30 protein-coding genes and 4 tRNA genes are annotated in these 46,737 nt (G+C 62.3%); 31 read left to right on the top strand and 3 right to left on the bottom strand.

From position 1 onward, the window contains the following. The first annotated feature begins 74 nt into the window (after positions 1 to 74). The 4 genes from I2D41_RS05885 (at position 75) to I2D41_RS05870 (ending at position 11,957) form a co-directional block, all read left to right on the top strand. Positions 75 to 10,232, top strand: coding sequence for an InlB B-repeat-containing protein (locus I2D41_RS05885; RefSeq protein ID WP_229042195.1), 10,158 nt, complete (start codon positions 75 to 77; stop codon positions 10,230 to 10,232). 118 nt (positions 10,233 to 10,350) lie between these two features. Beyond that, positions 10,351 to 11,709 carry a branched-chain amino acid transport system II carrier protein gene (brnQ, locus tag I2D41_RS05880; RefSeq protein ID WP_195363867.1) on the top strand — a complete coding sequence of 453 codons (1,359 nt, stop codon included), beginning with the start codon at positions 10,351 to 10,353 and terminating at the stop codon, positions 11,707 to 11,709. 91 nt (positions 11,710 to 11,800) lie between these two features. Beyond that, positions 11,801 to 11,877 (top strand) — tRNA-Pro (locus tag I2D41_RS05875). Positions 11,878 to 11,883: 6 nt separating this feature from the next. Beyond that, a tRNA-Gly gene (locus I2D41_RS05870) sits at positions 11,884 to 11,957 on the top strand. A gap of 190 nt (positions 11,958 to 12,147) precedes the next feature. On the opposite strand, the gene I2D41_RS05865 is transcribed toward I2D41_RS05870, so the two are convergent. The 3 genes from I2D41_RS05865 to I2D41_RS05855 all read right to left on the bottom strand — a co-directional run bounded on the left by I2D41_RS05865 (position 12,148) and on the right by I2D41_RS05855 (position 14,234). Beyond that, positions 12,148 to 13,143, bottom strand: coding sequence for a hypothetical protein (locus I2D41_RS05865; RefSeq protein WP_195363866.1), 996 nt, complete (start codon positions 13,141 to 13,143; stop codon positions 12,148 to 12,150). Between the two features lie 298 nt (positions 13,144 to 13,441). Then, positions 13,442 to 13,918 carry a PIN domain-containing protein gene (locus I2D41_RS05860; protein ID WP_195363865.1) on the bottom strand — a complete coding sequence of 159 codons (477 nt, stop codon included), beginning with the start codon at positions 13,916 to 13,918 and terminating at the stop codon, positions 13,442 to 13,444. Further along, positions 13,911 to 14,234, bottom strand: coding sequence for a type II toxin-antitoxin system RelB/DinJ family antitoxin (locus I2D41_RS05855; RefSeq protein ID WP_117564607.1), 324 nt, complete (start codon positions 14,232 to 14,234; stop codon positions 13,911 to 13,913). Before I2D41_RS05855 ends, I2D41_RS05860 begins: the two co-directional genes overlap by 8 nt. A gap of 428 nt (positions 14,235 to 14,662) precedes the next feature. Between I2D41_RS05855 and I2D41_RS05850 the strand changes: the two genes are divergently transcribed. From I2D41_RS05850 to clpX, 27 genes are all read left to right on the top strand, one after another. Further along, a complete protein-coding gene (locus I2D41_RS05850) occupies positions 14,663 to 15,181 on the top strand; it encodes a 4Fe-4S dicluster domain-containing protein (protein WP_022095206.1) in 519 nt (172 codons plus the stop codon). 76 nt (positions 15,182 to 15,257) lie between these two features. Next, entirely contained in the window at positions 15,258 to 17,480 is a 2,223-nt protein-coding gene (gene fdhF, locus I2D41_RS05845; protein WP_195363864.1) for a formate dehydrogenase subunit alpha, read from the top strand. A 78-nt stretch (positions 17,481 to 17,558) separates the two neighbouring features. Continuing rightward, complete coding sequence (locus tag I2D41_RS05840) at positions 17,559 to 18,176, top strand: 4Fe-4S dicluster domain-containing protein (RefSeq protein WP_117584077.1); 618 nt, start codon at positions 17,559 to 17,561, stop codon at positions 18,174 to 18,176. Beyond that, positions 18,169 to 20,187: a hydrogenase 4 subunit B gene (hyfB, locus tag I2D41_RS05835; protein ID WP_195363863.1), complete on the top strand. Its 2,019-nt coding sequence runs from the start codon at positions 18,169 to 18,171 to the stop codon at positions 20,185 to 20,187. The genes I2D41_RS05840 and hyfB overlap by 8 nt, the downstream gene beginning before the upstream one ends. A gap of 12 nt (positions 20,188 to 20,199) precedes the next feature. Continuing rightward, positions 20,200 to 21,126 (top strand): respiratory chain complex I subunit 1 family protein, encoded by a 927-nt coding sequence (locus I2D41_RS05830; protein ID WP_195363862.1) that lies wholly within the window; start codon positions 20,200 to 20,202, stop codon positions 21,124 to 21,126. A gap of 15 nt (positions 21,127 to 21,141) precedes the next feature. Then, positions 21,142 to 22,599, top strand: a complete 1,458-nt coding sequence (locus I2D41_RS05825) for a hydrogenase 4 subunit D (RefSeq protein ID WP_195363861.1) — start codon at positions 21,142 to 21,144, stop codon at positions 22,597 to 22,599. 13 nt (positions 22,600 to 22,612) lie between these two features. After that, positions 22,613 to 23,266: a hydrogenase 4 membrane subunit gene (gene hyfE / locus I2D41_RS05820; RefSeq protein ID WP_195363860.1), complete on the top strand. Its 654-nt coding sequence runs from the start codon at positions 22,613 to 22,615 to the stop codon at positions 23,264 to 23,266. Positions 23,267 to 23,269: 3 nt separating this feature from the next. Further along, positions 23,270 to 24,829 carry a hydrogenase 4 subunit F gene (locus I2D41_RS05815; protein ID WP_195363859.1) on the top strand — a complete coding sequence of 520 codons (1,560 nt, stop codon included), beginning with the start codon at positions 23,270 to 23,272 and terminating at the stop codon, positions 24,827 to 24,829. Positions 24,830 to 24,832: 3 nt separating this feature from the next. Next, positions 24,833 to 26,605, top strand: coding sequence for a hydrogenase large subunit (locus I2D41_RS05810; RefSeq protein ID WP_195363858.1), 1,773 nt, complete (start codon positions 24,833 to 24,835; stop codon positions 26,603 to 26,605). Between the two features lies 1 nt (position 26,606). Beyond that, complete coding sequence (locus tag I2D41_RS05805) at positions 26,607 to 27,323, top strand: formate hydrogenlyase complex iron-sulfur subunit (RefSeq protein WP_195363857.1); 717 nt, start codon at positions 26,607 to 26,609, stop codon at positions 27,321 to 27,323. Between the two features lie 2 nt (positions 27,324 to 27,325). After that, positions 27,326 to 28,108, top strand: coding sequence for an NADH-quinone oxidoreductase subunit B family protein (locus I2D41_RS05800; RefSeq protein ID WP_006234107.1), 783 nt, complete (start codon positions 27,326 to 27,328; stop codon positions 28,106 to 28,108). After that, a complete protein-coding gene (locus I2D41_RS05795; RefSeq protein WP_195363856.1) occupies positions 28,109 to 28,690 on the top strand; it encodes a formate hydrogenlyase maturation HycH family protein in 582 nt (193 codons plus the stop codon). Beyond that, a complete protein-coding gene (gene hycI / locus I2D41_RS05790; protein WP_195363855.1) occupies positions 28,690 to 29,193 on the top strand; it encodes a hydrogenase maturation peptidase HycI in 504 nt (167 codons plus the stop codon). The genes I2D41_RS05795 and hycI overlap by 1 nt, the downstream gene beginning before the upstream one ends. 39 nt (positions 29,194 to 29,232) lie before the next feature. After that, entirely contained in the window at positions 29,233 to 30,072 is an 840-nt protein-coding gene (locus tag I2D41_RS05785; protein WP_195363854.1) for a formate/nitrite transporter family protein, read from the top strand. 122 nt (positions 30,073 to 30,194) lie between these two features. Then, entirely contained in the window at positions 30,195 to 32,312 is a 2,118-nt protein-coding gene (locus I2D41_RS05780) for a molybdopterin-containing oxidoreductase family protein (protein ID WP_195363853.1), read from the top strand. 52 nt (positions 32,313 to 32,364) lie between these two features. Then, on the top strand, positions 32,365 to 33,822 hold the full coding sequence (selA, locus tag I2D41_RS05775) for an L-seryl-tRNA(Sec) selenium transferase (RefSeq protein WP_195363852.1): 1,458 nt from the start codon (positions 32,365 to 32,367) through the stop codon (positions 33,820 to 33,822). Next, complete coding sequence (gene selB, locus I2D41_RS05770) at positions 33,819 to 35,786, top strand: selenocysteine-specific translation elongation factor (RefSeq protein ID WP_195363851.1); 1,968 nt, start codon at positions 33,819 to 33,821, stop codon at positions 35,784 to 35,786. Before selA ends, selB begins: the two co-directional genes overlap by 4 nt. A gap of 36 nt (positions 35,787 to 35,822) precedes the next feature. After that, positions 35,823 to 35,919, top strand: a tRNA-Sec gene (locus tag I2D41_RS05765). 154 nt (positions 35,920 to 36,073) lie between these two features. Next, positions 36,074 to 36,706: a molybdenum cofactor guanylyltransferase gene (gene mobA, locus I2D41_RS05760; protein ID WP_195363850.1), complete on the top strand. Its 633-nt coding sequence runs from the start codon at positions 36,074 to 36,076 to the stop codon at positions 36,704 to 36,706. Between the two features lie 15 nt (positions 36,707 to 36,721). Next, positions 36,722 to 37,117, top strand: a complete 396-nt coding sequence (locus I2D41_RS05755; RefSeq protein ID WP_195363849.1) for a DUF3343 domain-containing protein — start codon at positions 36,722 to 36,724, stop codon at positions 37,115 to 37,117. A 256-nt stretch (positions 37,118 to 37,373) separates the two neighbouring features. Continuing rightward, positions 37,374 to 38,729: an NADP-specific glutamate dehydrogenase gene (gene gdhA, locus I2D41_RS05750; RefSeq protein WP_195363848.1), complete on the top strand. Its 1,356-nt coding sequence runs from the start codon at positions 37,374 to 37,376 to the stop codon at positions 38,727 to 38,729. A 242-nt stretch (positions 38,730 to 38,971) separates the two neighbouring features. Further along, positions 38,972 to 39,874, top strand: a complete 903-nt coding sequence (locus tag I2D41_RS05745; RefSeq protein WP_271741659.1) for an FAD binding domain-containing protein — start codon at positions 38,972 to 38,974, stop codon at positions 39,872 to 39,874. Further along, the gene (locus I2D41_RS05740) at positions 39,874 to 42,705 is read left to right on the top strand and encodes a molybdopterin-dependent oxidoreductase (protein WP_195363846.1); all 2,832 of its coding nucleotides are present in this window, start codon (positions 39,874 to 39,876) and stop codon (positions 42,703 to 42,705) included. The genes I2D41_RS05745 and I2D41_RS05740 overlap by 1 nt, the downstream gene beginning before the upstream one ends. Before the next feature lie 140 nt (positions 42,706 to 42,845). Next, positions 42,846 to 42,929 (top strand) — tRNA-Leu (locus I2D41_RS05735). Positions 42,930 to 43,017: 88 nt separating this feature from the next. Next, a complete protein-coding gene (gene tig / locus I2D41_RS05730; protein WP_271741658.1) occupies positions 43,018 to 44,319 on the top strand; it encodes a trigger factor in 1,302 nt (433 codons plus the stop codon). Positions 44,320 to 44,482: 163 nt separating this feature from the next. Continuing rightward, positions 44,483 to 45,103, top strand: coding sequence for an ATP-dependent Clp protease proteolytic subunit (locus I2D41_RS05725; protein WP_195363845.1), 621 nt, complete (start codon positions 44,483 to 44,485; stop codon positions 45,101 to 45,103). 1 nt (position 45,104) lies between these two features. Then, positions 45,105 to 46,511 (top strand): ATP-dependent Clp protease ATP-binding subunit ClpX, encoded by a 1,407-nt coding sequence (gene clpX, locus I2D41_RS05720; protein ID WP_195363844.1) that lies wholly within the window; start codon positions 45,105 to 45,107, stop codon positions 46,509 to 46,511. Positions 46,512 to 46,737 lie beyond the last annotated feature (226 nt).

Raw genomic sequence — 46,737 nt, 5'->3', positions numbered from 1 at the left:
AGGCCCTCATAAAGGAAGAGCTCGGCGAGTACCTTACGGCGACTCCCTGCGACGGTGATGTCTTTGACGAGTCGATGGACGGACAGCCCATCAAACTCGTGTATGACGATGGCTATTCGCATTTTGAAACCCAGACCAAGGGCACGCTACAGCTTAAGAAGCCCGCGCCGACATCGTTCCAGATCTCCTATGCCCAAACGATCGACAAAGGCGAACGCAAGCTGATGGACGGCGTTGAGCTGCCCGATGTTTCTGGCTCGATGACGCTCGATGCGGGCACCGAGGTCACGCTCGATGCCGGTTCTTTGGGGATGCTCAACGACAACCTTACCTTTAAGGGCTGGTATGATACCGAGTCCGGCGAGTACATTTCCAAAGAGACGGTCTACACGTTTACGCCGAATAAGGATCTGTCCCTCGAGGCGCGCTTTAAGCTCAAGGACTATGCGGTGCACGTCAACGATGCACAGGCGACCGATTCGTCGCAGGATTTTGCACACTTGAGTGTCACTGCTCAAAACTGCTACCGCAATGCCGGTGAAACGGTTGAGCTTTCCGCCGCCACGGACAACGCCCTGTTCTTGGGCTGGTATCTGGGTGAGGGCGATGATGCGTATGCCGTGAGCGATCAGCTCGACTTTACCTATACGGTGGATGAGGAAGACGTGCCCGAGCATTATGACGCATACGGTCCCAAAATCGAGATCACGCCGCGCTACTGCGCCCCGCAGGCGAGTGTGGTGCTGAGTGTGGACGGGGTCGATGAGAACGGACAGCCGCTCGGACAGTTCCTTTCCACCGGCCTGTATGGTATCGGGTCGCGTGTTACGGTCGTGGCGGTCCCGTCGCCCGGCTATGTGTTTGACTATGCGACCGATGCCCTCGGCAACGTCGTCTTTACCGGCGACGATGGTCCTTCCTACACGTTTGTGCTCGAGGGGGATGTGCAGTACACCGCGCATTTCCGCGAGGCGACCGATCCGGACGAGTCACTCGCGGCACTGAAGGCCGCGCTCATCGCTGCGATCACGGCCGCGGCCGTTCTCGCCACCATGTACGGCCTGGGCGAGATCGTCGATCCCATCGCGGCCGACGCGGTGATCGAGATCGGTATGGCTGACAACATTGAGGATGTGGCCGCCGTGGGCACCAAGGTGCTCAAGGAGATCAAGGACATCATCGATGACCACAAGAAGCCTAAGCCTCATGGCGACCATAAGATCGAGATTATTGCCACCGCACAGCCCGAGGTGGGCGGCGTCGTCACTGGCGGCGGTATCCACTATGAGGGGACGGTCGCCACGCTCGAGGCTGTCGCAAATCCCGGCTATCGCTTCGTATGTTGGAAAGAGAACGGCGTCGAGGTCTCGACATCTCCTCTCAAGACGATGACGATCACGGACCTGACACCCGAGGTTGTAAAGATGACGGCCGTCTTTGAGAAAAAAGTCGAGGTCACGGCAGTTGCCGAAGCCGATGGCATTCAGGCCGATTTTTCGACGGGCTGCACCGCAAGCCCTGTAAAGCAGAGCATCACCCGTGGCGATCAGGCTATGGTCACTGCGAGCGAGGGTCCCGACTATGCCTTTGTGGGATGGTTTGAGGACGGCCTCGAGGTTTCGCCCGAGCGCACGTATATCTTCAAGGCCGAGGTCGACCGCCATCTGGTTGCGCGCTTCCGCAAGGCGGACAAGACCATTCTGGTGAATACCGATCCCTTCGATAGCGCTGAGGTGCTGTGCGATGGCATGCCAGTCGTGGATGGCAAGGTTCGCGCGAAGGATGGAGACATTCTCACGTTTACGATGCGGCCCAAGGTACGCCCTGACAATCCTGAGAAGACGTACCGGTTTGTGGAGTGGCGTGAAACCGATGCGCAGGGCATCACGATTGCCAACAAGCAGGAAGTTTGCGAATACCGCGTCAACGGCAATGCCCGGATCGAGGCTGTAATGGACGGCAGGGATGCGCATACTGTGCGTGCCGAGGCCGACCCGCTCGAGGGCGGCACCGTTACGCTGAAGCGCGGCGAGACTGCCGGCATGGTGCTCGAGGTTCCCGAAGGCGAGCGCGTGACCGCGGAGGCCACGCCATCCGAGGGCTACATCTTTGACGGCTGGTATCTGAGCAACGGCGGTTCGGATGCTACCTCGACGCTGGTGTCGAGCGAGCGCTCCTATACCTTCGAGCCCATTACCGACTGCGTGATCCAAGCAAAGTTTACGCGTGCCTGCAAGGTGGACGTTGTCGTTGAGCCTGCCGCGGCCATGGCGGGCAAGTATTTGGTGCACGGCGAGGGCTACTGCATGAAGGGCGAGCCTGCCACGCTGAGCATTGAGCTCACGGCCGAGGCGAGCAAACAATTTACCTTTAAGGGCTGGTACGACGCCAAGACGGACCTGCTTTTGGGCACCGACCCCAGCTACCTCGAGTTCTATCCCGAGGACGCGGAATGCACGGTGCGTGCGGTGTTTGAGGAAAATACCTATACCGTGACGGCGAAAGCCAAGAAGACCTTTGTGGAGCGCGGTACGGTTGAGATCGAGGGGCATTCGGGTGCATCTTCGGTTACCTGCGGATACGGCGATACGGTGATGCTCAAGGCGAAGGCCAACGACGGCTACCGCTTTGACCATTGGAAGGATGGCTCCGGTAAGGAGTACGACACCGCCGAGCTGGTCGTTAAGGTTACCAAGAGCGATGCCTATACCGCGATCTTTACCGACTCAAAACCCGAGGTTATGGTGACGGCCGATTCGTGGCTCGGCGGTACCGTGACGTGCAACGGGACTGTGGTGAAGCCCACGACCGACAAATTCAAGCTGGGGGAGACCCTTACCCTGACGGCCAGGGCCCATCCAGGCTTTTTGTTCCGGGGTTGGTACGTCAATGGTCGCCTGAAGAGTCTCAAGCACGAGACCTCGTTGGCTGCGAAGGCTCGCGGTAAAACCGGGCACTGCGTTATTACCGCGGCCTTTGTGCCCATTGATACCGTCTGCGTGCCCCTCGCCGATCCTGTGGAGGGCGGCACCGTCAAAGCGAGCCGAATCCTTGCCGACCGCGGCGCGGAGGTTGCCCTTAAGGCTACGCCCAATCCCGGCTATGTCTTTACTGGCTGGTATACGGCCGACGGCACGTTTGAGTCTGCCGATGCGGAGTTCACCTGCCACCAGGAGCGCAGCCATGTGCACGTCGCTCGCTTTATGGCAAAAAGCTATGAAGTCGACGCCACGACGGTAGTCGATTCCGACACCGGTTCGCTGGTCGAATCGAGTGCCGCCGGTTGGGTCGAGGGCACGGGTACCGTCGAGGCAGGGCATGCCGCCACGCTGACTGCGCACGCGCTTTCGGGCTATGCGTTTGAGTATTGGGCTGATGCTTCGGGCGCTGTGGTAAGCCGTGACAGCACCTATCACGTGGTGCCGACGTCTGACATGACGCTTCAGGCCGTGTTCTCGGCAAAACAATTTACGGTGGACGTCTCGTGCGAAGAGAGCATGGGCACGGTCAAGGGCGCGGGGACGTATGCCGCCGGGCAAGTTGTCACCGTGCGTGCCATCGCCGCCGAGGATACGGCTTTTGTGGGCTGGTTCCGTAATGGCACGTGCGTGAGCTCCAAGAAAACCTATCGATTTACCGTGCGCGAGGACACGTTGCTCTATGCCGTCTTTGCATCGGGTTCGTATGTCGTGAGCACGGTTGCTTCGCCTGCCGAGGGTGGAGCCGTGAGCGGCTTTGGCGGCTATGAGTCCGGTGATCGCGCAACGCTTCGTGCGATCGCCAGCACCGGGTATTCGTTTGCGGGTTGGACGGACGACAAGGGCGAGACAGTCAGCGAGAACGCCGACTATACCGTTAAGGTCACGGGTGATGCCACCTATACGGCGACCTTTACGCCCCAGTCCTACCAGGTCGTTTTGAGTGCGAGCGACGGTGGCGTGGGCATCCTGAGCGGCGAGGGCTCCTATCAATTCGGCGATACGGTCGAACTCAACGCTACGCCCATGGGGACCAAGCGTTTTGTTGGTTGGTATGTTCTGGACACCGAGGGCAACAAGTCGCTGCTGAGCTGCGATGCCCATTGTTGGATTAAGCTCGACAAGGATATGGTCGAGGGACTCGAGGACGACACACTGGATATTCAGGCCGTGTTTGCCGATCCGTACGAGGTGACCGTTTCGGGCGAGGTCGTGGTGAAGGACAAGGCCTCGAGCAGGGGCTGCCGTGTTACGGGCAGCGGTAGCTTTGCCGTAGGCGATCAGGTGGAACTGACCGCTGTTGCCGGCATGGGCTATCGCTTTGTGGGCTGGAGCACCGACAAGGAGGGTGCCTCGATCGTCGAGACCGCGACGACCCTCGATGTGACCGCCACGCAAGACATAACGTACTACGCGCAGTTCGAATCCGATGGACAGGTGACCATTGCCGTCACGGGGTCGTCCATCTTCCGCGGTACGGCCCTTCTGGTCGACGGCATTCCTACCGGTAGCAGGTCGTACGACAGGGGCGACATGTTTATGGCGATCGCGATTCCGTGGAAGAAGTATCACTTCTCGCACTGGGTCGACGATGCGGGCGTCACGGTGAGCTACAGCGCGTTTTATATCGGCACCGCCAAGGAGAATAGGCAGCTCACGGCTGTGTTCTATGAGACGGGCTGCGATGTTCAGGTCGCTACGTATCCTAAGGATGCGGGCTTTAGCATGGTTGCACTCGGCACGGGCGGCTCCTACCACTCCGCGGCGATTATGTTTACCGTGCCGCATAAGGGCTGGAAGTTTAAATACTGGGTTGACGAGAACGGCCTGCCCGTGGGCTTTACGCCGGTGATTAACCGCGTGGTGTTCGGCAACCGTACCTTTACGGCCGTTTATGAGCGGGCGTCGATGACGGTCACGGCGGTGGATTCGCGTCAGGGCGGGCACGTCGAGGGTTCCTCCGAGGACGAATCTCTGGGCTATGCCGTGACCAACGAAGTCGAGAACGGTGAGTCCACGACCCTGACTGCCGTTCCCGATGCGGGCTATGTGTTCGATGGGTGGTATGCGCGTAACGATGACGGGTCGTTGGGCGATGAACCGCTGAGCACGGATGCAGTTTGGACGTTTGTCCCCGAGGACAACATGACTGTCGAGGCGCGCTTTGTGGAGGCGCCCAAGTACAAGGTGACGGCGCAGGCTGTCAATGGATCGGTCGATCCAGAATCATCCTCGGTCGCTACGGATGGCAAGGTGACGCTTTCGGCGACGCCCGATGAGGGCTGTTACTTGACGCGCGTGACCGTTGCGGAAAAGGCTGGCGAGGACGGTTCGGCCGGCAATGCCTATGACCTTGATATTTCCGACTATAAGGGTGGGGCGTACGAGGTCACACTGAGTGGCGTGAGTGCTCCGCAGCAGGTCACGTTTGAGTTTGCGAAGGCTGCGGCTCCGAAGGTGCTTGCCCAGCCTCAGGATGCGAGTGCTTACGAGGGCGATCCGGTTGAGCTTTCGGTCGCCGCCGAGGCGGGGCGTAATGTTCGCGTCCATACGGCCGTATCTTCGGGTTCTGCCGCCGACGTTAAGCTGAGCTACCAGTGGTATCGCGTGTCTGCCGATGGCAATGTGAAGCTGGAGGGCGAGACGGGGGAGACCCTCTCGATTGCCCAGCTCGACAGCGACAGCGAAGGCGAGTACTTCTGCCGCATTACGCAGAGCTACCTGGGCACGGTGACAAAGACGGATACCGAGCATGCGGCGGTGGCCATCGTGCCACGAGAGGCGCTTGTGTTCAACGGGCGCGTGCTGCCGGCGGCGACCGCGCACGATGAGTACCATGTCGACATTGCCGGTGCTACGGGCGGCAAGGCGCCGTATGCGTACAACTTGGATGAGGTTGAGGTTCCCGAGGGCATGCAGCTGACGCTGGCCGATGACGGTTCGGGTGCCTTGGTGCTCTCGGGCGTGCCTTCGGCTACGGGCGTGTGCCGCTTCAAGATTAGGTGCACCGATGACCTGGGCAACAAGCGTGTTGCACACTTCGCGCTGGTCGTGAAGGCGAAGGAAGCCCTGCTTGCATTTGAGGGCCAGACCTTTACCTACAACGCGACGGCGCAAGCTCCGGAGCTTTCGGGCGTGCCCGAGGGTTGCGAGGACGATGTCGCAGTAACGTATCTGGGCACGGGCGATACGCATTACTCGTCTGATAAGGCACCGGTGGATGCCGGTACGTATCGTGCGGCGGCGACGCTCGACGCCAACGGATATGTGGGCAACGCGAGCTGTGATTTTGTCATCGAGAAGGCTCCGGTCGATATTTCGATCGAGACGTCTGATGCGACATATGACGGCGCACGGCACGGTGCAGCGGTTGCGGTTGCCGGCCTTGATGCGTCCGCCTATTCCGTCACGTATCGCGGCGTCGATGGAACCTCCTATGGCCCCGCGGCACTGGAGCCGTGCGACAGTGGCAGCTACCGCGTTACGGTTAAGGTGACTGACCCCAACTATCAGGGCAAAAAGAACGCCGAGTTCTCGATTGCAAAGGCCAGTCAGGTCATTACGGGCACAACGAGCTATTCGGGTGTTTATGGCGGCGATCCCATTGTGTTCGACAACGTCGCTCAGACTCCCGTGAGCTTTGAACTCGTTGATTCCGCGGACGACGACGCAAACCCGATTTCGATCAAGGGGCGTTGCGCGACCGTGAAGGCTGCTGGTACGGCACGTGTTATCGCCCATGCCAAGGCGTCTCGAAACTATCTTGCCGCCGAAGACGTTGAGCTGACGGTTACTGTTGCGCCTGCCCAGTTGCTGGTGAAGGTCGACGATGCCGAGCGCTTTGAGGGCCAGGAGAATCCCGAGTTTACCTCGAGCTTGGTGAGCCGCTGCGACACTTCAGACGTTAAGGTTACGTATTTCTGCTCGGCGAATAAGAAATCGCCGGCGGGTGAGTACCAGATCGATGCGGCGGTCGCCGATCCGAACTTCGATGTCGCGGTCGACCCCGGCACGCTGACGGTCAAGAAGAAACCCGAGCGCTACAAGGTGACGGCGAAGGCGGTCAACGGTTCGGTCGACAATGCTTCGGTTACGGTTGTTGAGGGCGGGGACGTGACCCTCTCGGCGACGCCTGACGAGGGTTGCTATCTCGAGCGGGTGACGGTTTCGGAGGCCGGTTCGGACGAGGCCGTCGATCTCGATATTTCCGATTACAAGGGCGGGGCGTACGAGGTCACGCTGAGCGATGTTACCGCGTCACAGGAGGTTACGTTCGAGTTTGCGAAGGCGGACGTGCCGCGTGTGGTCGCGCAGCCGCAGGACGTGAGCGCTCATGAGGGCGATTCTGCCGTGCTCTCGGTCGCTGCCGAGGCGGGCAAGAACGTCGCCGACCACGCGGCCTCGTCCACGGGCTCTGCCGCCGAGATTGAGCTTTCGTACCAGTGGTTCCGTATGGTGAATGGCAAGGCCGTGGCGCTCGAGGGCGAGACGGGTGAGACGCTCTCGCTCGCGGGCCTCGATGACGAGCAGGCCGGCGAGTACTTCTGTCGCATCACGCAGCGCTACCTTGGCACTGAGAAGCAGACGGACAGTGATTGTGCTTCCGTCTCCGTCGTTGCCTGGGATACCCTTGTGTTCAATGGCGACGTGCTGCCGGCGGCGAGCGCCCACAGCACGTACCTCGCAACGATCGCCGGGGCCGCGGGTGGCAAGGCTCCGTACGAGTACACATGGGATGAGACGAAGCTCCCCGACGGGCTCAAGCTCTCCTGTACTTCGGGCAGTCTGACGCTTTCTGGTGTTCCGTCCAAGACGGGCGTTTCCGCCTTCGATATCACGTGCACGGATGCCCGCGGCGTGACCGTGACTGCACAATTTGCTCTCGTTGTCCAGGCGAAGCGCGTAAAGCTTACGTTTGCGGATAGCGACTTTACCTTTAATGGCGCGTCACAGGCGCCCGAAGTTTCCGGTGCTCCCAAGGTCTGCAAGGGCGATCTCAAGATTAAGTACTACGGGACCGGAAGCACGCAATATTCCTCGACCGAGGCTCCGACTGATGCCGGCACGTACCGCGCTGTTGCAACGCTGCGAGCCCATGGCTACACCGGTGCCACTGCCTGCGAGTTCGAGATCGCTCCGGCAAAGCTAACGGTGAAAGTTGATGATGCCGAGCGCTTCGAGGGAGAGGCGAATCCCGCGTTTACCTCGAGCTTGGAGAGCGCGGTTGACACTTCGGGCGTGAAGGTTGAGTACATCTGCGACGCCGATGAGAGCTCCCCGGCGGGTGAGTACCAGATTGATGCGACGGTCACCGATCCGAACTTCGATGTCGAGGTTGAGCCCGGCACGCTGACGGTGAAGAAGAAGCAGGAGCCCGTCGATCCCGATCCGGATAATCCGGACCCGGACCAGCCGGACAAGCCCGATCCCGATCAGCCTGATCCGGATCCCAACCCCGACAAACCCGATCCCGATAATCCTGATCCGGACAAGCCCGAGCCCGATAACCCGGACGTGCCTGTCAATTACGGGGTGACGGTCAAGGCGGTCAACGGTTCGGTCGACAACGGCTCGATCACCGTTGCTGCGGGCGAAAGTGTAACCATCGTGGCGACGCCCGACGAGGGCTGCTACCTCGAGTGTGTGACGGTCGCTGAGGACGGCTCGGATACGCCCGTCGATCTCGACATCTCCGACTATAAGGGCGGATCGTACGAGGTCACGCTGAGTGGCGTCACCGCTTCACAGGAGGTCACGTTCGAGTTCGCGAAGGCGGACGCTCCGAAGGTGATCGCCCAGCCGCAGGATGCGAGCGCCCACGAGGGCGATGCTGTCGTGCTCTCGGTCGCTGCCGAGGCGGGCAAGGGCGTTGCCGACCACGCGGAGTCGTCCACGGGTTCCGCAGCGGACGTGGAGCTGTCTTACCAGTGGTTCCACATGGCGGACGGCGAGGCCGTGGCGCTCGAGGGCGAGACGGGGGAGACGCTCCTCATTGAGAACCTCGATGACGATTACGCCGGCGAGTATTTCTGCCGCATCACTCAGCGCTACCTTGGCACTGAGACGCAGGTAGACAGCGATCGTGCCGTCATTTCCGTTGTGCCCCGGGATGCCCTCGCGTTCAACGGCGGCCTGCTTCCGATAGCGCATGCACATAGTGCGTATCGAGCGACAATCGCTGGAGCCGCGGGTGGCAAAGCGCCGTATGAGTACACATGGGACGAGGCAAAACTTCCCGATGGGTTTAAGTTCTTCCGCACGTCGGGTGGTCTGATGCTCTCGGGCACTCCCTCTAAGGCGGGCGTTTCCACTTTCGACGTCACGTGTAAGGACGTTCTGGGCGAGACTGTGACCGCACAATTTGTACTGGTCGTCCAAGCTAAGCGGGTCGAGCTTGCATTTGAGGGCAGCAACTTCGTCTATAGCGGTGATGCTCAAGCGCCCAAGGTCACGGGGGTTCCCAAGGCTTGCGAGGGCGACTTGAGGGTCAGGTACTACGGGACGGGCGGTACGCGCTATTCGTCGAGTGAAGCCCCGACCAATGCCGGCACGTACCGCGCCGTGGCAACGTTGCAGAGTCATGGCTATGTCGGTGCCGCCTCGCGCAAGTTTAAGATTACGCCGGCGAAGCTCAAGGTAAAGGTCGATGACGCCGAGCGCTACGAGGGAGAGGCGAACCCCGCGTTCACCTCGAGCCTGGAGAGTGCGGTCAATACCTCGGGCGTGAAGGTCGAGTACTCCTGCGATGCCGACGAGAGCTCTCCGGCGGGCGAGTACAAGATCGGCGCGACGGTCACCGATCCGAACTTCGATGTCGAGGTTGAGCCCGGTACGCTGACGGTGAAGAAGAAACAGGAGCCCGTCGACCCCGACCCGGTCGAACCGAGTCCGGACAAGCCCGATGGACCCGATCCGGGTAATCCGGACAAGCCCGAGCCGGATAAGCCCGAGCCCGATAAGCCGGAGCCCGACCAGCCGGACCAGCCGGAGCCGGACAAACCCGGGTCGCCCGATTCCGACCAGTCGGATTCCAAGGACCCGGCAAAACCCGGTAGCTCGGATGATTCCGCGGCCGATAAGACAAAGGCGAATGGCGCGGAAAACTCCGGCAAGAAGGCTTCGTCCAGGACGAGCGCTCAGCAGCTCGCCGATACGGGCGACAAGGCGCCGCTCGCTGTCGCCGTCGCTGCAGGCGCTGTTGCACTTATCGCGCTGGGGTTCGAGCTGCTGCGTCGCCGCCATCCGGGCGCGTAGTGCACTCGCTTGGCAGCCAGATTGACGCCCTGGCAGGATGTAGCCTGCTAAAGCGTTTATACTTGCGGGACGGGTATTTTGCCCGTCCCGTTTTTGTTTCGACCCGAAAGGTGTGCCTATGGCCTCATCTGCACCGCGCGGTCTGCGCTCCGACCATGTCGTTACCGTCGGCATCGCTCTATTCTCGATGCTCTTTGGCGCAGGCAACTTGATCATTCCACCGCTGTTGGCGCTCCAAGCTGGAACTGCCACGCCGCTTGCCATGATTGGCTTCCTTATCGCCGCCATCGGCCTGCCTGTGATAGGATTTATCGCCGTGGCGCTTGCCGGAACGGCGCGTGAGCTGGCCAGCCGCGTGCACCCCAAGTTCGGCGAGTTCTTCGTCGCGGCGGTGTACCTGGCGATCGGTCCGTGCCTGGCCATTCCGCGTACGAGCTCCACAGCCTTCGAGATGCTGGTGCCGCTGCTGCCCGAGGGCATCTCGCTTGGCACCGCGCGCCTGGTCTTCGCCGTCGCCTTCTTCGTCGTTGCGTTTGCGCTCACGCTGCGCCCCGGCGTCATCACGCGCGTGCTCGGTCGCATTACGGGCCCTGCGCTCATCGCGCTTATCGTCCTCGTTGTCGGCGCTGCCGTGATCTCGCCGCTGGGACCGGCTGCCGCGCCGCAGGCTCCCTATGACGCCGGTGCTGCGGTCCAGGGCTTTCTGACCGGCTACCAGACCATGGACCTGCTCGCGTCGCTCGCCTTCGGCATCATCATCGCCGAGACAATCCACGAGTTGGGCGTGACCGATGACAAGCGTGTCGCCTTCGAGATCTCCCGTTCCGGCGTGATCGCCGGCGTGCTCATGGCCATCATCTACTGCGGCCTGGCGCTTGCCGGGATGCAGCTCGGCACCGTTATGCCCGACGCCACCAATGGCGCCGCCATTCTCGCCCGTTCGGCTTCCATGCACTTTGGGCTGGCCGGCACGGTCGTGGTCTTCGCGATCTTCTTCCTCGCCTGCATGAATGTGTGCATTGGTCTCATTAGCTGCTGCTCGCGTTACTTTTGCGAGACGTACGTGGTCGAAGGGGGAGCGGAGGCTTCAGAGGAGGCCATGCGCCGCCCGTTTGCGATTCTCGCCTTTGTGTTCGCGGCGTTTTCGTGTGTGCTTTCCAACGTGGGCCTCGACGTGATCCTTATGTTCTCGGTGCCCATGCTCAACGCCTTGTATCCCGTCGCCATCGTACTGGTGCTTATGGGCCTGGTTCACGGCTTTTGCGACGCGCATCCGCAGGTGTGGGTCTGGGTCGGCGGTGTGGTTGCCGTGCAGAGCGTGATCACCTCGGTCCGCGATGCGTTCTTTGCGGGCGCGTGGCTACCGTTTGATGTTCTTCCGCTGGCGGATATCGGTGCCGCGTGGGCGCCGGTTGCCGTGGCGGCGTTTGTGATCGGTCTGCTCCACAGCAAGTTTGTCGCACATTCGAGGAGCTAGGGTTTCTGCGCTTGCACAGGCGGGGAGTCTCCCCTATAATTTCCTTCGCTTTGGGACACGCAAGGTTTAGACCTTAGCTGCTCAACACCTTCGGGACGTGGCGCAGTTTGGTAGCGCGCCTGCTTTGGGAGCAGGATGTCGCAGGTTCAAATCCTGTCGTCCCGACCATATCTTGCGGGCGTAGTTCAATGGCAGAACCCCAGCCTTCCAAGCTGATGACGCGGGTTCGATTCCCGTCGCCCGCTCCATAAGATAGCTTAACGGCTCTGATTCCCTTTGGGATCAGAGCCGTTTTCGTAAACGTGCCGGGGACCCCACATCCCCTTCTAAGTTGCGGTGAAATAGTTCCTGTTTTTGGGCTTTTCTCGGCTATTCAGGAACTATTCCACCGCAACTTATTTGAGGCTGGGTGGATAAGGCCGCTCGGATATGCGTGGGTCAAGAGTCGGCATATGGCTTTGTTGTTGGAATGCCGAAGCCGCACATCATGGTGCCGAACGCTTCGACATTGTAGGTGTCAGAAAGTTTGAAATGGATGATGTTGTGGCCCATAGCGCGTAAGTTTGCATCGCGTATAAGGGCGGCTCGATAAGTTTTTGCCGCGGCGTGTTCGGAATCGTCTTGGTGATTGTCTTCAAATTTACCCAGGCCATGGAGTTCAGCCAGCTTCCAAGATCCGTCCGGCATCTGCCAACCGTAATCTGCAAGGTAGTATCCTGCATTTCCCGGCCGAGTGATTTCAACCTGAAGTTCGGGAGTGGCTACTCCAGCGAGGATCATCGCTGCCCTTGCCTCAGATTCACCGCCGTTGTCTGACCTGCCGTCCATGTGCTCAAAAACGTCAAACGCACGTGCGATGCCGTGCAGCCCACGGCAATTGGCCTGTGCATACGCGCGCAACTCTTCGCGCTCGACATCATACTCACGAGCCAGGCCATCGACATAGCCCAGCGCATATCGAAAAGCGCTCGTTCGGGCGATATCGACCACCGTGCGGTACGGATCTGTCAACGTAAACGGACCGAGCTGCCACACTTCGCCCGCCCGCCAGCGACGATACTCAACGAATTCGTACGTATCGCGCCTGGTGGCTCGCGGCAACAGAACTTGTACCTTATCGAGAAGTGTGTGTGCCGAACCGATACCATAGAGCAGAGCCGCGGACGCCCCACAAAATACCGCTTCGGGTTCAACGACCGCAATGGCGGATGCCAGCTGAAAAATGCGGTCTTCTATACCAAGGTCATTCCAGTATGCAGGGTCGGCATAGACGTGGTTATAGAGTCGAACGATCATTTGCTTTTGCATGAGCGAGTAGGCACAACGTTCGTCCCATTTTTCGGTGGCAATAAACAAGCGTCCGTCATGATGGGCCTCGAATACCGAGAAGAAAAGCCTTGTCTGAGATTTGGAACAGTGATCGGCCTTACCCATTAGCGACCCCATGTCTCGAGGATGAGCGAACGATACCACGCTATCGCATATTGATTTCGCTGAACCTTGCCATGAGCTGACCAAAAGCTTGACGCCGCAGCTCAGAAGGTTAGACCCGACCAAAAGATATCGGTAAACGGTTGTCAGGGGCCTTTCAGCGGTGTTGAAATCTGCCCTTACAAAAAGTTGCGGTGAAATAGTTCCTAAATGGCCGTCAGAAGGCAAAAAATAGGAACTATTTCACCGCAACTTAGGAGGGGATGGGGTTGAGGGGCGGGGCGGTGCCGCTGTTTGTCGATTAGCTGCGGGGGCGTTGGCGGAGCTTGTCGATGGTGGAGTCGGTGCTTCGGCTGCGGGCTTCGGCGGCGCGGTCGCGGACTTCGGCGGCGGTTTGGCGCTGGCGGCGGTAATCGATCATGCCTTGGATGATGGGCTTGCCAAAGCTCACGACATCATCGTTGTAGATGGCGGTACGGGCGGCAAGCAGACAGTCGGTAAAGTCCATATGGGTTTTGCCAAAGAGTTTGATGGCAAGGGCGACAACGGTGGGCTCGTCGACCATGACGTCATCGAGCAGTCTTTTCATGGCCGCAGCAATCTCAACGCGGGGAACCTTATAGACGTCGCGCAGCGTGACCACGACGCGCGTGATGATTTCGGGGTAGACACGAGCGGTGCGGGTGGCGATGACCTTGGCGGCGCGCGGTGACAGAACCTCGTCGTCGTTAAGCAGGTAGCGTAGGATGACGGTCTCGTCGATGATGGTGCTACTCATGGATATCTACTTCCTCGGGACCCAAAACCGAATCGTCGCTTTCCGTAGCAAGGTATTCAATCCAGGCATTGCGTTCCTCAGAGCGGCGATTGGGGTCCCCATATGCTTTGAGCGATCCATAGGCGGCGGTGCCGTCCTTTGAGCGTACGGCGACTGGCTGAAAGGGGAGCTTGCGCATCAAAATGCTCTGAGCGACAAATAGGCGGACGGCCTCGGCGAGCGAGGTGCCCATGGCGTCGTAGAGGCGCTCGGCATGCTGCTTGTCATCTTCGCGGATGCGCACCTGCAGGATGGCTCTTTTTTGAGTCGATGACATCGCTGGCCTCCCTTTATTAGCGTGCAATATGGATGGTCAAATACGGCACGTGCCGATACTTGGCAATCATATATCCAATACTTTATTGCACTCAAGTTTATGAGTGTAAACATTACTACAAGCGTAGTACATCTTTAAAAGAAGAGCGCGAAATCTCTCGCGGCGTACGCGTGTAATACACTCATCTCTATATCTAAGCAAGAATAATTCCAACCTGCCAAAACCCCTGCAATACACCCGTATTGCAGGGCCTATCCTCAAGTTTGCCACCTGCAACTGCGTATATTTAACCTGTATATCGTTGGAGGAATTCTATCGAAGTGCCTGTTTCGCCGCATGTGCTCGATACGTCGATGCCGGACCACGGGCGGTCCGGGGCAACGTCGACAGGGTCTCTCCGGCATGGGATTCAGGAGGGAGTGAACAACATGGGCAATAAACGAGTCGTAGCCGATTCTTCGCGCTGCATTGGGTGCCAAACCTGTATGGCGGCGTGCATCGAGGCACACGATATTCCCGGCAACATCGCCGCACCTCGCTTGCGCGTAACGCGCACCTACGAGATCTCCGCGCCGGTGGCATGTCACCACTGCGAGGACGCTCCGTGCGCGAAGGCCTGTCCTACGGGCGCCTTGTTCTTTGATCCAAAGAACCATCGTATCGGCGTCAACGAGGACAACTGCATCGGCTGCAAGAGCTGCGTCATGGCATGCCCCTTTGGCGCCGTGAGCGTGGCGACCACGCAGGTCCCCGTCTTGATGGGTGACGTGCGCGTGGGTTCGCAGACCAAGAGCTTCGTGCTCAAGTGCGACCTGTGCGTGGACCGTCCCGGCGGTCCGGCGTGTGCCGAGGCGTGCCCGACCAAGGGTCTCACCCTGGTAGACGAGGAGCGCCTGGCAGAACTGACTGCCGAGCGTGCCCGCGCCACCATCGAAAACGAGGCGTAGGCGGCCGGCCATACAGGCCCAATGATTGTCAAATAAGAACCGAGTATTCGGTAGCAGAGAAAGGAAGGAGGGTGTCATGGAGAAGCATAAAGTGATCTGCCCGTACTGCGGCGCCGGTTGCCAGTTTAACCTCTTGGTCCAAAACGGCCAGGTCGTGGGTACCGAACCGCTCAACGGCATCACCAATCAGGGCGAGTTGTGCCTTAAGGGTATGAGCGGCTACGACTTCATCAACGACACCAAGATCTTGACTCCTCGCGTACTGCACCCGATGATCCGCCGCACCAAGGGCGCGGATCTCGAGCGCGTAAGCTGGGACGAGGCACTGGATTTCACCGCATCTAAGATGCAGGCCATAATTGACGAATATGGTCCTAACGCTGTCATGACCACCGGCTCTTCGCGAGGCGGCGGCAATGAGGCGAACTACGTCATGCAGAAGTTTACGCGTGCGTGCATCGGCACCCACAGCGTGGACAACTGCGCCCGTACTTGACACGGCCCTACTGTCCTCGGTCTGATGGACACGGTTGGTTCAGGTTGCATGTCATGCTCCATCCCCGGTATGGAGGATGCGGGCTGCATTTTCCTCTTCGGCTATAACCCTGCCGATTCGCACCCCATCGTCGCAAGGCGTATCGTGCGAGCCAAAGAAAAGGGTTGCAAGATCATCGTCGCCGACCCGCGCCATATCGAAACCGCGCGTATCGCCGATATCTACCTTCCGATCAAGAACGGTTGCAACGTCGCGTTCCTCAACGCCTTTGCAAACTGCTTGGTCAACGATGGCCTCTACGACAAGGAATTCGTCGCCGAGCACACGAACGGCTTTGACGAGTGGTGGGAGACCATCAAGAACTACACTCCCGAATCCGTACAGGACATCACGGGTGTCGAGCCCGCGTTGATCCACCAAGCTGCCGAGATGTACGCCACGGCGAAGCCTTCCGCCATCATTGGCTGGGGCATGGGCGTATGCCAGCAGAAGCAGAACCTGAAGACGGTGCACACCATCGCCTCCATCGCCTGCGTTGCCGGCCAGATCGGCAAACCCAATTCCGGCCTCGCGCCCGTGCGCGGTCAGAACAACGTCCAGGGCTCCTGCGATATGGGTATGCTGCCCAACCTGTACCCTGGCTACCAGAAGGTCACCGACCCGGCTGTGCGTGCCAAGTTTGCCAAGGCTTGGGGCGTGCCCGAGGAAAAGCTCCCGCTCGAGGAGGGCTACAAGCTCACCGACCTGGGCCACCTGGTCGACGAGGGCAAGGTGCACTGCTTCTACAACTACGGCGAGGACCCGGTGCAGACCGAGCCCGATTCGGCCGGTATGCGCAAGACGCTCTCCGAGCTGGATCTGTTTATTTGCCAGGACATCTTTATGACGCAGACGACCATGCTCGCCGACGTCATCCTGCCTGCCACCTCTTGGGGCGAGCACGAGGGTGTCTTTACCGCATCCGACCGTAGCTTCCAGCACTTTGACGCGGCTGTTCCGCCCAAGGGCGAGTGCCGCCACGACTGGGAGATCTTCGCGGACCTGTCCACGCGTATGGGTTACCCCATGCACTACGACAACACCGAGCAGATCTGGAACGAGTGCATTAGCCTGTGCCCCAACTTTGTGGGCGCGACCTACGAGAAGATGGCTCCCGAGGGCGGTTACGCCCAGTGGCCCGTCAAGAGCACCGATGTGAACGACCACGGTACTCCCGACATGTTCGCTGGTGGCAAGTTCACCACCAAGGACGGCCGCGCCAACCTGATGGCGCACGATTGGGAGGCGCCCTCCGAGCTTCCCGACGATGAGTACCCGCTCATCCTGTGCACCGTCCGCGAGGTCGGCCACTACAGCTGCCGCTCGATGACCGGCAACTGCAAGACGCTGGCGCTGCTCGCCGACGAGCCCGGTTTTGTCCGCATGAATCCCGCGGACGCCCAGGCACGCGGTATCAAGAACGGCGACATCGTCTCGATCCACAGTCGCCGTGGCCAGGTATACAGCCGCGCCGACGTGAGCGATCGCATCAACAAGGGCACGGTCTACATGACCTACCAGTGGTGGATTGGCAAGTGCAACGAGCTGACCATTCACAAGGTCGACCCGGTCTCGCATACGCCCGAGGACAAGTTCTCCGCCTGCCAGGTCGACGCTATCGCCGACCAGGTCTGGGCCGAGGGCGAAGTCGAGCGTCAGTACACCGAGCTCAAGCAGGCTCTGGTGGACGCCGCCGCTCCCCAGGACGTTGAGCCCGGCGCCGCCAAGTTCGACGACGAGACGCACGTGAACCAAATCGTGTAGTCCCGTTCTCGTTGGCTTTTTGGGCCGGGCGTCCCGTACGTTCGGGAGCCCGGCCCGTTATTTTGAAAGGAAGTGGGGATGAACCGCTTCATCGACATCAACCCGGAGAGGTGCATCGGCTGCGGAACATGCCAGTCCGCCTGTGCCGACGCCCACCGGATGCAGGGTCTTCAGGATACGCCGCGCCTGGCGCTCGTGAAGACCGGCGGTATTTCGGCCGCCCTTGCCTGCCACCATTGCGAGGGTGCCCCCTGCGCCGAGGTTTGCCCGGTGAATGCCATCGAGCACGATGGCGACCGCATCCACGTTAAGGAGCAGGAGTGCATCGGGTGCAGGCTGTGCGCCATCGCGTGCCCCTTCGGAGCCATCCATCCCGATGGCACGTCTATCGCCGGTGTCGCAGGCATGTGCGACCCGACGCCTTCGTATCCTAAGTCCCTGAGCAGCCTGCTTACGTGGGCTCCTGGCCAGTACACCTGCGCTGTCAAGTGCGACCTGTGCGCCTTCGATCCGGACGGCCCGCATTGTGTGGCGGCATGTCCCACCAAGGCGCTGACCGTCATGGGCGGCGCGGCCGATCGCGAGCTCGACGAGGCCAAGCGCCTGCGTTCGATCGAAAACGGTCCGGCCGTCGACGTTACCGCTGTGGCCCAGGGCCTGTCCGAGAAAGCAGAAGGGAGCGTAAACAATGGATAGCATGACGCTGTTTATCGCATCGCTTGCCGTCTCGTGCATCGGTGCGCTCGCCTCGGTTCTACTGATCAAGGCCGATAACGCTGCCAAGACCGCCGGCTGCCTTATCGGCGCCGTCGCCGCGGTGCTTTCGTTTGTGGCCGGTATCCAGGCCGTGCTGGGCGATGTCGCGTCGGTCGATACCATCGTGTTTTTCCCGTTTGCCCATTTCCAGCTGCTGCTCAATCAGCTGTCCGGCCTGTTCGTGGCGCTCATCTCGGTGCTCGCGTTTGCCGGTTCGATCTACGGTCTCAACTACTTTGATGAGTACCCGGGCAAAAAGGGCCGCGCCGGCTTCTTCTTTAACACCTTCGTGGCGTCCATGATGCTCGTCATCACCGCCGACAACGTGTTTTGGTTCCTGGTCGCCTTTGAGCTCATGTCGCTGACCTCGTACTTCCTGGTCGTGATCGAGGAGAACGAGAACTCCATCCATGGCGGTTGGCTCTACTTTGTGATCGCGCACGTGGGCTTTGTGCTCATCATGGCGAGCTTCCTCACCATGACCAACTTCGCCGGTGGCTCGTTTGCCTTTGCGGATTTCCGCGCTACGCAGTTTAGCCCCGCGGTCGCATCCGTGTGCTTCGTGCTCGCCTTCTTTGGCTTTGGCGCCAAGGCCGGTATCATCCCGCTGCACGGCTGGCTGCCCAAGGCGCATCCCGAGGCGCCGTCCAACGTGTCGGCCCTCATGTCCGGCGGCATGATCAAGATCGGTATCTTCGGCATCCTCAAGGTGGGCCTCGACCTGCTCTCCGCCTCGGGCGTTCAGGTCTGGTGGGGCCTTATGGTCATGGTCTTCGGTGCGATCTCGTCGGTCCTCGGCGTGGCCTTCGCCCTGCAGGAGCATGATATCAAGCGCCTGCTGGCCTATCACTCCGTCGAGAACATCGGCATCATTCTGCTCGGCGTCGGCGCCTCCATGGCCGCCATGGCGCTCAACTCGGTCGGCATCGCCGTCCTGGCCCTGATGGCCGCCCTCTACCACACGTTTAACCACGCGATGTTTAAGGGCGAGCTGTTCCTGGGCGCCGGTGCGCTGCTGTACTCCACGGGTACGCGCAATATGGAGAAGATGGGCGGCCTGTTCCGTCGTATGCCGGCAACGGCCATCTGCTTCCTCATTGGCGCGCTTGCCATCTCGGCCATCCCGCCCTTCAACGGCTTTGTGTCCGAGTGGTTTACCTACCAGTCGCTGTTTAACGCCGCCATGCAGGGCGACAAGGCCGTCATGATCGTGGCCGTGTTCGCTGCCGTCGCGCTCGCCATTACCGGCGCGCTGGCTGTCACGTGCTTTGTCAAGGCCTATGGCGTCTCCTTTGCCTCCGCGCCCCGCTCCGAGGCTGCGGCCAATGCCAAGGAGGTTCCCGCCCCCATGGTGTTTGCGCAGGGCCTGCTCGCGGCCATCTGCGTCGTGCTGGGCATTGGTGCTCCCGTGATCGCGTCCGTGCTGGTCGATGTCGCCGCGTCCGTGCTGCATCCGTACGGTGGCGTGTTTGCCGCCGAGGGCATGGAGCTCATGAACCAATACTCCGGCGCTGCCACCTCCACGCCCGCGATCGCTATTGCGCTCGTGGTGCTTGTCGGCCTTGCCTGCGGTTATCGCAAGTTCAAGACCGTCAGCAAGGTGCAGAAGTCCCAGCCGTGGGCATGCGGCTATGCTCCCAACGAGCATATGCCCGTCGTGGCCACGACCTTTGCCTCCGAGGTGTCCTGGTTTATGCAGCCGCTCTACACGCTGCGCGACCGCTGCACGGCCGTCTGCTGGTCCATCGCTCACTTCTTCCAGAAGCTCACCGGTGTGGCCGAGGCTGTGGAGCCCGTACCCGACAAGGTTCTCGTCGATGCCCCGCATAAGGGTGTCGAGAAGCTCGCCGACCTCGCGACTAAGCTCGAGGGCGGCAACTACAGCATCTATATCTGCTACATCGTCGCGGCACTCGTGGTGTTCCTCGTGCTCGCCGTGCAAATGGGTTAAGGAGGGGAGAGCATGAACAACATCGTACTTGCCGTTCTGCAGGGCGTGGTCGTTATGGCCGTCGCGCCTTTCTTCTCCGGTCTCGGCCGCGTGATCCGTGCCAAGATGCACAACCGTCGTGGCCCCAGCATCATGCAGGACTACCGCGACCTGGCCAAGCTCTTTGCGCGCCCCGAGTCCCAGAGCGAGGACGCGAGCTTTGCGCTGCGCATTATGCCGCCGCTGTTCTTCGCCGTCGCCTTTATGCTTGCGATGGGCCTGCCGCTCTTTACGGCGCAAAGTCCCATCCCGGTCTTTGGTGACGCCATCACCATCATGTACAGCCTGGCGCTCGCCCGCTTCTTCTTCGCCCTCTGCGGTGTGGATTCGTCCAACGCCTACGCCGGTATCGGCGGCGTCCGCGAGCTGCTCATGAGCGTGCTCATCGAGCCGTCCATGCTGCTGGCGCTGTTTGCCGCCGCCCTGGTGTGCGGCTCCACCGACATCGCCACCATGGGCCAGCACATCATGACGGGCGCCATTGACGCGCCGGTCGCCGTGATCCTCGCCGGCATCGCCTTTGCGATCGCCTGCTACATGGAACTCGGCAAGCTGCCGTTTGATCAGGCCGAGGCCGAGCAGGAGCTTCAGGAAGGTCCGCTTGCCGAGCTTTCGGGCCCGTCGCTCGCCATGGCAAAGCTTGCCATGTCCATGAAACAGGTCCTGGTCGTCGCCTGGTTCTGCGCGATCTTCGTCCCCTGGGGCGAGCCCGCGACCGCGGGCGCCGCCGCCGTTCTGGGAGCGGTCATCTTCCTGGTGAAGTGCCTGGTCGACTTTGTCGTATGCGGCGTGATCGAGAACTCCTGCTCGCGCTCGCGTTTTAAGGTGCTTGGCAATCAGACCTGGGCCGTCGTGGGCATCGCCGTTCTGGCGTTTGTCTTCGTGGTCGTCGGCGTGTAGGAGAAGGGAGAAACAATGTCATTTGCAGTCAGTCTGTCCCTTCTCGGCTTGGTCGCTATCGCGGCCCCGATGGTGGCCTCGGTGCTCGTCGCCCTGTTCCCCCGTCCGTACGCCAAGTGGTTCAGCGTTTTGGGTGCCGCCGTCTCGACGGTCTGCACCATCGCCCTCGCCGCGAATTTCGCTGGCGCCGGCATGTCCGACACACAGGTCCCCCTGATCTCGTTTGGGCAGACCCTCGTCATGGGATTCACCTTCGATCGCATGAGCACGCTGCTCGCGCCCGCCTTTGTGGGTATCGGCCTGCTTGTCGTGATCTATTCGATTCCCTATATGAGCGAGAATAACCGTGAGCATCCCGACGCGCCGTGTCGTCGCTTCTACGCGTACCTCGCGACCTTCATCGGCGCCATGGCCGGTCTTGTGTACAGCTCGACCCTTTTGGGCCAGCTCGTGTTCTTTGAGATCACGGGTGCGTGCTCTTGGGGCCTCATTAGCTACTACATGACGCCTACGGCCAAGAAGGCCGGCATGAAGGCCCTGATCATCACGCATATCGGTGCGCTCGGCCTGTATCTGGGCGCCGCCATCGTGTTTGCCCACACCGGCACCTTCGCCATTACCGCGATTGCCGGCCTCGATGCCAAGCTCAAGGCTATCGTCCTCTTGCTCGTGCTGTTTGCAGCCTGGGCCAAGTCCGCACAGGTTCCCATGTACATGTGGCTGCCTTCGGCCATGGAGGCGCCGACGCCCGTTTCGGCCTACCTGCATGGCGCCTCGATGGTCAAGGTCGGCGTGTGCGTGTTCGCACGCGCGCTCGTCTCTGCCGGCGAGATTCCCGAGATCGTGGGCTGGGTCGCCATTATCGACGCCATGGTCACCATGCTCTTTGGTTTCCTTATGTACCTGCCGCAAAAGGACATGAAGCGTCTGCTGGCCTTCTCCACGATCGCCCAGCTCTCCTATGTGTTCTTTGGTCTGGGCCTTTCGGTCTTTGGCAGCCAGCTGGCCTTTGATGGCGCCGTGTGCCACATCTTTAACCACGCTTTCGCCAAGACGCTGTTCTTCCTGATCGCCGGTTCGTTCTCCTTCACGCTCGGCACGCGTATGCTGCCCAAGCTTCGCGGCATCGTAAAGAAGTACCCGATCTCGGGCGTGGGCTTTGGTGTCGCCGCGCTCGCCATTGCCGGCGTGCCGCCCATGAACACGTTCTTCTCGAAGTTCCAGATCATCGCCGGCGGCTTCTCTGTTGGTGCCGGCAACGTTGCGATCCTGGTGCTCGTGTGCATCATGGTTGCCGAGACCGTCGCCACCTTCGCCTGGTTCCTCAAGTGGATGGGCTATTGCCTGCCCGGCGAGCCGAGCGAGGAAGTCGCCGCTGGTGCACCGCTCCCCAAGGCAATGGCATTCGTGTTCATCGTACTCATCATCATGGTCATCGTCAGCGGCCCGCTTTCGGCCAGCTGGATCGGTTAGGAGGTAGAACGACATGGGTTATTCGATCGTCAACATCCTTGGCGGCCTTCTGATCGTCACGTCCACCATGGTGGTCGTCTCAAAGAACATCAAGCACGCCATCAGCTGGTATGCGGTGCAGTCGCTGGTGCTTGTGGGGTTGCTCGCCACGCTCGGTGCCACTACCGGTGCGCAGGAGCTGCTTATGTGGGCCGGATCCGCCTTTATCACCAAGGTCGTCCTGGTCCCTTACATCCTCAACCGCGCATACAAGAAGATGGGCGAGCCGAGCGACGCATCGCTCAAGGCCGGCCTTAAGCCCGCGTGGGCCATCTGCATCATCGCCGTCGAGGTTGCGATTTGCTTTGCCGTCGTGACGCAGATCAGCCTGCCCACGGCCGAGGTCGCAACGCCTGCGCTCGCTATTAGCTTCGCTCACTTCTTTGTGGGCCTCACCTGCATCATCTCGCAGCGCAACATCATGAAGCAGATCTTTGGATACTGCCTCATGGAAAACGGCAGCCATGTGACGCTCGCGCTTTTGGCCCCCACCGCTCCCGAGATCATCGAGATCGGTATCGCCACCGACGCCATCTTTGCCGTCATCATCATGTCCATCGTCGTGCGTCGCATTTGGGACGACTCCCACTCGCTCGATGCGCGTGACCTGTCCGAGCTGAGGGGGTAGTCCATGGAAACGTTGATTCTCGCCCTGCTCGCGACTCCTTTGGTGTTCTCGCTGGTCATGGCGTTTTTGCCCAAGAACACGTCCTATAACGTGTTTGCCGGTCTCAACCTGGTCTCCGTCGCAGCCGTCCTGGTGCTGTCGCTTATGACGGCCGGTGATATCCTTATGAGCGGCGAAACCGCGAGCGCTCTTGGCCTGTGGTTCCACCTCGATTCGCTGGGCGCCATCTTTGTGCTGCTCATCGGCTTTATCGGTTTTCTTACGGGGCTGTTCTCGCTGCCCTATGTAAAGGCCGATATCGAGGAGGGCTCCATGCCCGCCGAGCGCGCCAAGCAGTATTTTGCGCTGTTTAGCCTGTTTGTGTTCACCATGCTGCTCGCGTGCCTGTCCAACAACATGATCCTCACGTGGGCTGCCGTGGAGGCAACCACGCTTTCCACCGTGTTCCTCGTGGGTATCTACAAGAACAAGACGGCCCTCGAGGCTTCTTGGAAGTATGCGATGGTCTGCACCGCCGGCGTGGCCTTTGGCCTGTTCGGTACGTTGCTGATCTACGCCAACGCCGCCGACGTGATCCCCAACGCCCACGAGGCCGCATTCCTGTCGTGCGTGCTGCCGTACGCCGACCAGTTCGACCCGACGCTCATGCGCCTCGCCTTTGCGTTTATCGTGATCGGCTTTGGCACCAAGGCCGGCCTGTTCCCCATGCACACGTGGCTGCCCGATGCTCACTCCCAGGCCCCGAGCCCTGTCTCGGCCCTGCTCTCGGGCGTTCTGCTTAAGTGCGCCATGCTCGTAATCATGCGCTTCTACGGCTTTACTATCCAGGCCGTGGGCGCCGAGTATCCGCAACTTTTGCTGTTGATCGTCGGCACGCTGTCCATTTTGGTGGCGGCACTCTCGATGTTTCGCCAGGACGACCTCAAGCGCCGCTTTGCGTACTCGTCTGTGGAGAACGTGGGCGTTATCGCCCTGTGCCTGGGTATCGGTGGCCCGCTGGGTATCGCCGCGGCCCTGCTGCACTGTGTGTTCCACGGCTTTACCAAGACGCTTGCCTTCTGCGTGTCCGGCAACATCCAGCACGCCTTTGGCACGCGTAGCCTGGCTAAGATCCAGGGCGTCGTCGAGGTTGCCCCCGCAACCGCCGCGCTCGCCGTCCTGGCGCTGCTCGGCCTTGGCGCCTTCCCGCCCTTTGGCATGTTTATCTCCGAGTTCCTGACTTTTGTCGCCGGTGTCACCGCCGGTCCCATGTGGCTGGTCGTCGTGGTCGCCCTCGGTCTTACCGTGGCCATCTCCGCGCTCACCCGCATCGCACTCAAGTCGGTATTCGGCCATGCACCCCAGGGCATGGGCAAGCATGAGGCCCCGGCGCTCATGCTTATCCCCGAAATCATCCTGGCTGTCATGATCTTGTGGTTTGGCATCGCCACCCCGCTGCCCCTCGTGCACGGTGTGGAGACCGCGACCGGCATCGTACTCGAGCAGAGCACCGAGGAACTTCACGCGACGCCGATGTACCGCGCTGTGTTCGGTACCGAGACCGCTCAGAGCGAGGTGGAGTAACGAATGATTGAAACTGAGAACAAGGTGTATGCCCGCCGCTGCGAGAGCCATGTCGAGGCCCTGCGCCGCGCCGTTCCGGGCTGCATCGAGAAGGTCGAGTGGCAGTGCGAGGACCAGCTGACGATTACCGTCAAGCAGGACAAGCTGCCCGAGGCCGTCCACTACCTGTACTACGAGCGCTACGGCTGGATTCCCGTGATCATCGGCAACGATGAGCGCAGCCTGTGCGGCCGTTACGCCGTGTACTACGTCATCTCCATGGAGGGGGAGGACCCCGGCTGGGTGACCGTGCGCACCGAGGTCGATCCCGCCAAGATGACGTTCCCGTCCGTGACGCCGTTCGTCCCCGCCTGCGTGTGGGGCGAGCGCGAGCTTCGCGATATGTTCGGCCTGATCCCCGAGGGTCTGCCCGACCGTCGTCGCCTGGTGCTGCCCGACGATTGGCCCAGCGGCCTGTACCCGCTGCGCAAGGACTCCATGGACTACCGCTTCCGTCCCGCTCCCGCGAGTGACATGGAAAACTACGAGTTCTTGGCCGATACCAAGGGCAAGGAGACGACGCTCGTCCCCATGGGCCCGTTGCACATTACCTCCGACGAGCCCGGCCACTTCCGCCTGTTCGTTGAGGGCGAGACGATCGTCGACGCCGACTATCGTCTGTTCTACGTGCACCGCGGTATGGAGAAGGTCGCCGAGACGCGCCTGAACTATGACGCCGTGACGTTCCTCGCCGACCGCATCTGCGGCATCTGCGGCTGCGCCCACTCGGTGGCCTATGCCGAGGCCGTCGAGCGCGCCCAGGGCATTCATGTCCCCCCGCGCGCCCAGTACATCCGCGCCATCATGCTCGAGGTCGAGCGCCTGCACTCGCATCTGCTCAACATTGGCCTGGCGTCGCACTACACGGGCTTCGACTCCGGCTTCCAGCAGTTCTTCCGCGTCCGCGAGAAGTCCATGGACCTGGCCGAGAAGCTCTCCGGTCACCGCAAGACCTACGGCCTTAACGTGATCGGCGGCGTGCGTCGCGACATTTTGGCCGAGCAGAAGCTCTCCACGCTCACGACCATTCACCAGCTGCGCTCCGAGGTTCAGGAACTCGTCGACGTGCTGCTCTCCACGCCCAACTTTATTGAGCGTACGAGCGGTATCGGTTTCTTGGACCGCAAGATCGCACGCGACTTCTCGCCGGTCGGCCCGCTCATGCGTGGCTCGGGCTATGCCCGCGACGTGCGCTTTGACCATCCCTTCGACGGCTACGCCGATCCGGACGTCCAAAAGATGCACGCCGCTACGGCCGATACCTGCGATGCCTTCGGCCGTACCGCCGTTCGCATCCAGGAGGTCTACGATTCGATCGACATGATCGAGACCATGCTCGAGAACTGCCCGTCGGGTCCCATCCTCACCACGGATTGGGAGTACACCCCGCACAAGTACGCCATCGGCGCCACCGAGGCGCCGCGCGGCGAGGACGTGCACTGGGCCATGCTCGGCAACAACCAGAAGTGCTACCGCTGGCGCGCCAAGGCGGCCACGTACAGCAACTGGCCGGTCCTGCGCTACATGTTCCGCGGCAACACCGTGGGCGACGCGGCGCTGATCGTCGGCTCGCTCGACCCGTGCTACTCCTGCACCGACCGCGTGACGGTGACCGATGTCGCCGCCAAGCGCGACCACGTGCTCGACAAGGAGCAGTTCGAGAACGTCTGGCGCGACAAGTCGCCGCTTGCGGGCGAGGGCACCGTGGCCGCTCCGCTCGATGAGGAGGCGCTCTAATATGCTGAAGCTTTGGAAGGTTAACGCCAAGGCCGGCGACGCGACGGTCAAGTACCCGTTTGCGCCGTTTCCCACCAACAAGGACATGCGTGGCAAGCCCGAGCACAACGCCGAGCTCTGCATCGCCTGCGGTGCCTGCGGCGTGGCGTGCCCGGCCGATGCCATTCGCATGGACACCGACCTTGCGGCCGACACCATTACCTGGTCGATCGACTACGGCCGCTGCATCTTCTGCGGCCGCTGCGAGGAAGCCTGCCCCATGGAGGCCATCAAGCTCACCGAGGAGTTTGAGCTGGCCGTCATGAGCAAGGACGACCTCACCAGCAAGAGCGTCTATACGCTCGAGCACTGCTCGCGCTGCGGCAAGCCGTTCGCCCCGCACAAGGAGATCGACTACGCCAAGCGTCTGCTGCAAAAGGCCGGCGGCATGGAGGCCATCCAGGCCGCCCGTACCGTCGGTATGTGCCAGGAGTGCAAGCGCGAGCTCGACGCCCTGCGCGCCGCCTCGGCCGTAAAGACCGGCAACGCTGCCGGCATGGCTGCCAACGAGACGCTTGCGTCCGGCGAGCCCCAGGGCCCCGGCATGGAGTATCTGGGCGGCCACGGCGTGAACCCGGAGTATATCGACCGCGAGCTCAACCCCGATGCGCCCGAGATTCCCGCCGGTCCTGCGCCGGTCGAGGGCATCATCATGGATTTTGAAACGAAGGAGGAGTAACCATGGCCGAACCCACGCTTTTGCCCGAGCGGCTCCAGTACCGCCCGACCAAGATCGAGCTCGACGAGAGCATCGAGAAGGCCAAGGCGACCCTTCTTAAGAAGATCAAGCGCTCGGTGTACGTCTACCGTGTTGACTGCGGCGGCTGCAACGGCTGCGAGATTGAGATCTTCGGTTCCATCACGCCCGTCTTCGACGTCGAGCGCTTTGGCATCAAGGTCGTGCCCTCGCCCCGTCACGCCGATGTGCTGCTGTACACCGGCGCCGTGACGCGTGCCATGCGCATGCCGGCCCTGCGCGCCTTTGAGGCCGCACCCGATCCCAAGATCGTGGTGTCCTATGGCGCGTGCGGCTGCACCGGCGGCATCTTCTACGACAACTACTGCGTCTGGGGCGGCACGGACAAAATCTTGCCGGTCGATGTCTACATCCCCGGCTGCCCGCCCAGCCCCGCGCAGACCGTCTACGGCTTTGCCATGGCGCTCGGTCTGCTGGACCAAAAGCTCCATGCCGAGACCACGGTGGAGGCCGCCGGCGAGCAGGCCGATATCCTGCACCCCGGCGTGCCGTACAAGCTGCGCGTTGCCATCGAGCGCGAGGCTCGCGCCATGAGCGGCTACCGTTACGGCCGCGACCTGGCCAACGAGTTTATGGACACGCTCGAGGGTGCGCCCAAGGGCGATATCCGCGGTGCCATGGCGCTGCTCATCGACAAGCAGGACGATCCTCGCCGCGTTGAGGTCTACTCGGCGCTGCAGGATCTGGTGCTGGCCGGAGGTCGCTAGATGGAGCTCACGGACCGCTCTGGTTACTTTGCGGGCCCCGGCATGCTCGGCGGCTCCTTTGGCGATGCCTCGCGCGCAAGCGACGAGGCCGCCGAGGGCGTCGTCGACCCCTGCCTGGGCCATGCGCCCGACCAGGTGGTCTTCTATGAGCTCACGCGTAAGTTTGTGGAGACCGAGGAAGACGTTCCCCAGGAGGCCTGCGACGTGCTGTACTACACGCTCGCCGTGGGCCACCACACCGGCGTGCTCGATTGCTTTGAGCCGCGCCTGTCGGTGCCGGTGGATGTGTTCTATTCGCTCGTCGACGCGCTGCCGGAGGGGGAGGCCAAGACCAAGTTTGAGGCCATCCGCTCCTTTGGCGAGTGCCAGCTCGACAAGGCGGCGGTGCCGTCGCTGCTCGAGGCCTGCGATGCGCTGCTCGACGAGCGCGGTTTTCGCGGGTCGGCCAAGGCCGGCATCTCGGTGTTCGACGACGACTTTGGCCTGCATGCCCAGCAGGTCGCGTTCTTAATGAAGTTTCGTGATCTGGTTGAGCGCGTGCGCGATGTGTCGGGCGTGTATCTGACGGGAAGGTTGCAGTAATGGGTCGCGTTGTGGATGGCCGTGTGAACGGCGCCCCGTTTGCGGGTATCGTGCTCACGGCGGGAAGCGTGCTGCGTGCCGACGATGCCGCCGGCCCCGTGCTCTCGAAAAAGATGGAGGACTTGCCCATCGCCGGTTGGTACACCATCGACGGCGGGCAAACGCCCGAGGATGACATCATCGAGGTCAAGCGCGAGCGTCCGCCGCGTTTGGTTTTGGTCGATGCCGCCGACATGGCGCTGCCCGTCGGCGCCATCCGCTTGCTTGATAAAACTGATGTGGCCCGCAAGTCGATGTTCACCACGCATTCGCTTCCGCTTTCGATTCTGATCGAAGAGATCGAGCAATCGTGTGATGATATCGTCTTCGTTGGGATTCAGCCGGGCGACACGGAGTTCTACAACCCCATGTCCCCGGAGGTCTTTGAGGCCGTCGACGCCGTGTACGACGCCGTGGCCGCCAACGACTTTTCCCACTTTGTCCGCTTGGGGCAGGAACTATAGCAACGCTTGCCCCTGCTGATTAGGAAAGAAGTGATTGACATGGCAGATTCCAAGGTGGAGTACCCCGCTCCCGATTGCCTGGCGCCCGCCGCGATCGAGGCCAAAACCGAGGCCGCCGGCGTGACCAAGGCCAACCTGCCGGTCGCTAAGGCCTTTCTGTTGGCAATGTTCGCCGGTGCGTTTATCGCCTTCGGCGGCCTGTTCTTTACCGTGTTCTTGAGCGATAGCACGCTGGGCTGGGGCGCCCAGCGCGTCGTGGGCGGCCTGTGCTTTTGTCTGGGCCTGGTGCTGGTGCTTGTGTGCGGCGCCGAGTTGTTTACCGGCAATTCGCTTATGGTCTGCGCACTCAAGAGCAAAAAGATCACTCTGGTCCAGATGCTCAAGGCATGGCTCGTCGTGTGGCTTGGTAACTTTGCCGGTGCCCTGTTCATCGTCTTTTTGGTGTATATGGCTGGTATCTACAAGCTCAACGGCGAGGCGGTCGCCAATTCCATGGTGAGTGTTGCCGCCGGCAAGGTGACGATCGACTGGGTGACGATCTTCTTCCGCGGCATCCTGTGCAATATCTTTGTGTGCCTGGCCGTGTGGATCGGTACCGCCGGTAAGACCGTGGTCGATAAGGTCGTGGGCATTCTGCTGCCCATCTCTGCCTTTGTGGCCTGCGGTTTTGAGCACTGCGTCGCCAACATGTACTTTTTGCCCATGGGCGCCGTGATGCACGCGTGCGGCTACGGTGCCGATGTTGCCGGCGCCGATGCCCTTAACGTCGCGGGCATCGCGTTTAACCTGTCCGCCGCCACGCTGGGTAACATCGTGGGCGGCGCGCTTTTGATTGCGTTCGGCTATTGGTTTGTCTACGCCAAGAAGTCCGAGGCATAAAAGGGCTGTTTGCTGGGTGTTGAGCCTCCCGCGGGGCGTTGCCGTGCGGGAGGCTCATTTGGCCTTGGGACTAATTGCTGGCTCGTTGGTCTTCGCGTTTGGTTTGGAAAGGGGTAATCGAGATGGCATCTGATGCTGAGCGTTTTGGTCGCACCGTGGTGACCACGTGTGGGGGATGCTATGCCGATTGCGCCTTTGCGGCCCGTGTTGAGGATGGCCGCGTGGTGGCCGAGCTGCCGGTGCCGGGGCATCCGTGCGCGGCGCGTGCCCTGTGCGCCCGCGGGCGACATCGCCTGTCCATGCCGTTTGACGAGCGCGACCGTATTTTGCACCCCATGCGCCGCCGCCGTGATGGCTCGGGATTCGATGCGGTGAGCTGGGACGAGGCGTTTGCTCAGATCGCGGCGCGCCTTGCTGGGATTGTGGACGCGCATGGCGCCCGTGCGCTGGGCATGACGCTCGGCGTGCCCTCGTTCGACCGCTATTGGGCCTATCGTTTTATGCATGCGCTGGGCTCGCCCAATGTGTATGGTGCCGATGGCGCCTGCGAGGTGAGCCGCCTGACCGGCTGGGAGCACAGCCTGGGCTACAGCCCGGCGTCCGATTTGGCGCACACCGATTGCATCATGTACCTAGGGCGCTCCATCGTGGATTCGTCGACGATGGGTGCGGTCGATGCACTCAACGATGCGCGTCGGCGCGGGGCCAAGATCATTGTGGTTGATCCGCGGCGCAGCGGGTCGGCCGCGCTTGCCGACCGCTGGCTGCGCGTGCGCCCGGGCTGCGATTTGGCCCTGCTGCTGGGTATCGCGCATGTGCTCATTGCCGAGGACCTGTACGACCGTGACTTTGTGGCCCGCTATACCACGGGTTTTGATGAGCTGGCGCAGGCGGCTGGCGCCTGGACGCCCGAGTGGGCCGAGTCGATGTGCGACGTGCCGGCTGAAGAGATTGTCGCGACGGCGCGCGATCTGGCTGCCGCGGCGCCTGCCGCCGTGGTCGATGCGGGCTTTCACGGTGGCATCGGCATTGCGTATGCCAACAGCACCCAGACGGCGCGCGCTATCTGCCTGGTCGATGTGCTGTTGGGCTGCCTGGGGTATGCGGGCGGTGCGCTCAACCCGCCTACGCCGCTCGCGCTGGGCGACTTGGACCCTGCACGCTTTGCGACGCCGCCGGTGCCGCGCGGGCCCAAGTTGGGCTCCGAGCGCTATCCGCTCGTCGATCCCGTGCGTGGTCTGTGTACGACCATCGGCCAGTCGATTCTTGCCGGCGATTTGCGTGGGCTCATCGTTTATGCCAGTAACCCCGGTGCGGGTTATGGCAATGCCGATGCCTGGCTTGGCATCTTGCAGCAGCTCGACTTGCTCGTGACGATTGATATTCGCTGGTCCGAGACGGCACGTACTTCCGATTTCGTGCTGCCCGACGTGACGTATCTGGAGGCCGACCGCGGTGTCGGTACGGTCGTGGGCCGCAACGATGCGCGCGTGTTTTACCGCAACGCTGTGCTGCCGGTCTTGCATGACGATACGCGTCCCGGACGGGAGATCTTTGCCGGCCTGGCTGCTGCCTGTGGCGTGGGCGAGTACTTCGACTTTACGGCGGATGACCTTGCGGCAGCCCAGGTGGCTCCGTTTGGGATCGACCTGGCTGCGCTCAAGGCGCGCGGTTGGGCCGACACGGGCGCGTCGCTGCCGCCGCGTACGGGCGAGCCGATGATTCCGCTCGACGGTGGCAAGATCGCGCTGGCAAGCGACGTGTGGGAGCGCGCTGGTTTGGGGCGTGTGCCCGGCTGGATTGCCCCGATGGTGGAGCCGGGGCCGGGGATGTTTCGCCTCATTAGCGGCAACCGGCCCTTTGAGTCGCACACGTCGCGCAGGCTCGCAGCGGCCGGTGCTGCCGAGGCGGGCTCCGACCTGGACGCCGTGCAGATGAATGCCGACGTTGCCGCGCGCTTGGGTATCTCCAACGGCGAGGTCGTCGAGCTGGTAAGCGACATAGGCCGCGACCGCGTACGCGTGGAGACCACGCCCTATCTGCATCCGGCGTGTATCTTTACGTCGGCGGCTCCGGGCGGGCGTTCGTTTGGCGCTGGCGCGGATGGCGCCCAAGCGCTCGGCGTTGGTCCGCTCGACCACACGCCGTTGCGCTGGGATCCCATTACGGGCGCCGCGCTCACCCAGGAAAACGCCGTTCGCGTGGAAAAGATTGCGCCGCGCGGGGATAATGACGAGTAATTGACTCAGCCGATGCATTCGACTGATCCACGTTTGTTTTGAAAGGCCGCACATGAGCGATAGCCAGAACATTTCCGATGAGGTGCGCGCCCGCCTGCGCGCCATTCCCTCCGTCAACGAGCTGCTTGCAGAGTGGCCGGTGGTGAAGGCAGCGGGGGAGACGTGCGACGCGGTGGTCCATGCTGCCGTCACGGCCGAGCTCGACGAGGAACGCGCCGCCATCCGCGCCGGGGCCGCCCCGCGTTCCAAGCGCGAGCTGGCATCGGCCATCGAATTCCGTGCGCATCGCTCTGCGCTGCCGAGTCTGCGCCCGGCCGTCAACGCCACGGGCGTGGTCATCCATACCAACCTGGGTCGTGCTCCACTCGCGGAGTCGGCCGCCAAGGCCGTGGCCGAGGTCGCGCGCGGGTACAGCACGCTCGAGTACAGCGTCGACACCTGCTCGCGCGGGTCGCGCAAAGAGCACGCCGCGCAGCTGATCCGCTCGCTCACCGGTGCCGAGGACGCGCTCGTCGTCAATAACAATGCCGCCGCGGTACTGCTGGTGCTGGCCACCCACGCCGCGGGTAAAGAGGTCATCGTCAGCCGCGGCGAGCTCGTCGAGATCGGCGGCAGCTTCCGCATCCCCGATGTCATGGAGGCCTCGGGTGCCCGGCTTGTCGAAGTGGGCGCCACCAACCGCACACACCTGGCCGACTACGAGCGCGCCATCACGCCCAACACGGCCATGATTCTCAAAGTCCATCCTTCCAACTACCGCATTGAGGGCTTTCACGAGGAAGTGAGCTCCAAGGAGCTTGCCGCGCTCGCCCACAAGCATGGTCTGCTGTTCTACGAGGATCAGGGCTCGGGCGCGCTGCTGCCCGACGACATCCTGGTGCGTGGCGGCGAGGAGACCACGCCGACCTCGGTTGCCGCCGGGCTCGATATCGTGTCGTGCTCGGGCGACAAGCTGCTCGGTGCCGCACAGACGGGCATTATCATGGGCCGTCGCGACCTGATCCAGGCCTGCGGCGCGCATCCCCTCATGCGCGCCCTGCGCCCGGGCAAGCTCGCGCTGACGGCGCTCGAGGCCACGCTGCGTATCTACATTGACGGTGCCGATGTTGCCCATCGTGACATTCCGGTGCTCAGCATGCTCACCCTTCCGCAGGCTCATCTGGAGCGTCGCGCACGCAAGCTGCGCGACCTTATGGCGGCGGGGCTCGACAAGGCCGGCTGCCCGTGTGCCGTTGAGCTGGAGATTGTCGAGGAGTCATCGACCCCCGGCGGCGGTTCGCTGCCTACCGTCGAGCTGCCGACGATGTGCGTTGCCGTACGTCTTGTTGACGAGCGCCTGACGGTCGACGCGCTTAAGCGCTCCCTCGTCCAGGACTTCGACACGCCGGTCGTCACACGCACCTCGCACGATCGCATTCTGTTTGACGTCCGCACGCTTGTGGGCGACCGCGATATCGAGACCGCGGCGTCGACGCTTGCCGCGTGCATTGCCAAGGCGGCGCGCCGATGAGTGGGGACCAAACGCTGGTGGAATGCCCCGTCATCGTGGGCACGGCGGGCCACGTCGACCACGGCAAGTCGGCGCTCATCGAGGCGCTGACGGGCAAGAATCCCGACCGCCTGGAGGTCGAGCGTCGTCGCGGCATGACCGTGGAGCTCGGCTTTGGCGAGCTGGCCCTGCCGAGCGGCAAGATCGTGGGCCTGGTCGACGTTCCGGGGCATGCACACTACCTGCGCGCCATGGTGCAGGGCGCCACGGGCATCGACGTGGCCGTGCTGGTGGTGTCGGCCGTCGAGGGCGTGATGCCGCAGACGCGCGAGCATGTGCATGTGCTGGAGCTTTTGGGCGTCACGCACATGGTGGTCGCGCTGACGATGTGCGACTTGGCCGATGCCGAGATGACCGAGCTTGCCGAGCTCGACGTCGATGACTTTTTGTCGGGCACCGTGTTTGCGGGCGCTCCGATCGTCCCCGTGTCGTCCAAGACGGGCGAGGGGATTGATGCGCTGCTGGCCGCTCTCGACGAGTGCGTGGATGCCTGTTGGGGCGCCTGTCGCGATCGGGCCGAGCGAACCGACGCCGCACCGCGCCTGCCGATCGACCGCTGTTTTACGATCAAGGGCGCCGGCACTGTCGTGACGGGAACGTTGCACGATGCGCCGATCGCGGTGGGTGACGAGCTCGTCGCGCTGCCGTCGCGCACGGCCTGTCGCGTGCGCGGGATTCAGGTGCATGGCGATACGCAGCGGGCGTTGCCCGGTCAGCGTGTGGCGCTCAACCTGGTGGGCGATGGCGCCGCTTCGCTCGATCGTGGCGAGATGCTCGGCGTGGAGGGCCGTTTTGGCCAGACGCTGCGCTTTATGATGACGTTGACCTACCTGGGCCGCGAGGGCGCCAAGCCGCGTGTGCTCGAGTCGGGCGCGCGCGTGCACGTGATGGCGGGCACGGCCGAGGTCGTCGGCCGCATTATGCTCATGGAGGGCGAGGCGCCTGTGGCGGTGGGCGAGACACGTACTGTCCAGGTGCGCCTGGAGGACCCGCTGCCGCTGCGCTCCGGCGACCATGCCGTGGTGCTGTCGTACTCGCCGGTGACGCTCATTGGAGGCGGGCGCGTATTGCTGTCGCGCTGTCGTCGCTCGCGTGAGCTTTCCGACGGGGAGCGCGCGCTGTATGCGGCACTCGAGGCTGGAGATATTGCCGGTGCAGTGAATTCGTGGCTGGCACTGCAAGTGCTGCCGGTTACGGCTGCTGATGTTGTTGCGGCGCTGGATGTTGCTGCCGTCGATGTCGAGGCTGCGCTGCGTACGCTGGTGGACCAGAGTACGGTGCGCGAGCTTGCCGCAGGCGACGTGGCGCTGTACGCGAGTGCCGCCGTGCTTGATGGTGCGATGGACACGCTCGCGACGACCCTGTCGGCCATGCACACGGCGGCTCCCAAGGAGACCGGCTTTACGCCCGGCGCCGTCGCTCATGCTGCCTGGCCTGCCGCCGACGATGCCGTTGCCGCGGCGTTGATTGCCGAGGGCTGCTCGCGCGGCGTGTGCGCCTCCGAGGGTGCCGAGGTGTTCGACCCGCACTCCGCCGCCGCGGCGGCGCGTGTGGTGCGAGAGGCCTGCGAACGTATCGTTTCCTTGCTGGACGAGGCGGGTCTTGACGCGCCGACGTTGCCCGAGGTGGGCGAGCAACTGCAGCTCGATCGCGACACCATGACGCGTGCCCTGCGCGAGCTTTCGCTCAACCGCTCGATCGTCAAAGTCGAGCGCGACGTGGCCCTGTCCGCTGCCGCCGAGGCCCATGCGCGCGAGCTTGTCGCCGCCGCTATCGAGACTGCCGGCGGCGCTGCCACCACGAGCGTGCTGCGCGAGGCGCTGGGTGTGTCACGCAAGCGTGCCATCAGCATCTTGGAACACCTGGATGCCGTGCGCTTTACGGTGCTCGACAAGGAAGCCGGCGGCCTGAGGTCCCTACGCTAGCTAGCCTGCTCGGTTTGGTAAAATACCGGCGCACTTGGGAACGGATGGGCTCCGGTGGGCTCCGCGGTCCTCAAAACCGTTGCGAGGCGTGCAAAACGTCTTGGATGTGTTCGATTCACATACGTTCCCGCCATACGCTACCAGCGCTTTTGTGCTCGCGGTCTTGCTGCGTGCCGCAAAGGCGCTGTCTTGTTTTTGCACGAGCTTTTTGTAGCGCCGCTATTTTGGCGGCTGTATTTAGCTTCGTGCACCGGGTTTCGAGCATGCCGATGGAGGTGTTTTGCCGTATGACTACCGTAAGACGTGCCGATCTTTCTTGTGTCGTCCAGGCGGGCGGGCTGTCCTCGCGCATGGGCTGCGATAAGGCCCGCATGGCGTTTTGCGGCGAGCCGCTCATCGAGCGCGTGCTGGGTCGGCTGGCGCCAGTTGCCGGCGAGTTGGTCGTGACGACTTCGCGTCCCAGCGAGCTGGCCTACCTTGAGAAGCTTATGTTTGATGGCCTGCGCCCCCGCGTAGTCATGGATGTCGACGGTCCCGCCGGCGCCATGCGCGGCATCGCGAGCTCGTTGGCCGCGGCCCGATTGCCGCTCGTGGCTATCGTCGCCTGCGACATGCCGTTTGTCTCGTCGGAACTCATCGACGCGCTTGCCGATCGTGTTGAGGCCGAGGCGCTTGACGTGTGCGTGCCGCGCGAGGAGCGGGGAATTGAGCCGCTTTGCGCCGTCTGGCGCCGTGACGCGTGCGCGCCGGTTGCCCAAGAGCTGCTCGCCTGCGACCGCCAGCGCATTCGCTGCCTGATCAATCGCGTTCAGGCCGGTTATATGGATGAGTCTCAGATCGTTAAGGTCGCCGGCTCGACGCTCTGCTTCGAGAACGTCAATACGCCCGAGGAGTTTGCGGCGGCCGAGTTACTCGCCTAGACGATTGGAGTTGCCATGTCTCACGATATTTGTCCCGACACGGGAGAACCTTGCACTTGCGACGGGTCCGAACCCTGTACCTGCGGTTGCGGTGGCTGTGGACATACTGCGGAAGAGGAAGCGGCCGCCGCGGCGTATCGCGATGCACGCCGCGAAGGCCCGTCCGGTGATGCTCTTGACCATGAACGCAAAATCATCGTGTCGTTCGACAGCACCTTCGATGTGATGGAATGCGAACAGCTGTGCCTTGCCGCCGGTGTTCCTGGGCGCATCATGCCGCTGCCCGGCTCCATCACCGCCGGCTGCGGACTGTGCTGGGCCATGCCGTTCTCGGGCGATGCCCTCGCCGCCTTCCGCGCCGCCACCGAGGGCCGCGTAACCCCCGCCGACTACCACCAGCTCGTCCTCTAACCACCAACACCACCACAAAGGTGCCTGTCCCCAATGTGGTGGTTTAGAACACGTGGACGAAACAGCTTCGAAACACGCGATTTGTGCGTCGGGCGCTCAAAAACGCTTCTACCTGCATCGTAATCAAAACGAAACATCTGCTCGTCGGCTTATGCGAAACTTTGCTGCAACAGTGCGATATTATCCATACTCGATAAAGCTCGCGGCGTATGAGACGTCGCGAACGACACCTTTCTTTTCCATCATTGGAGGAAGCATGAGCTACACGCAGAAAGTTCTCGACGAGCTCAAGGCCCGCTATCCCGAGCAGCCTGAGTTCATCCAGGCCGCGACCGAGATTCTCGGCACCATCCAGCCGGCGCTCGACGCCCACCCCGAGTACGAGGAGGCCGCCCTGCTTGAGCGCCTCGTCGAGCCCGAGCGAATCGTTATGTTCCGTGTTCCCTGGGTCGACGACCAGGGCAAGGTTCAGGTCAACCGCGGTTACCGCGTCGAGTTCAACTCTGCCATTGGACCCTACAAGGGCGGCCTGCGCTTTAACCCGACGGTCACCCTGGGTATGCTCAAGTTCCTGGGCCTGGAGCAGATCCTCAAGAACAGCCTGACCACCCTTCCCATGGGCGGCGGCAAGGGCGGCTCCGACTTTGACCCCAAGGGCAAGTCCAACAACGAGATCATGCACTTCTGCCAGTCCTTCATGACCGAGCTCTATCGCCACATTGGCCCCAACACCGACGTTCCTGCCGGCGACCTGGGCGTTGGCGGCCGCGAGGTTGCCTACCTGTTCGGTCAGTACAAGCGCCTGACCAACGAGTGGACCGGTGTCCTTACCGGCAAGGGCCTCTCCTTTGGCGGCTCGCTCGCCCGTACCGAGGCCACCGGCTACGGTCTGGCCTACTTTGTGGACGAGTACCTTAAGAGCCGCGGCGACTCCTTCGAGGGCAAGAACGTCGTCGTTCACGGTTCCGGTAACGTCGCCATCTACGCGGTCCAGAAGGTCGCCCAGCTCGGCGGCAAGGTGCTGGCCTGCTCCGACACCCACGGCTGGGTCGAGGATCCCGACGGCATCGACTACACCGTGCTCGAGCATGTCTACAACAAGAAGCGCTCCGGCCACGACAAGGGCGTTACGCTCGCTATGTATGTCGACGAGAAGCCCAATGCCACGTGGCACGAGGGCGACGGCCGCGGCGTGTGGCAGCTTCCCTGCGATATCGCGCTGCCCTGCGCTCGCGAGAACACGCTGCTGCTCGAGGACGCCCAGGCACTCGTCGCCAACGGCTGCAAGGTGGTCGGTGAGGGCGCGAACATGCCCACGACCATCGAGGCCACGACCTACTTCCAGGAGCACGGCGTCGCCTTTATGCCCGGTAAGGCTGCCAACGCCGGCGGCGTGCTCGTGTCCGGCTTGGAGATGAGCCAGAACGCCGAGCACCTGTCCTGGACCTTCGAGGAGGTCGACGGCAAGCTCGAGCAGCTCATGCGCGGCATGTTCCACAACGTGGACGACACCGCCAAGGAGTACGGCGAGGAGGGCAATTTCGTCATGGGCGCAAACATCGCCGGCTTCCTGAAGGTCGCCGATGCCATGCTCGCCCAGGGCGTCTGCTAAATCTTCGCTCGATATAGCATGTGATGAGGCTCCCAGCCATTCCGGCTGGGAGCCTTTTCTATCCCGGAGGACTCCTCATAACTTGCGGTGATATGCGGACTGTTTTGCGTTCCAGAACGACTAATCAGTCCGTATATCACCGCAAGTTGTGGATGGGTGGGTGGATTTTGTCCTAAAACGGTGTGCGGCCCCTCGTTTGGTACACTAAAAGGTACTGGACAAGTGAAGAGATGGGGGAGAACGTGCTCAAGTTCGGTACCTACGTCCGTGTTGGAAACGCGGCCGAAGCCTATGAGCTCTTACAGAAGAACCGCAACAACAAGATTGTGGGCGGTGGCATTTGGATGCGCCTGGGCTCGCGTCGCGTCGCGACGGCGATTGACCTTTCGGCCTGCGGACTCGATCAGATCGAGGAGACCGAGACCGAGTTTCGCATCGGTGCCATGTGTACCCTGCGCCAGCTCGAGCGTCATGCCGAGCTCAACGCGCTTGTCAACCATGTCTTTGAGTTTGCCGTCCACGATATCGTGGGCGTGCAGTTGCGCAATACCGCCACGGTGGGCGGCAGCATTTACGGCCGCTTTGGCTTCTCGGACGTGCTCACTGCCTTCCTCGCGCTCGATTCCTATGTTGAGCTGACGGGCGCCGGCCGCGTGCCGCTCGCCGAGTTCGTGGACATGGGTTACGTGCGCGACGTGATCGAGCACATCGTAGTCGTTAAGCACGACTACCGTGCGAGCTACGAGGCCGTGCGCAAGGCCGCGACCGACTTCCCCTCCTTAAACGTCACTGCCGCCTGGTGGAACAACAGCTGGCATGTCACCGTGGGCGCCCGCCCGCTGCGCGCGACCCTGCTGCAGGGCGAGGCATGCGGCCTTACTGCCGAGCAGCCTTCCGAGGACGAGCTTCGCGCTCTGGCCGCTTCTGTGCGCGCCCTGAGCTACGGCACCAACCTGTGGGGCTCGGCCGCCTACCGCCGCCGCATCTCGGCCCCGCTTGCCGTGCAGGCCGTGCGCCGCGCCGCCGGCATCGAGCTTTCGGCCGCGCTTGCCCGCGAGCTCGAGACCGTGCAGATCCCCAAGTTTGCCACGGACGAGTATTCCTGCCGCCGCGTGCCCGGCGTCGATTCTAGCGAGGTGCGCTAATGGCTGCCAAACTCATCGATCTTTCCTTTACGCTCAACGGCCGTAAGGTCAAGGTTCAGATTGCCCCCGACACCATGCTCTTTGCACTGTTGCGCGAGCAGGGTTGTGCGTCGGTGCGCTGCGCCTGCGAAACCACCAACTGCGGCCTGTGCACGGTGTGGCTCGACGGCGACCCGGTGCTGAGCTGCTCGGTTCCCGCCGCTCGCGTCGAGGGCCACACCATCACCACGCTCGAGGGCCTCAAAGCCGAGTCTGAGGCGCTGGCCCGTGCGATGGCTGCCGAAGGCGCTGAGCAGTGCGGTTTTTGCGCCCCCGGCCTCATCATGAACGTGCTGGCTCTCGCCCGCGCCGCCAAGGAGGATCCGAGCCTCGTCGCAACGCGCGAGGAACTCTCGCGCCAGCTCGCCGGCAACCTGTGCCGTTGCAGCGGCTACGAGAGCCAGCTGCGCGCCATCGTCCGCTTCCTCAACGAGTCCGGCGTGCAGGTGGGCTTTGAGATGCCCGAGCTGCCGGTCAACAACACCAGCTCTGACGGCGTCTCCTACAAGCAGATCACCCACAAGCAGCCCAAGAAGGACTCGAAGGCGCTGCTCGAGGGGCGTCCCGTCTACACGGGCGACCTGGTGCCCGCCGGCGCGCTCATCGTCAAGCTCAAGCGCAGCCCGTATGCTCGCGCCAAGATCCGCTCCATCGACACCTCGCGCGCCCTGAAGGTGCCCGGCGTGGTGGGTGTCTACACCTACGAGGACGTGCCCAAGCGCCGCTTTACCATCGCCGGCCAGAGCTATCCGCAGCCGAGTCCCTACGACCGTCTGATCCTCGAGAACCTCGTGCGCTATCAAAACGAGGAGGTGGCTATCGTCGCCGCCGAGACCGAGGAGGCCGCCGACAAGGCGCTCAAGCTCATCAAGGTCGACTACGAGGTACTCGAGCCGCTGCTCGACTTTACCCAGGCACTCGATAACGACATCGTGGTTCACCCCGAGGGTGACGTGACCTTTATGTTCCCGCAGGGCGGCGACGTTGCTCGCAACCTGGTGTGCAGCGGTACCAGCGATTATGGCGATCTGGACGAGGCTTTCGCCCAGAGCGACATCGTCTTTGAGCGCACCTACACCAGCCAGGCCACGCAGACCGCGCCCATGGAGACCTTCCGCGCCTTCGCGACGACCGACGCGTTCGGCCGCATCTCGGTGACCACCTCTACGCAGGTGCCCTTCCACGTGCGCCGTATGGTCGCACAGTCGCTCGATATCCCTCAGTCACAGGTGCAGGTTATTAAGCCGCGCATCGGCGGCGGCTTTGGCTCCAAGCAGACGGGCTGCTGCGAGATCTTCGTGGCGTTCGTGACCCAGCAGACCGGCCGTCCGAGCTACTGCTGCTACACCCGCGAGGAGACCATCACCGCTGGCAACTCGCGCCACCAGATGCAGATGACCGTCAAGCTGGGCGCCATGAACGACGGCACCATCACGGCCATCGACCTGCATACGCTGTCCAACGCCGGCGCGTACGGCGAGCACGCCACCACGACGATCGGCCTCTCGGGCCACAAGAGTCTGTCCATCTACAACCACGTGAAGGCGAGCCGCTTTAGGTGGGACGCCGTCTACACCAACACCAACCGCGGCGGCGCGTATCGCGGCTACGGTGCCACCCAGGGCCAGTTTGCCGTGGAGAGTGCCGTCAACGAGCTCGCCGACATGCTGAACATGGACCCCGCCGACCTGCGCCTTAAGAACATCGTGCGCGAGGGCGAGATTATGCCGCAGTACTACAACGAGAAGCTCAACGCCTGTGCGCTCGACCGCTGCCTGCTGCGCGCGATGGACATGATCGGCTGGCGCGACAAGCCGCTTGCCGTGGACCTGGGCGACCGCGTGCGCGCCCTGGGCTGCGCGCTTACCATGCAGGGCTCGGGTATCTCCAACGTGGACATCGCCGGCATCGACATGCGCCTGGAAGAGGACGGCTTCATTACGCTTTCGACCGGTGCTACCGATAACGGCATGGGCGTCGACACGATCTTGGCGCAGATTGCCGCCGAGGAGCTGGGCGTAGAGAGCTCGCAGATCGTGGTGCGCGGCGTGGACACCGACGTGTCGCCGTTCGACGCCGGCTCGTACGCGAGCTCGGGTACCTACGTGACGGGCCTTGCCGCCAAGAACGCCGCGACCGAGCTGCGCGAGAAGATTTGCGCCAAGGCCGCCCAGATGTGGAACGTTGACGCCACCGGCGTGGTATTCGACGGCCAGTACGTGCGCCTGTCCGATGAGCGCGCCGCGCGTGAGCAGAACCGCTACCTTACGCTGCGCGACTTTGCCAACCTGTGTGTCAAGAACATCGAGGGCGGCGACGCGCTGACCTCGCACGCCTCTGCCTGCCTGCCCGTTTCGCCCCCGCCGTTTATGGCTGGCATCGCCGAGGTCGAGGTCGACAAGGCCACCGGCAAGGTGACTGTGGTGGACTACGTGGCGGCCGTCGATTGCGGCACCGTGATCAACGAGGCGCTCGCGCGCGTCCAGGCCGAGGGCGGCATTGCCCAGGGCATCGGCCATGCGCTCTACGAGATTGTCGAGCATGACGATCGCGGACGCCTGCGCACCGGCAACTTTATGAGCTACAAGCTGCCCACGCGCCTGGATATCGGCAGCATTCGCGTGGCCTTTGAGCCGAGCTACGAGCCGACGGGCCCGTTTGGCGCCAAGTCGATCGGCGAGGTCGTCATCAACACGCCGCTCGCCGCCGTTGCCTCGGCCGTGGCGCACGCCACCGGACACCAGGTTCGCTCGCTGCCGATCACGCCCGAGAAGGCCCTGCTGGGGGAGTAGCGGGTCAGCGAACAAGTCGTAATGGGCGGGGCGGGGCAACTCGTCCCGCCTTTTGCACTCGTGGTGAGGTCGTGAGCCTGTAAAAGGTGTGCGTGCGCTTGCCGTTCGTATCTGCTATCATTCCTAGTCTGTGCGCTCATGCGGGCGTGGCGGAATTGGTAGACGCGCCAGATTTAGGTTCTGGTGGGATTCCCGTGAAGGTTCGAGTCCTTTCGCCCGCACCAACGCACCTGCGTCGGCTCCCGCCGTCGCGACTCTTTGTTGCATAAAGGTACCAGCACCTCAGATAAGCTGGGCAGTATGAGGAGGAACGTGTTGAACATCACCGCTTCTGACGTCAAGGACGCCAAGCTCACCGCTACGGTCACCATCCCGGCCGCCGACGTCGACGCCGCGATCAAGAAGGCCTACAAGGACACCGCTAAGAAGTACCGCTTCCCGGGCTTCCGCGCCGGCAAGGCCCCCCGTCCGGTCATCGACTCCGCACTTGGCGCCGAGGCTACCCTCGCTCAGGCTACCAACGACCTGATCGCCGCCAACGAGCCCGTCGTCCTCAACGAGCTGGACATCGTCCCCACCAAGAACGGTGACTACAAGGAGCTCGACCTCGCCAAGGATCACGAGGACTACACCTACACCGTCGAGTTCTCCCTGCGTCCTGCTGCTGAGCTCTCCTCCTTCGACGCCGTTGAGATCGAGATGCCCCCTGCGGAGGTCACCGAGTCCGAGATCAACAACCAGGTCGAGATGCTCCTCAACTACCGTGCCACCTTCGAGGACGTCGAGGGTCGCGCCGTCGAGGCTGACGACTATGTGACCGTCGACCTCAAGGCCGTCGAGAACGCCGACAACTTCGCCGCTGAGGGCCGCATGCTCATCGCCGGCAGCGATAGCAACCCCAAGGAGTTCAACGAGGCCCTGATCGGCGCTAACGTTGACGACGTCAAGACCGTCACCTGGACCGACGAGGTCGAGGAGGGCGAGGAGGCCGAGACCCACACCGTCGAGGTCACCGTCAAGGGCATCAAGGTCCGCAACACCCCCGAGCTCACCGACGAGCTCGTCAAGTCCGACTTTGGCTTCGACAGCATCGAGGCCATGCGCGACGCCATCAAGATCGAGATTGAGCAGGACAAGGCTTCCCGCCTGCCGGCCGAGAAGGAGAACCGTTGCGTCTCCGCTCTCGCCGAGCGCCTGCAGCTCGACGAGATGGACGCCGACTACGAGCAGTCCGTCTTTGAGGAGCTCGGCCAGAACTTCCTGTCCAACCTCGCTGCCCGCGGCATGACGCTCGACACCTGGCTGCCCGCTTCCGGCCTGACCATGGAGCAGTTCATCGGCGACCTGCACAAGCAGGCCAACGACGTCGCCCGCGAGTCCCTGGCTCTCGACGCCCTCGCCCGTGAGCTCAAGATTGAGGTCACCGAGGACGACATCAACGCCGAGTTCGAGAAGGCCGGCGTTAAGGACGTCGAGGCTTCCAAGGCCGAGTTCATCGCCGATGGCCGCATGCCTGCCGTCCGCGAGTCCATCCGTCGCTCTAAGGCCGTCGACCACCTGGTCGAGAACGCCAAGGTGACCGAGGTCGACGAGACCGCCAAGGACGCCGAGTAATTCTCGCCACCTTGCCCGCGAGTGCATGCGTGCGCCCGTGATGGGGTAAAGTTATACACCGGTTATCCGGTTGCTTCGTACGGTGCCAGCCAATGCATAGCATGCGGGCACCGTACGTCTATCTAGAACCAATTTGGTCCGCAAGAGAGAAATGGAGATGCGTATGATCGCCAAGTTCGATTCCGCCCTCGTGCCATACGTTATCGAGCAGACGCCGCGCGGCGAGCGCAGCTACGATATCTATTCGCGCCTGCTCAACGACCGCATCATCTTCTTGGGCGAGGAGATCAACTCCGTCAGCGCCAACCTGGTCGTTGCCCAGCTGCTGCATCTTGAGAGCCAGGATGCCGAGAAGGATATCTCGCTCTACATCAATTCGCCCGGTGGCGAGGTCTACTCCGGCCTGGCGATTCTGGACACCATGAACTTCATCAAGCCGCAGGTCTCGACCATTTGCGTCGGTATGGCCGCGTCCATGGCCGCCGTGCTGCTTTCGGCCGGCGCCAAGGGCAAGCGCTTCTGCCTGCCGCATTCCAAGGTTATGATTCACCAGCCCAGCGGCGGTGCCCAGGGCCAGCAGACCGAGATCGAGATCGTTGCCGAGGAGATTAAGAAGACTCGCCGCGAGCTCAACCTGATCCTGTCCGACGCCTCGGGCCAGCCCATCGAGAAGGTCCAGGCCGACACCGAGCGCGATAACTACCTGACCGCTGCCGAGGCCCTCGACTACGGCCTGATCGACCGTATCGTCACCTCGCGCGACCTCGCCGCGAAGGACGCCTAGGATGGCCGGTAACATGCAGGACAACTTTGACGAGAACGGCAACCCTATCCGCTGCTCCTTCTGCGGAAAAGAGCAGGGCCAGGTCCGTCGCCTCGTAAAGGGCCCGACCAACATCTTTATCTGTGACGAGTGCGTCGCCGCTTGCTCCGAGATTCTGGAGGAGTCGCTGGCTTCGGACTTTATGGACGCCGCCCGCAACGGCAAGCTGCCAGGCTTCCTCAACGACCACGGCCAGGCTGCTGGGCAGCCCGCCGTTGACCCCGAGACCGAGGGCTTTGAGCTCGAGGACGACCGTCAGGTCATCACGCACGTGCCGACGCCGCACGAGATCTATGACGAGCTTTCGGCCTATGTTATGGGCCAGGAGGACGCCAAGCGCGCCATGTCGGTGGCCGTGTACAACCACTATCGTCGCGTGATCGAGGGCGGCGCCGCGGTGTCTGCCTTTGACGACGACATGGGCTCGCAGTTCGACGACGATATGGACGAGGTAGAGCTCGCCAAGTCCAACATCTTGCTGCTCGGTCCCACCGGTACCGGTAAGACCCTGCTGGCCCAGACGCTCGCGCGCATCCTCGAGGTGCCGTTTGCCATCGCCGACGCCACTGCGCTTACCGAGGCCGGCTACGTTGGCGAGGACGTGGAGAACATCCTGCTCAAGCTCATCAATGCTGCCGATGGCGATATTGAGCGCGCTCAGGTGGGCATTATCTACGTGGACGAGATCGACAAGATCGCCCGCAAGGCCGAGAACCTCTCCATTACCCGCGATGTCTCGGGCGAGGGCGTTCAGCAGGCGCTGCTTAAGATTCTTGAGGGCACGGTGGCCAGCGTTCCGCCCACTGGCGGCCGCAAGCATCCCCAGCAGGAGCTGCTGCAGATCGACACGACCAATATCCTGTTCATCTGTGGCGGTGCCTTTGTGGGTCTGGACAAGATTATCGCCGATCGCGTGGGCAACAAGGGCGTGGGCTTTAACTCCGAGATCGCCGGCCCCACCTCGGTCGACGAGAACGACCTGCTGCGCCAGGTGCTCCCGCAGGACCTCAACGCCTTTGGCATGATTCCCGAGTTCGTTGGCCGCACGCCTGTCGTAACCCAGACGCAGGCGCTCGACGAGGACGACCTGGTGTCGATTCTGACCGAGCCCAAGAACGCCGTGGTGCGCCAGTACCGTAAGATGTTCCAGCTTGAGGACGTTGAGCTTGAGTTTGAGGACGCGGCCCTGCACGAGATCGCCCGCATGGCGCTCGCCCGCAAGACCGGCGCCCGCGGCCTGCGCTCCATCTGCGAGGACGTGCTGCAGCAGACGATGTTCGACCTGCCCAGCGAGGAGGGTGTTTCCAAGGTCGTTGTGACCGAAGCCTCCGTAAAGGGCGAAGAGCAGCCCCAGCGCATCTACGGCTAAACCAGCCTAAAACGTGTTTGCAAATAGCCTCCGACCACCCGCGGTCGGAGGCTATTTTATATATACGCAATAACCCCAACTACCTGTGTTATTCTGTGTGTTTGTTTAAAGTCTCAGCAAAGTCCATTCAGACTGAAGTAATCGATACCTAAGGCGTGTCCGCCTGCTTGGTTTTCGTAGATTCCGCACGAGCCGAAGAGCACTAAATGTGCTCTTCGTGCGAGCC

This window comes from Collinsella aerofaciens (assembly GCF_015552075.1).
Taxonomy (GTDB): domain Bacteria; phylum Actinomycetota; class Coriobacteriia; order Coriobacteriales; family Coriobacteriaceae; genus Collinsella; species Collinsella aerofaciens_Y.
Note: the sequence above shows the minus strand (reverse complement) of the source record. Positions and strands in the feature narration are given on the sequence as shown.

Coding starts and splice junctions, on each gene's coding strand:
- I2D41_RS05885 (WP_229042195.1), top strand. CDS start 75: ATGGACGGACAGCCCATCAAACTCGTGTATGACGATGGCTATTCGCAT.
- brnQ (WP_195363867.1), top strand. CDS start 10,351: ATGGCCTCATCTGCACCGCGCGGTCTGCGCTCCGACCATGTCGTTACC.
- I2D41_RS05865 (WP_195363866.1), bottom strand. CDS start 13,143: ATGGGTAAGGCCGATCACTGTTCCAAATCTCAGACAAGGCTTTTCTTC.
- I2D41_RS05860 (WP_195363865.1), bottom strand. CDS start 13,918: ATGAGTAGCACCATCATCGACGAGACCGTCATCCTACGCTACCTGCTT.
- I2D41_RS05855 (WP_117564607.1), bottom strand. CDS start 14,234: ATGTCATCGACTCAAAAAAGAGCCATCCTGCAGGTGCGCATCCGCGAA.
- I2D41_RS05850 (WP_022095206.1), top strand. CDS start 14,663: ATGGGCAATAAACGAGTCGTAGCCGATTCTTCGCGCTGCATTGGGTGC.
- I2D41_RS05840 (WP_117584077.1), top strand. CDS start 17,559: ATGAACCGCTTCATCGACATCAACCCGGAGAGGTGCATCGGCTGCGGA.
- hyfB (WP_195363863.1), top strand. CDS start 18,169: ATGGATAGCATGACGCTGTTTATCGCATCGCTTGCCGTCTCGTGCATC.
- I2D41_RS05830 (WP_195363862.1), top strand. CDS start 20,200: ATGAACAACATCGTACTTGCCGTTCTGCAGGGCGTGGTCGTTATGGCC.
- I2D41_RS05825 (WP_195363861.1), top strand. CDS start 21,142: ATGTCATTTGCAGTCAGTCTGTCCCTTCTCGGCTTGGTCGCTATCGCG.
- hyfE (WP_195363860.1), top strand. CDS start 22,613: ATGGGTTATTCGATCGTCAACATCCTTGGCGGCCTTCTGATCGTCACG.
- I2D41_RS05815 (WP_195363859.1), top strand. CDS start 23,270: ATGGAAACGTTGATTCTCGCCCTGCTCGCGACTCCTTTGGTGTTCTCG.
- I2D41_RS05810 (WP_195363858.1), top strand. CDS start 24,833: ATGATTGAAACTGAGAACAAGGTGTATGCCCGCCGCTGCGAGAGCCAT.
- I2D41_RS05805 (WP_195363857.1), top strand. CDS start 26,607: ATGCTGAAGCTTTGGAAGGTTAACGCCAAGGCCGGCGACGCGACGGTC.
- I2D41_RS05800 (WP_006234107.1), top strand. CDS start 27,326: ATGGCCGAACCCACGCTTTTGCCCGAGCGGCTCCAGTACCGCCCGACC.
- I2D41_RS05795 (WP_195363856.1), top strand. CDS start 28,109: ATGGAGCTCACGGACCGCTCTGGTTACTTTGCGGGCCCCGGCATGCTC.
- hycI (WP_195363855.1), top strand. CDS start 28,690: ATGGGTCGCGTTGTGGATGGCCGTGTGAACGGCGCCCCGTTTGCGGGT.
- I2D41_RS05785 (WP_195363854.1), top strand. CDS start 29,233: ATGGCAGATTCCAAGGTGGAGTACCCCGCTCCCGATTGCCTGGCGCCC.
- I2D41_RS05780 (WP_195363853.1), top strand. CDS start 30,195: ATGGCATCTGATGCTGAGCGTTTTGGTCGCACCGTGGTGACCACGTGT.
- selA (WP_195363852.1), top strand. CDS start 32,365: ATGAGCGATAGCCAGAACATTTCCGATGAGGTGCGCGCCCGCCTGCGC.
- selB (WP_195363851.1), top strand. CDS start 33,819: ATGAGTGGGGACCAAACGCTGGTGGAATGCCCCGTCATCGTGGGCACG.
- mobA (WP_195363850.1), top strand. CDS start 36,074: ATGACTACCGTAAGACGTGCCGATCTTTCTTGTGTCGTCCAGGCGGGC.
- I2D41_RS05755 (WP_195363849.1), top strand. CDS start 36,722: ATGTCTCACGATATTTGTCCCGACACGGGAGAACCTTGCACTTGCGAC.
- gdhA (WP_195363848.1), top strand. CDS start 37,374: ATGAGCTACACGCAGAAAGTTCTCGACGAGCTCAAGGCCCGCTATCCC.
- I2D41_RS05740 (WP_195363846.1), top strand. CDS start 39,874: ATGGCTGCCAAACTCATCGATCTTTCCTTTACGCTCAACGGCCGTAAG.
- I2D41_RS05725 (WP_195363845.1), top strand. CDS start 44,483: ATGATCGCCAAGTTCGATTCCGCCCTCGTGCCATACGTTATCGAGCAG.
- clpX (WP_195363844.1), top strand. CDS start 45,105: ATGGCCGGTAACATGCAGGACAACTTTGACGAGAACGGCAACCCTATC.